This is a genomic window from Exiguobacterium sp. SH3S3 (assembly GCF_004337115.1).
In the GTDB taxonomy this organism is placed as follows: Bacteria; Bacillota; Bacilli; order Exiguobacteriales; family Exiguobacteriaceae; genus Exiguobacterium; species Exiguobacterium aurantiacum_A.
Window position 1 is genome coordinate 1 of the sequence record NZ_SJUU01000008.1, and the last position, 56,828, is coordinate 56,828.

At 51.3% G+C, this 56,828-nt stretch carries 60 protein-coding genes, 2 tRNA genes and 1 other annotated feature (1 of these 63 running past the window's edge); of the genes, 22 read left to right on the top strand and 40 right to left on the bottom strand.

The window, feature by feature from the left end:
• The 5 genes from EVJ28_RS14380 to EVJ28_RS08675 form a co-directional block, all read left to right on the top strand.
• Positions 1-81 (top strand): IS3 family transposase (locus EVJ28_RS14380; RefSeq protein ID WP_131488762.1); only part of this gene is annotated, 81 nt, incomplete at its 5' end.
• A 164-nt stretch (positions 82-245) separates the two neighbouring features.
• A complete protein-coding gene (locus EVJ28_RS08660; protein WP_070328917.1) occupies positions 246-488 on the top strand; it encodes a hypothetical protein in 243 nt (80 codons plus the stop codon).
• Positions 489-572: 84 nt separating this feature from the next.
• Positions 573-833 carry a hypothetical protein gene (locus tag EVJ28_RS08665; RefSeq protein WP_016508370.1) on the top strand — a complete coding sequence of 87 codons (261 nt, stop codon included), beginning with the start codon at positions 573-575 and terminating at the stop codon, positions 831-833.
• 87 nt (positions 834-920) lie between these two features.
• Complete coding sequence (locus EVJ28_RS08670; protein WP_131456859.1) at positions 921-1,622, top strand: lysophospholipid acyltransferase family protein; 702 nt, start codon at positions 921-923, stop codon at positions 1,620-1,622.
• On the top strand, positions 1,619-3,508 hold the full coding sequence (locus EVJ28_RS08675; protein WP_131456857.1) for an ABC-F family ATP-binding cassette domain-containing protein: 1,890 nt from the start codon (positions 1,619-1,621) through the stop codon (positions 3,506-3,508). The genes EVJ28_RS08670 and EVJ28_RS08675 overlap by 4 nt, the downstream gene beginning before the upstream one ends.
• 18 nt (positions 3,509-3,526) lie before the next feature.
• On the opposite strand, the gene EVJ28_RS08680 is transcribed toward EVJ28_RS08675, so the two are convergent.
• The 6 genes from EVJ28_RS08680 to EVJ28_RS08705 form a co-directional block, all read right to left on the bottom strand.
• Positions 3,527-4,072: a GNAT family N-acetyltransferase gene (locus tag EVJ28_RS08680; protein ID WP_131456855.1), complete on the bottom strand. Its 546-nt coding sequence runs from the start codon at positions 4,070-4,072 to the stop codon at positions 3,527-3,529.
• Positions 4,073-4,094: 22 nt separating this feature from the next.
• Positions 4,095-4,727: a response regulator gene (locus tag EVJ28_RS08685; protein ID WP_070328913.1), complete on the bottom strand. Its 633-nt coding sequence runs from the start codon at positions 4,725-4,727 to the stop codon at positions 4,095-4,097.
• Entirely contained in the window at positions 4,724-5,752 is a 1,029-nt protein-coding gene (locus EVJ28_RS08690; RefSeq protein ID WP_131456851.1) for a sensor histidine kinase, read from the bottom strand. Before EVJ28_RS08690 ends, EVJ28_RS08685 begins: the two co-directional genes overlap by 4 nt.
• Positions 5,749-6,441, bottom strand: coding sequence for a cell wall-active antibiotics response protein LiaF (gene liaF / locus EVJ28_RS08695; protein WP_131456849.1), 693 nt, complete (start codon positions 6,439-6,441; stop codon positions 5,749-5,751). The genes EVJ28_RS08690 and liaF overlap by 4 nt, the downstream gene beginning before the upstream one ends.
• Before the next feature lie 86 nt (positions 6,442-6,527).
• Positions 6,528-7,184, bottom strand: coding sequence for a PspA/IM30 family protein (locus EVJ28_RS08700; RefSeq protein ID WP_131456847.1), 657 nt, complete (start codon positions 7,182-7,184; stop codon positions 6,528-6,530).
• 23 nt (positions 7,185-7,207) lie between these two features.
• The gene (locus tag EVJ28_RS08705) at positions 7,208-7,591 is read right to left on the bottom strand and encodes a lmo0954 family membrane protein (protein ID WP_016508398.1); all 384 of its coding nucleotides are present in this window, start codon (positions 7,589-7,591) and stop codon (positions 7,208-7,210) included.
• A 295-nt stretch (positions 7,592-7,886) separates the two neighbouring features.
• Here EVJ28_RS08705 and EVJ28_RS08710 point away from each other — a divergent pair, with 295 nt between their 5' ends.
• Positions 7,887-9,113, top strand: coding sequence for an NAD(P)-dependent malic enzyme (locus tag EVJ28_RS08710; RefSeq protein ID WP_131488702.1), 1,227 nt, complete (start codon positions 7,887-7,889; stop codon positions 9,111-9,113).
• A gap of 41 nt (positions 9,114-9,154) precedes the next feature.
• On the opposite strand, the gene pflA is transcribed toward EVJ28_RS08710, so the two are convergent.
• Both pflA and pflB read right to left on the bottom strand, forming a co-directional pair.
• Positions 9,155-9,871 (bottom strand): pyruvate formate-lyase-activating protein, encoded by a 717-nt coding sequence (gene pflA / locus EVJ28_RS08715; protein WP_131456843.1) that lies wholly within the window; start codon positions 9,869-9,871, stop codon positions 9,155-9,157.
• 56 nt (positions 9,872-9,927) lie between these two features.
• On the bottom strand, positions 9,928-12,174 hold the full coding sequence (gene pflB / locus EVJ28_RS08720; protein WP_131456841.1) for a formate C-acetyltransferase: 2,247 nt from the start codon (positions 12,172-12,174) through the stop codon (positions 9,928-9,930).
• Positions 12,175-12,534: 360 nt separating this feature from the next.
• Between pflB and EVJ28_RS08725 the strand changes: the two genes are divergently transcribed.
• From EVJ28_RS08725 to EVJ28_RS08735, 3 genes are read left to right on the top strand one after another with little or no spacing between them, the layout of a single operon-like run.
• A complete protein-coding gene (locus tag EVJ28_RS08725) occupies positions 12,535-12,957 on the top strand; it encodes a hypothetical protein (protein ID WP_070328907.1) in 423 nt (140 codons plus the stop codon).
• 54 nt (positions 12,958-13,011) lie between these two features.
• Positions 13,012-14,178, top strand: a complete 1,167-nt coding sequence (locus tag EVJ28_RS08730) for a DEAD/DEAH box helicase (protein WP_070328906.1) — start codon at positions 13,012-13,014, stop codon at positions 14,176-14,178.
• Positions 14,175-14,816: a hypothetical protein gene (locus EVJ28_RS08735; RefSeq protein ID WP_131456839.1), complete on the top strand. Its 642-nt coding sequence runs from the start codon at positions 14,175-14,177 to the stop codon at positions 14,814-14,816. The genes EVJ28_RS08730 and EVJ28_RS08735 overlap by 4 nt, the downstream gene beginning before the upstream one ends.
• A 30-nt stretch (positions 14,817-14,846) precedes the next feature.
• On the opposite strand, the gene EVJ28_RS08740 is transcribed toward EVJ28_RS08735, so the two are convergent.
• The 21 genes from EVJ28_RS08740 to EVJ28_RS08845 form a co-directional block, all read right to left on the bottom strand.
• Positions 14,847-15,194 (bottom strand): hypothetical protein, encoded by a 348-nt coding sequence (locus EVJ28_RS08740; protein ID WP_131456837.1) that lies wholly within the window; start codon positions 15,192-15,194, stop codon positions 14,847-14,849.
• Between the two features lie 320 nt (positions 15,195-15,514).
• Positions 15,515-17,200, bottom strand: a complete 1,686-nt coding sequence (locus tag EVJ28_RS08750) for a b(o/a)3-type cytochrome-c oxidase subunit 1 (RefSeq protein WP_070328899.1) — start codon at positions 17,198-17,200, stop codon at positions 15,515-15,517.
• Entirely contained in the window at positions 17,201-17,671 is a 471-nt protein-coding gene (locus EVJ28_RS08755) for a cytochrome c oxidase subunit II (protein WP_131456835.1), read from the bottom strand.
• A 21-nt stretch (positions 17,672-17,692) separates the two neighbouring features.
• Positions 17,693-17,812 carry a cytochrome c oxidase subunit 2A gene (locus EVJ28_RS08760; RefSeq protein ID WP_233589685.1) on the bottom strand — a complete coding sequence of 40 codons (120 nt, stop codon included), beginning with the start codon at positions 17,810-17,812 and terminating at the stop codon, positions 17,693-17,695.
• 184 nt (positions 17,813-17,996) lie between these two features.
• Entirely contained in the window at positions 17,997-18,707 is a 711-nt protein-coding gene (locus EVJ28_RS08765) for a Crp/Fnr family transcriptional regulator (RefSeq protein WP_131456832.1), read from the bottom strand.
• A 181-nt stretch (positions 18,708-18,888) separates the two neighbouring features.
• Complete coding sequence (locus EVJ28_RS08770; protein WP_131470375.1) at positions 18,889-20,274, bottom strand: aldehyde dehydrogenase; 1,386 nt, start codon at positions 20,272-20,274, stop codon at positions 18,889-18,891.
• Between the two features lie 105 nt (positions 20,275-20,379).
• Positions 20,380-21,546, bottom strand: a complete 1,167-nt coding sequence (locus tag EVJ28_RS08775; protein WP_131456828.1) for an MFS transporter — start codon at positions 21,544-21,546, stop codon at positions 20,380-20,382.
• 142 nt (positions 21,547-21,688) lie between these two features.
• Positions 21,689-22,402, bottom strand: coding sequence for a purine-nucleoside phosphorylase (deoD, locus tag EVJ28_RS08780; RefSeq protein ID WP_016508372.1), 714 nt, complete (start codon positions 22,400-22,402; stop codon positions 21,689-21,691).
• A 15-nt stretch (positions 22,403-22,417) separates the two neighbouring features.
• Positions 22,418-23,125, bottom strand: coding sequence for a response regulator transcription factor (locus EVJ28_RS08785; RefSeq protein WP_070328894.1), 708 nt, complete (start codon positions 23,123-23,125; stop codon positions 22,418-22,420).
• Positions 23,122-24,873: a sensor histidine kinase gene (locus EVJ28_RS08790; RefSeq protein ID WP_236634102.1), complete on the bottom strand. Its 1,752-nt coding sequence runs from the start codon at positions 24,871-24,873 to the stop codon at positions 23,122-23,124. Before EVJ28_RS08790 ends, EVJ28_RS08785 begins: the two co-directional genes overlap by 4 nt.
• Before the next feature lie 103 nt (positions 24,874-24,976).
• Complete coding sequence (locus tag EVJ28_RS08795; RefSeq protein ID WP_131468004.1) at positions 24,977-26,185, bottom strand: M48 family metallopeptidase; 1,209 nt, start codon at positions 26,183-26,185, stop codon at positions 24,977-24,979.
• A 95-nt stretch (positions 26,186-26,280) separates the two neighbouring features.
• Entirely contained in the window at positions 26,281-27,369 is a 1,089-nt protein-coding gene (locus EVJ28_RS08800; RefSeq protein ID WP_236634103.1) for a PQQ-dependent sugar dehydrogenase, read from the bottom strand.
• Positions 27,370-27,404: 35 nt separating this feature from the next.
• Positions 27,405-28,865, bottom strand: coding sequence for an MDR family MFS transporter (locus EVJ28_RS08805; RefSeq protein ID WP_131456822.1), 1,461 nt, complete (start codon positions 28,863-28,865; stop codon positions 27,405-27,407).
• A 63-nt stretch (positions 28,866-28,928) separates the two neighbouring features.
• Positions 28,929-29,648: an ABC transporter ATP-binding protein gene (locus EVJ28_RS08810; RefSeq protein WP_070328889.1), complete on the bottom strand. Its 720-nt coding sequence runs from the start codon at positions 29,646-29,648 to the stop codon at positions 28,929-28,931.
• Positions 29,635-30,435: an ABC-2 transporter permease gene (locus EVJ28_RS08815; RefSeq protein ID WP_131456818.1), complete on the bottom strand. Its 801-nt coding sequence runs from the start codon at positions 30,433-30,435 to the stop codon at positions 29,635-29,637. The genes EVJ28_RS08810 and EVJ28_RS08815 overlap by 14 nt, the downstream gene beginning before the upstream one ends.
• A 3-nt stretch (positions 30,436-30,438) precedes the next feature.
• Positions 30,439-31,005 carry a nitrous oxide reductase accessory protein NosL gene (locus EVJ28_RS08820; protein WP_201738411.1) on the bottom strand — a complete coding sequence of 189 codons (567 nt, stop codon included), beginning with the start codon at positions 31,003-31,005 and terminating at the stop codon, positions 30,439-30,441.
• On the bottom strand, positions 30,992-32,182 hold the full coding sequence (locus EVJ28_RS08825; protein WP_131456816.1) for a right-handed parallel beta-helix repeat-containing protein: 1,191 nt from the start codon (positions 32,180-32,182) through the stop codon (positions 30,992-30,994). Before EVJ28_RS08825 ends, EVJ28_RS08820 begins: the two co-directional genes overlap by 14 nt.
• 147 nt (positions 32,183-32,329) lie before the next feature.
• Complete coding sequence (locus EVJ28_RS08830) at positions 32,330-33,625, bottom strand: ABC transporter substrate-binding protein (protein WP_131456814.1); 1,296 nt, start codon at positions 33,623-33,625, stop codon at positions 32,330-32,332.
• Between the two features lie 180 nt (positions 33,626-33,805).
• Entirely contained in the window at positions 33,806-34,789 is a 984-nt protein-coding gene (asnA, locus tag EVJ28_RS08835) for an aspartate--ammonia ligase (protein WP_070328884.1), read from the bottom strand.
• Between the two features lie 65 nt (positions 34,790-34,854).
• Positions 34,855-35,096 (bottom strand) — a binding site (T-box leader).
• Between the two features lie 105 nt (positions 35,097-35,201).
• Entirely contained in the window at positions 35,202-36,107 is a 906-nt protein-coding gene (locus tag EVJ28_RS08840) for a carbohydrate ABC transporter permease (RefSeq protein WP_236634104.1), read from the bottom strand.
• Complete coding sequence (locus EVJ28_RS08845; protein WP_070328883.1) at positions 36,104-37,009, bottom strand: carbohydrate ABC transporter permease; 906 nt, start codon at positions 37,007-37,009, stop codon at positions 36,104-36,106. The genes EVJ28_RS08840 and EVJ28_RS08845 overlap by 4 nt, the downstream gene beginning before the upstream one ends.
• A gap of 243 nt (positions 37,010-37,252) precedes the next feature.
• On the opposite strand from EVJ28_RS08845, the gene EVJ28_RS08850 reads away from it, so the two are divergent.
• The 3 genes from EVJ28_RS08850 (at position 37,253) to EVJ28_RS08860 (ending at position 42,606) form a co-directional block, all read left to right on the top strand.
• Entirely contained in the window at positions 37,253-38,938 is a 1,686-nt protein-coding gene (locus tag EVJ28_RS08850; protein WP_070328882.1) for a formate--tetrahydrofolate ligase, read from the top strand.
• A 25-nt stretch (positions 38,939-38,963) separates the two neighbouring features.
• On the top strand, positions 38,964-39,866 hold the full coding sequence (locus EVJ28_RS08855) for an alpha/beta fold hydrolase (protein WP_131488706.1): 903 nt from the start codon (positions 38,964-38,966) through the stop codon (positions 39,864-39,866).
• 193 nt (positions 39,867-40,059) lie between these two features.
• Entirely contained in the window at positions 40,060-42,606 is a 2,547-nt protein-coding gene (locus EVJ28_RS08860; RefSeq protein WP_131488708.1) for an SH3 domain-containing protein, read from the top strand.
• Positions 42,607-42,646: 40 nt separating this feature from the next.
• On the opposite strand, the gene EVJ28_RS08865 is transcribed toward EVJ28_RS08860, so the two are convergent.
• From EVJ28_RS08865 to EVJ28_RS08875, 3 genes are read right to left on the bottom strand one after another with little or no spacing between them, the layout of a single operon-like run.
• Entirely contained in the window at positions 42,647-43,060 is a 414-nt protein-coding gene (locus EVJ28_RS08865; protein WP_131488710.1) for a hypothetical protein, read from the bottom strand.
• A complete protein-coding gene (locus EVJ28_RS08870; protein ID WP_131488712.1) occupies positions 43,057-43,611 on the bottom strand; it encodes a hypothetical protein in 555 nt (184 codons plus the stop codon). The genes EVJ28_RS08865 and EVJ28_RS08870 overlap by 4 nt, the downstream gene beginning before the upstream one ends.
• A gap of 2 nt (positions 43,612-43,613) precedes the next feature.
• Complete coding sequence (locus EVJ28_RS08875) at positions 43,614-43,973, bottom strand: hypothetical protein (RefSeq protein WP_131456806.1); 360 nt, start codon at positions 43,971-43,973, stop codon at positions 43,614-43,616.
• A 128-nt stretch (positions 43,974-44,101) separates the two neighbouring features.
• Here EVJ28_RS08875 and EVJ28_RS08880 point away from each other — a divergent pair.
• The 4 genes from EVJ28_RS08880 to EVJ28_RS08895 all read left to right on the top strand — a co-directional run bounded on the left by EVJ28_RS08880 (position 44,102) and on the right by EVJ28_RS08895 (position 45,837).
• Positions 44,102-44,175, top strand: a tRNA-Gly gene (locus EVJ28_RS08880).
• A 25-nt stretch (positions 44,176-44,200) separates the two neighbouring features.
• A tRNA-Gly gene (locus tag EVJ28_RS08885) sits at positions 44,201-44,274 on the top strand.
• A 163-nt stretch (positions 44,275-44,437) separates the two neighbouring features.
• Positions 44,438-45,238 carry an MBL fold metallo-hydrolase gene (locus tag EVJ28_RS08890; RefSeq protein WP_131456804.1) on the top strand — a complete coding sequence of 267 codons (801 nt, stop codon included), beginning with the start codon at positions 44,438-44,440 and terminating at the stop codon, positions 45,236-45,238.
• A gap of 392 nt (positions 45,239-45,630) precedes the next feature.
• Complete coding sequence (locus EVJ28_RS08895; protein WP_016508383.1) at positions 45,631-45,837, top strand: DUF3006 domain-containing protein; 207 nt, start codon at positions 45,631-45,633, stop codon at positions 45,835-45,837.
• Between the two features lie 41 nt (positions 45,838-45,878).
• On the opposite strand, the gene EVJ28_RS08900 is transcribed toward EVJ28_RS08895, so the two are convergent.
• On the bottom strand, positions 45,879-46,433 hold the full coding sequence (locus EVJ28_RS08900; RefSeq protein WP_131441137.1) for a TlpA family protein disulfide reductase: 555 nt from the start codon (positions 46,431-46,433) through the stop codon (positions 45,879-45,881).
• A gap of 75 nt (positions 46,434-46,508) precedes the next feature.
• On the opposite strand from EVJ28_RS08900, the gene EVJ28_RS08905 reads away from it, so the two are divergent.
• Positions 46,509-47,360, top strand: a complete 852-nt coding sequence (locus EVJ28_RS08905) for an aldose 1-epimerase family protein (protein WP_236634105.1) — start codon at positions 46,509-46,511, stop codon at positions 47,358-47,360.
• A 36-nt stretch (positions 47,361-47,396) separates the two neighbouring features.
• Here the strand turns inward: EVJ28_RS08905 and EVJ28_RS08910 are convergent, their stop codons facing one another.
• From EVJ28_RS08910 to EVJ28_RS08920, 3 genes are all read right to left on the bottom strand, one after another.
• Complete coding sequence (locus EVJ28_RS08910) at positions 47,397-47,615, bottom strand: PspC domain-containing protein (RefSeq protein ID WP_016508377.1); 219 nt, start codon at positions 47,613-47,615, stop codon at positions 47,397-47,399.
• Between the two features lie 28 nt (positions 47,616-47,643).
• On the bottom strand, positions 47,644-48,348 hold the full coding sequence (locus EVJ28_RS08915) for an SDR family oxidoreductase (RefSeq protein WP_131467988.1): 705 nt from the start codon (positions 48,346-48,348) through the stop codon (positions 47,644-47,646).
• A gap of 79 nt (positions 48,349-48,427) precedes the next feature.
• A complete protein-coding gene (locus EVJ28_RS08920) occupies positions 48,428-49,642 on the bottom strand; it encodes an LCP family protein (RefSeq protein WP_131456797.1) in 1,215 nt (404 codons plus the stop codon).
• A 202-nt stretch (positions 49,643-49,844) separates the two neighbouring features.
• Between EVJ28_RS08920 and EVJ28_RS08925 the strand changes: the two genes are divergently transcribed.
• Complete coding sequence (locus EVJ28_RS08925; RefSeq protein WP_131456795.1) at positions 49,845-50,759, top strand: hypothetical protein; 915 nt, start codon at positions 49,845-49,847, stop codon at positions 50,757-50,759.
• 175 nt (positions 50,760-50,934) lie between these two features.
• Here the strand turns inward: EVJ28_RS08925 and EVJ28_RS08930 are convergent, their stop codons facing one another.
• A complete protein-coding gene (locus tag EVJ28_RS08930; protein WP_236634106.1) occupies positions 50,935-51,156 on the bottom strand; it encodes a hypothetical protein in 222 nt (73 codons plus the stop codon).
• A 328-nt stretch (positions 51,157-51,484) separates the two neighbouring features.
• On the opposite strand from EVJ28_RS08930, the gene EVJ28_RS08935 reads away from it, so the two are divergent.
• Complete coding sequence (locus EVJ28_RS08935) at positions 51,485-52,366, top strand: hypothetical protein (protein ID WP_131488714.1); 882 nt, start codon at positions 51,485-51,487, stop codon at positions 52,364-52,366.
• Between the two features lie 62 nt (positions 52,367-52,428).
• On the opposite strand, the gene EVJ28_RS08940 is transcribed toward EVJ28_RS08935, so the two are convergent.
• On the bottom strand, positions 52,429-52,800 hold the full coding sequence (locus tag EVJ28_RS08940; RefSeq protein WP_131488716.1) for a hypothetical protein: 372 nt from the start codon (positions 52,798-52,800) through the stop codon (positions 52,429-52,431).
• A 102-nt stretch (positions 52,801-52,902) separates the two neighbouring features.
• Here EVJ28_RS08940 and EVJ28_RS08945 point away from each other — a divergent pair, with 102 nt between their 5' ends.
• The gene (locus EVJ28_RS08945) at positions 52,903-53,316 is read left to right on the top strand and encodes a VOC family protein (protein WP_131456791.1); all 414 of its coding nucleotides are present in this window, start codon (positions 52,903-52,905) and stop codon (positions 53,314-53,316) included.
• 10 nt (positions 53,317-53,326) lie between these two features.
• On the opposite strand, the gene EVJ28_RS08950 is transcribed toward EVJ28_RS08945, so the two are convergent.
• On the bottom strand, positions 53,327-54,376 hold the full coding sequence (locus EVJ28_RS08950; protein ID WP_201738412.1) for an NAD(P)/FAD-dependent oxidoreductase: 1,050 nt from the start codon (positions 54,374-54,376) through the stop codon (positions 53,327-53,329).
• Between the two features lie 190 nt (positions 54,377-54,566).
• On the opposite strand from EVJ28_RS08950, the gene EVJ28_RS08955 reads away from it, so the two are divergent.
• Together EVJ28_RS08955 and EVJ28_RS08960 are read left to right on the top strand one after the other, a co-directional pair.
• Positions 54,567-55,412, top strand: coding sequence for an ABC transporter ATP-binding protein (locus EVJ28_RS08955; protein WP_131456787.1), 846 nt, complete (start codon positions 54,567-54,569; stop codon positions 55,410-55,412).
• Between the two features lie 107 nt (positions 55,413-55,519).
• Positions 55,520-56,074 (top strand): methyltransferase family protein, encoded by a 555-nt coding sequence (locus tag EVJ28_RS08960; RefSeq protein ID WP_016509434.1) that lies wholly within the window; start codon positions 55,520-55,522, stop codon positions 56,072-56,074.
• An 80-nt stretch (positions 56,075-56,154) separates the two neighbouring features.
• Here EVJ28_RS08960 and EVJ28_RS08965 read toward each other — a convergent pair whose 3' ends face one another.
• On the bottom strand, positions 56,155-56,828 hold the 3' portion of the coding sequence (locus EVJ28_RS08965; protein WP_131456785.1) for a DUF368 domain-containing protein. Its footprint extends 136 nt past the window's final position; the window shows 674 of its 810 coding nt (coding positions 137-810); its start codon lies off the right edge, out of view — the gene reads right to left on this strand; it ends in the stop codon at positions 56,155-56,157.

Here is a 56,828-nt window from a genome sequence, read left to right on the forward strand (position 1 = left end):
ATAGCGTTCTACAACCACGACCGTTTCCAGAAACGACTAAACGGCCTGAGCCCTGTCGAATACAGGTCTCAAGCCGCCTAGGTTGGTTTTCATTATTTACACTGTCTACTTGACGGGGAGCAGTTCACTCGTCAGAAGGCGTTTTTTTGTTTTGTTCGACAAAAAAAGGAATTTTTTACTCACTTGTCGAACGAGAAATACGTTCGGTTTTTTCAATTGAATCATCTGGGAAGGGAGAGTCACTCATGCTATTTTATTTTCTCACCACGATTCTTTCAGTCGTCGGTTTGTCCGTCTCGCTCCAAACCGGTTTTTTCAAAGATCCGATCGGCACATTCTTGTTCGCGGCGCTGCTCGCCATGGGTCTATCTTCATTTAAACAGCTTATCGCACAAATGAACGTGCTCCTGAAAGAACGGCGCAATCAAAAGCGCATCGATCGCATCGTCGCTCGCATGCACTCCAGTTCACGCAAACGCTCTACATAACGCTCGTGTTCCCACGCCACTTTTGGTATTCTATTCTAGATAGAAGAGCACAACGGACTTGGACCGTAGGAGGCACAAACACGAATGAATGAAATCCCTTTATCGAACGAATGGCTGTTACGCTATTCACCCGTCATGGAGCTGTGGCTGAAAGAAGACGGCATTTTGCTCGTCGATGACGACAATCGAATCCGCCTCACCTTAGAAATTGGCAGTGATCACGTGATGCAGTTTAAGAGCATCGAGCAAGACGGTGCCTACTTTGTCGTTGACCCGGTGAATAAACGAATTACGTTCGAACTCGAGGAAGAAGAAGAGGAAACCGATTCTCGCTTCTGGGAATAAAGATTCATGTCTAAGAGTCAGATTCTCTGTGTGAGAAGAAGACTCTTTCTTGCTGTTTGGCTCTATTTTGAAAAGGAGATTGATACTATGTTACGCACCGCCATTTGGTTTTTCTCGTTCTTCGCCGTCTTGCCCGTCTTGCTTCCGTTTTATCCGAAAGCAAAACGACTCGACGTACCGGCACGATACGATTACGTTCAAAAAATCGCCTACAACTGGGCCGGCTTCTTATTGAAAGTGGCCGGAGCCCGAGTCCGTGTGCACGGACAAGAACATATTCCGAACGAACCGGTCGTCTACGTCGCCAACCACCAAGGAAACTTCGACATCCCGATCATGATCACGGCGACGAACCATCCGAAAGCGTTCATCTCAAAAATCGAAGTCAAAAAAATTCCGATGATCGCGGGTTGGATGGAATTGATGGGTTGCATCTTTATCGATCGCAGCGACCGCCGCCAATCCGTCAAAGCGATCCGCGCCGGTGTCGAGACAATCCAATCCGGACAGTCAATCATCATCTTCCCGGAAGGCACTCGTTCAAAAGGTGGGCCGATGAAAGAGTTTAAAGCCGGCAGCCTGACGCTCGCCACGTCGAGCGGAGCAAAAATCGTTCCGGTGGCGATCAACGGCAGCCATCACCTGCTCGAAATGAAAAACCGGATTAGACCGGGTATCGTCGATGTGACGTTTTTACCGGCTATCGACCCGGCTGACGTCTCGAATAAAGATTTGACAGCGAAAGTAGAAGCGATGATTCGCCAAGTCGTTGAAGGAGGTTCCAAATGAGTTTATTAACAATCGAAGGCATCCGTAAAGAGTTCGCCGATAAAGTCTTGTTTGACGACGTCACGATGACGATTCATCCCGGTAACCGGATTGGTGTCATCGGCGTCAACGGTTCTGGGAAATCGACGTTCTTAAAAATCATTGCCGGCGTCGAAACAGCAGACAAAGGCACGATGCAACATCCGAACGACTATCGGATTCGTTATTTGACGCAAACCGTCGATTTCGCTCCCGGTCAGACAATTTTAGACGCCTTGTTCACGAGCAACACCCCATCCGTCTTGGCGTTAAAACAATACGAGCTCGCTCGCCAAGCACTCGAGGCGAACCCATCGAGCGAGCAATGGCTCGAACGTTTCATGAAAGCACAGCAAGCGGTCGATGCCGCTGACGCTTGGGAAACGGAAGCGAAGCTGAAGTCGATCTTGAATCGGCTCGGGTTACCCGACGTGTCGGCCGAGATCAGTTCCCTCTCCGGGGGCCAACAAAAACGGGTCGCGCTCGCTGCGGCCTTGCTCGACGAAGCCGACTTGCTCTTACTTGACGAGCCGACGAACGAACTTGACGCCGATACGATCGCTTGGCTCGAGACGGTTCTCGCGGACTACCGAGGCGCGATCTTGCTCATCACCCACGACCGTTATTTCTTGAACCGTGTGACGAACCATATTCTCGAGATTGCCGACGGCACGTCTTACTTTTATGACGGGAACTATGAACTGTTTCTCGAGAAACGGGCCGAACGCAAAGCCCGCTCCCAGTCGATGGAACAAAAGCGGCAAAACATCTTGCGACGCGAGCTCGCTTGGCTACGCCGCGGTGCCAAAGCTCGGACGACGAAACAGAAAGCCCGGATTCAACGTGTCGAGGGCTTAAAGCAGCAAGAGGCACTCGCCGAAGACGATGCGCTCGACGTATCGGTCGGTTCACGCCGGCTCGGTAAAAAAGTCATCGAAGTCGAACAGTTGTCGTTCCAGTATGCGGACACGCCGCTCATTCACGATTTCAGTTGGCTGTTCGGACGCCGGGAACGGTACGGCATCGTTGGACCGAACGGGAGCGGCAAGACGACGCTCATGAACTTACTCGCCGGTCGCATCGAACCGACGTCAGGCACGGTCGTCCACGGTGAGACGGTTCACATCGGTTACTACGGTCAACAAGTCGAATTTGACGATACGACGCGACGGGTCATCGACGAGATCGAACGGATCGCCCAAGTCATCTACACACCGGACGGCGAGACGATCACCGCCGGTCAAATGCTCGAGCGTTTCTTGTTCACACCGGACGCCCAATATAAACCGATCAGTAAACTGTCCGGTGGCGAGAAGCGGCGCCTTGTGTTGCTGCGGATTTTGATGGATGAGCCGAACGTCTTGTTCTTAGATGAGCCGACGAACGATCTCGATACGGAAACGTTGTCGGTTTTAGAGGACTACTTAGAGTCGTTCCCAGGAACCGTCATCGCCGTCAGTCACGACCGTTACTTCCTTGACCGTATCGCCGAGCAACTCATCGCCTTCGAAGAGGGGACAATCAACGTCTACCACGCCGAATATAGCGATTATCTGGCCGAGCTTCAAGACGAGGCACGTCAACTTAAAAAAGAACCGAAAGACAAGAAAGAGCGCGCCAAAGTCGACGTCGTCAAATTCACTTTTAAAGAACAAAAAGAGTGGGAGACGATCGAGGAAGAGATCGCTCTAACCGAACAGAAAATCGAAGCTGCAGAAGCGCGACTCGCCGATGCCGGTAGCGATCTCGGAAAAGTGAACGATCTTTACGCTGAAATCAGTACCCTCAAGCAAACACTCGAAGAAAAAATGGAGCGCTGGGAGTACTTGTCTGAAATCGATGAACAAATTCAAGCTCAGAAAAAATAAAAAAAGACGGATCACAATTTAACATTGTGGTCCGTCTTTTTTCGCTATGTAGCCGTATACGTACACGTCGTATGTTTGATTACCTTGGCGCATATAGTGGCGCAGTGTTCCTTCACGAATAAAACCATTGCGTTCTAACAGTTGCTGCGAAGGGATATTTTCAGGATAGACGATAGCCCCGACTCGCTCGATATCTGCGGAACACGCAGCAAACGTCAATACCGCCTGCAACGCCTCTGTCGCGTAGCCGTTCCGCCAATAATGCGGATGGATCTCATAACCGATCTCGGCACGTCGATGGCGCGGGGCGCGATTGTGGAAGCCGATCGTCCCCATCAACTCGGGATTACCTTTCCTCATAATGCCCCAACGCATGATCGACCCGTCGGCAATCCCTTCTAGCATCCCGAATAGCATTTGTTCCGTCTGTCCAAGCGATTGATGCGGCTCCATCCCATAATGGCGCAACACGTCGACGTTTGAAAAAATCGTGAATAGACGCTCCGCATCGGTCGGTTGTAACTGCCGTAACTGCAGTCGTTCCGTTTCAATCGTTGGAATCATCCCGTTTCCCCCGTCCGAGTGATTATTTGTCCACTAAATTATGTTGAAACGCATAGACGACCGCTTGCGTCCGGTCATAGACGTCAAGCTTCGTCAAAATATTCGAGACGTGCGTCTTCACCGTCTTCAACGAAATGTATAATTCATCGGCGATGACTTGGTTCGCCTTGCCTTCGGCCATCAGTTGCAAAATCTCGCGTTCCCGCGCCGTCAAACTTTCATGAAGGGTCGTCTCCGGATGCCGCAGACGTTCGAGCATCTTGCCGGTCACTTGTGCGGCCATGACCGGATTACCGGCTGCCGTCTGACGGATCGCGTCGGCGATTTCATTCGCGTTCGCCGTCTTCAAGACATAACTCATCGCACCGGCCTCGATGACCGGATACACTTTTTCATCGTCCAAAAAACTCGTCACGACTAAAATTTTCGCATCTTTCCAGCTCGCTTTGATACGCTTCGTCGACTCGACTCCGTCCACAGGCTCCATCACGAGGTCCATCAAGACGACGTCCGGTTTTTCAGCGATGGCGAGTTCCGCTCCGGTCGCCCCGTCCGACGCTTCCCCGACTACTTCAATGTCCGGCTGTGTCGACAGAAATGCCGAGACACCAGCCCGGACCATCTCATGATCATCAATCAATACGACTCGAATCATTCTAACCCCTCCACTTGTTGTTTCACACGCACTTCGATTTGTGTACCGACTCCAGGCACGCTGACGAGACGTAACGTCCCGCCGACTTCGGCCGTTCTCTCTCTTATCGATTGTAAGCCATATGAGGCGACTTGTGTATCCTCGACATTAAAACCGATCCCGTCGTCATTTATTTTCAAGATGACCGTCTGTTGGACGGTCCGCATTTCAATTTCGAGCCGCTTCGCCTTGGCATGCCTGAGCGTATTGCTGATCGCTTCTTGAACGATGCGGAACAACTCATTTTCCGCATGGCGTGACAATTTCACTTCCTCGAGACGCCAGATGAGCTCGGTCGATTGTTTGCGGGACAGTTCTTCTAACAGACGTTCAATCCCCGTCTTCAAGGTCATCCCTTCTAACTCGACGGGACGAAGCTGCAACAAGAGCGAACGCATCTCGGCCTGAGCGGTCTGTGCCATGACTTCGACTTGACCGATCTGTTTAGCGGCGAGTTCCGGTTTCGATTCGATCGTCTGCTTGACCGCTGTCGTCATCATCGAGATCGCGTAGAGTTGTTGGCTGACCGAGTCGTGCAGCTCACGGGCGACGCGACGACGTTCTTCGACGACCGCCTCGCTACGTGCCTCTTCGACACTGACCGGCCGATCGCCGACCCGTTTGGCGACTTCGATCATCTCCGTACGTTGTTTGCTGATACGGACAATCCGTTCAAGCGTGTCGCGGTACGGCGATAACGGCCGGAACACGATCTCTTTTTGATTCTCGAGCTTCCATAGGGCAATCGCCACTTCACGGAAATCCCGGCGTAAATAAAAATAAGAGCCAACTCCAAATATGCTGCCGATCAAGACGGCGATGACAATGATAGACACACCGAAAGGCAACCCTTCTTCACGTGTAAATAAATCTCGGAGTGAAGTCGAGTCACCTATTAGAAATGCAATCGTCACGAATAGCGCCGTCAGTAGACTACTGAATAATTGGTGCCAGACGACCGTCCTTGGGTAAGAATCCTTCTTCATACGGTCATCACCTCGACGCTTCCGCTCATGAGCACGATATGAATCCGGACTTTCCGGTTCGCTGCTTGATACTCATCGGACGCCGTATAAAAACGGCGGTTAAACACCGGTGAATAGTTCGATTCATCGACTTGGATCTTGCCAAAACCGATCGAGGCGTCGATCGAATAATCGTAACCGGCCGGGATGAGGATGCGGATATCCCCAGCGAGTCCGTTCAAGAGCAAGAACGTCTCCCCTTCCGGAATGATGGCGCGCGATAAATCCATCTCGACGTCGCGCAGCAAAAAGAATTCATTCGTGTCTTGCAAGACGTAATGGCCCGACTCTTTCGTCCCGAACGAAAACGCCTGTTCTTGACGAATATGCGACCGGAACCGACTCGACTCAAGCGGTCGATTTTTATACAAACGGTACCCGAACATGAGCAATAATCCTGATAAGACGAACCCGAACGCGGCCGAAGAAAAGATGAGTCCGACGAGCATCACGCCGCCAATCCCATAAAAGATATAACTGACCGGCTGATTTCCTTTCCGGCTGAAGCGACGCCCGATATAAAGCAATAAGAGCGGCACAATCATGCTGAAGAGGACGCTGTTCCCACCCGTCAAGATGTCGATAAATAGTCCGATGGCAAATAAAATAATCATGAAGCCGATGATTTGGCGTGTGTTCCAACGTTCCACTCTGATCCCCCCTCCCTATCGATATGTACAATGAAGCAAAGAAGCGATGGCCCGAAAATATTCTGGACCATCGCTGAACCAGTACGTCAGTCTTGTTTAAAGCGACGCTCAAGTTCTTTTAATTTTGCTTCGAAATCATCTTCGTCCATCGCGTCGATTTTTTCGTCGACCTCAGGTTCTTCTTTCGTTGCGTCTTTCTTCTCTTCTTCTGTGAACGGATGCGACTTCGATGTGTCCGCTCCGAAGATTTGATCGAGCGCACCTTTCAACAAATCAAGGTTCTCACGCATCGCGAACTCGTAACGCTTGTTTTGCATCTCGTCGAGTTTGAGACGCATCTCAAGGGCACGGCGCTCAAGGGCATCAAGTTCACGACCGCCTTCGTCTAACAAGCCTTCGAAGTAGCGATACTGTTCACCGTAATGTTTTGACTCGAGAGCAGCGCGTTCAGCCAGTTTCTCTTCGCCGGCTTGTTTCGCGAGCTCTGTCTGTTCGTAGCGCTTGTCAGCCATCAATTTGGCATCGTCACGCTTCGTCGCGAGTTCGCCGAGCAACGCCTTCTGACGCTCGACGAGACGTTCGACCGACAACGCCTCTTTTTCAGCGCCGCGGATGTGGCGGTTCAATTCGGCTTCCCCACTCGAGCGTGGCGCCTCTTTATCTTGATACTTTTTCATTTCTTTTGAAAATTCTTTCGTCAACTCGTTAGCTAAATCACGAAACTGATCAAATGGTGTCTTCATCATAAAATCCTCCTTCTAAAAACTTAGCGACGGTTTACAAACTTTTGCCAGACTTGATCGAACGATTGGAAGCTGCTACGACTAGCACGCGACCCGTCCGCATTTAAGATCTCAACGTCCCGCTTTTGGTTGGCATACATCATATACCCTTTAAACAACATCCATGCCACCACAATTCCGATTAACGCCCAAATATTCGACAAAATCGTGATGATCCCGATCACGGCGAGCAAGCCGTAACCGATTTTTGCGCCGACATGCGTCACGGCCATGAATCTGACTCCAGCCCAAAGTGCTAAGAGCGCCCCCAAACCAAACATGATCATATTTGGTAAAAAGCCGATTAGGACGAGAACTAGAGAGATTGCCGCCACGATGAACAACACTTGCTTCACTTGGCGATTCATCTGTCATCCCTCCTCATTAAGTACACTCTTATCATAATACGCCATTTAAAAGATGGCGACGAGCGGAAGGCTTGTTTTTCCTCGGTCTGTAGACTGAGATGATAGCGGTATCAGAAAATCTGGTACATCGAATGTATCGAACAATGAATTGTCAGGACCAATTCTACATATATGAACAATCGTTCAGAAATAATTGCGTCCATAGCAGGTAAAACGCTCGAAAGTAAGCGGTTTCTTCGATACAATGTAGTCGATTGTGACAGACAAAAAATCGTACGCACACAGGGAGAGAGTTATGAAAACATTGAACGAACGCGCACTCGAGATGCATGCTTTGCACCACGGTAAATTAGAAACGACGCCAAAAGTCGACGTCGACACGACAGAAGCGCTCAGCCTCGCCTACTCACCGGGCGTCGCCGAACCGTGCCGCCGCATCGCCGACAATAAAGAGCTGTCCTATGAATATACGTTGCGCGCCAACACGGTCGCCGTCGTCTCGGACGGAAGCGCCGTACTCGGGCTCGGCAACATCGGTCCGGAAGCGGCGTTGCCGGTCATGGAAGGCAAGGCCGTCCTGTTCAAAAGTTTCGCCGGGGTCGATGCGTTCCCGATTTGTTTAGACACACACAACGTCGATGAGATCGTGCGGACGGTCGAACTACTGGCCCCGACGTTCGGCGCCGTCAACTTAGAAGACATCAAGGCACCCGAATGTTTTGAGATCGAGGCCCGGTTGAAGCAGACGCTCCCAATCCCGGTCTTCCATGACGATCAACACGGGACGGCGATCGTCGTCTTGGCCGGCCTCGTCAATGCACTCCGTTTGGTCGACAAGACGATGCCTGAACTGCGTGTCGTCATGAATGGGGCCGGGGCCGCCGGAATCGCCATCGCCAAACTGCTCAAGCGCTTCGGCGTCGAGGACCTCGTCATCTGTGATACGAAAGGTGCGATTTATGAAGGACGCGCCGACGGCATGAACCCGTTCAAAGACCAAATCGCCAAGGCGACGAACCGGAAGCTCCACATCGGTACGCTCGCCGACGTGCTCGAGGGGGCCGACGTCTTCATCGGCGTCTCAGCCGCCGGCGCCGTCACCGAGGACATGGTCCGCACGATGGCCACGGATCCGATCATCTTTGCCCTCGCGAACCCGGTGCCGGAGATTATGCCGGACCTCGCGACTTCCGCAGGGGCCCGCATCGTCGCGACCGGTCGCTCGGACTTCGCCAACCAAGTGAACAACGTCCTCGCTTTCCCCGGTATTTTCCGTGGGGCGCTCGACGTCCGGGCGTCAGAGATCAACGAAGAGATGAAAGAAGCGGCCGTCCATGCGATCGCTGACTTATTAACAGAGGACGACCTCGCGAACGGCATCGTCATCCCGAGCCCGTTCGACGAGCGGGTCGCACCGGCCGTCGCAATCGCCGTCGCGAAGACGGCTGTCGAGACCGGTGTCGCCAACCGTCCGCTCGATGAGGACGCTATTCGCCGCCACGTGCGTGATAAACGGCTATAACACGAAAAACTGCGCAGACCATAACGGTCTGCGCAGTTTTTTTAGACTGTACCTTGCAAGATCCCTTCCGCCCACTCGACTTCTTCCGTCGTCGGTGGTTTGATGCCTTTTAATGGATAGTCGAGGCCGAGCGCCTCCCATTTATAGACGCCCATCTCGTGATACGGCAAGATTTCAACTTTCTCGACGTGGTCGAGTTTTTGAATGAACGCCGCCGTGCGCCGGAGCGCCCCTTCATCAAGCGTCCATTCCGGGACAAGAACGTGGCGAATCCACATTTTCGTTCCGCGCTCGGATAAATGTTCAGCAAGCGCGAGCGTGTTGGCGTTGCTCCGTCCTGTCAGTTTCTTGCACATGTCGTCATCGATGTGTTTAATATCGAGTAAGACGAGGTCGGTGTGGTCTAAGATGGCGTCAAGGTTAGGAGGACGGAGTGCACCCGACGTATCGAGCGTCGTGTGGAGCCCGTGTTTTTTCGCTTCACGCAACAGCGCTTCTAAAAACTCTGGCTGCGCGAGCGGATCGCCCCCTGAAATTGTGATGCCGCCTTTTGATGCTTCCATGAACGGACGATAGTTGAGCGCTTCTTGAATGACGTCCTCGGCCGAACGATGGTTATTCTTTTTAAAATCCCACGTATCAGCGTTGTGGCAATACAAGCAGCGAAGCGCACAACCTTGCAAAAAGACGATAAAACGAATTCCCGGGCCGTCAACGGTTCCAAACGATTCGACCGAGTGTACATATCCCATTGTCATCGAGATGACCTCCTAACGAATGAGCGGCCTTCAAGCGAAGGCCGCCAAGCCTTTACTTATAATGAACCGTGGAACGTCCGGTTGATGACGTCGATCTGTTGCTCGCGTGTCAACTTGATGAAGTTGACGGCGTAACCTGATACGCGGATCGTGAGCTGCGGGTACTCTTCTGGATGTTCCATAGCGTCGAGCAGCGTCTCACGATTGAAGACGTTGACGTTCAAGTGGTGACCTTTGTGCTCGCCACCCATATAGCCGTCAAGAAGTGCCGCCAAGTTAAGTTCACGTGCGACGTCTTCTTTACCGAGTGCTTTCGGTACGATCGAGAACGTGTACGAAATGCCGTCTTGCGCGTGTTCGAACGGAAGTTTGGCGACTGACGAGAGCGACGCTGCCGCTCCTTTCGTATCGCGGCCGTGCATCGGGTTCGCACCTGGTGCGAACGGCTCACCAGAACGACGGCCGTCCGGCGTATTACCTGTTTTCTTGCCGTAGACGACGTTCGACGTGATCGTCAAGACCGACTGCGTATGAAGCGCGTCGCGGTACGTTTTATGTTTCCGGACTTTTTCCATGAACGATCCGACGAGTTCGACGGCGATTGCGTCGACACGGTCATCGTTGTTTCCGAATTTCGGGAAGTCGCCTTCTGTTTCAAAGTCGACAGCGATGCCGAATTCATTCCGGACCGGTTTGACCGTCGCATATTTGATTGCTGACAAGCTGTCCGCCGTCACCGAAAGGCCAGCGATACCACAAGCCATCGTCCGTAAGATTTCAGGATCGTGGAGCGCCATTTCGATCCGTTCGTACGCATATTTATCGTGCATGAAGTGAATGACGTTGAGTGTGTTGACGTAAAGCTCCGCGAGCCAGTCGAGCGTCCGGTCGAAATCAGCGTACACTTTGTCGTACGTGAGGACGTCTTCTGTGTTCATGTCCCAAGCCGGAGCGATTTGATCGCCGCTCTTCTCATCGCGTCCACCGTTCATGCTGTAGAGGAGTGCTTTCGCCATATTGGCACGGGCACCGAAGAACTGCATCTGTTTGCCGATTTTCATCGGTGACACACAGCAGGCGATGCCGTAATCGTCACCAAACTCTGGAAGCATGAGGTCGTCGTTCTCGTATTGGATCGCCGACGTCTCAATTGACATCTTCGCGCAATATTGTTTGAATCCTTCCGGTAATTTCGTCGACCAAAGCACCGTCAAGTTCGGTTCTGGTGCCGGGCCGAGGTTTGTGAGCGAGTGAAGGAAACGGAACGAACTCTTCGTGACGTTCGAACGGCCATCCTCACTCATCCCACCGATTGATTCCGTGACCCAAGTTGGATCTCCAGAGAACAATTCGTTATAGTCAGGCGTCCGCAAGAATTTGACGATGCGGAGTTTCATGATGAAGTGATCGACGATTTCTTGGACGTCTGACTCTGTCAAACGGCCCGCCGCCATGTCACGCTCAGCGTACACGTCAAGGAATGTCGATACGCGTCCGAGAGACATCGCCGCACCGTTTTGTTCTTTGACAGCTGCAAGGTAAGCGAGATATACCCATTGATAGGCTTCTTGCGTCGTTTCAGCCGGGCGACCGAGGTCGAATCCGTAAGCAGCGCCGAGTTGTTTCAATTCTTGAAGGGCACGAAGCTGTTCAGACATCTCTTCCCGCGTCCGAATGTCTGCTTCTGAGAGGAAACCGCCATTGTTCGCCAAATCTTTTTTACGCTCGGCAATCAAGAAATCTAAACCGTATAAGGCAACGCGACGGTAGTCACCGATGATCCGGCCACGTCCGTATGCGTCTGGGAGACCTGTGATGATCCCTGACTTCCGTGCCGCCCGCATCTCTGGTGTGTAGGCATCGAAAACACCTTGGTTGTGTGTTTTACGAATGTCTGAATAGATTTTTGTGATTTCAGGATTTGGTTCGAAGCCGTATGACTCGAGCGCGGCGTCGACCATGCGGATGCCGCCGTTCGGATGAATCGAGCGTTTGAACGGTTCGTCCGTTTGGACACCGACGACTTTTTCAAGGTCTTTATTTAAGTACCCAGGTCCGTGTGAGATAATTGTCGACGGCGTGTTTTGATCGACATCCCAAACGCCCCCGCGTTCCCGTTCTTCTTTCGTCAATTCCATCACTTGTCCCCAAAGACGATTCGTCGCCTCTGTCGGTCCGACTAAGAAACGGTCATCCCCTGTATACTCGTGGCGGTTCAAGCGGATAAATTCACCGACATTCACTTCGTTCGTCCACTGTCCAGGAACAAATCCTGACCAGGCTGATTTAATTTCAGTTGCCATTATGGTCACTCCTCATAGTTGAGATAACTGCCTGATTCCTTATAATATGAGTGTACGTGAAAACGCCAACAATATGTTTTACATTCTTGTGAAAGTTGTAACAATCTCATGAACATTGGTGTTATGCCGTTTTTGTAAGCGCTATTTTATCTGTTATAGTAGTTTTTCAACTTACATAGAAACAGACGAATCCCTGTCCGTTCACGTTCTTGTGAATCCTGTATTATCTTTAAGGAGTTGTGAAAAATCATACAGTTTTTGTAGTGACTTAACTCACAGGTTCGGGATAGAACTTGAATTTTTGCCTTATATCGAGCACAATGGAAGCAGAACATTGTAGAAGAGGAAGGGGTTCTTCCCATGACGTATGAACCATTAACAGCCGAGCATAACTTAAAAGCCGGTGACCGCATCTCCCTTAAAGTCGAAGAGGCTGGAGACAAGCGCGACGGATTTATCACAGAATTTGAAGAAAAAGGCTTTTGGATTCGCTTTGATGACGATATCGAGAATGAGGATTTCATCGATTTCCGTGACCATTTAATGGTCGCACTCGTGTCGCGCCCAATCGACGTCGCGACGACGTATCCAGAACTAAACGCCTATGCAAAATTGCTTAAGGAATTGGAATACCGCGTGTATCAAGGCTTCACGGTCGAAGGTGTCGAAGCCTCACCTGAGCACATCGACGTGCACATCAAACTCGTCGAGGACGGGCAAGTGTACACACAGACGCTCCGTTCATCGATTGACCAAGACACTGAACATGTTCGCTATATTTGAACCAGGGAGCGCTTATGCTTCCTTTGTTTTTGCCCAACGATAAGGAGAACTGATATGAACTTTACAAAACCATTCATTAACGAAGCCTGGGAACGCCTTGGCTTTAACGAACCGATGCCGGTCCAAGCGGAAGCGTTCCCGCCCCTTTTAGAAGGAAAAGACGTCACGATCGAAGCACCGACAGGGACAGGTAAGACACTCGCTTATCTTTTACCCGCTATTGAAAAAATCGATGCCTCGAACGACCGGATCCAAGTCGTCATCGTCGCACCGACGCGCGAACTCGTCATGCAGATCCAAACGGTGGCGCAACGTTTCACCGAAAAAGGTGACGTCCGGATTGCCTCGTTCATCGGCGGCGTCGAACTGAAGCGCCAAATCGATCGCTTGAAGAAAAAACCGCATTTAATCGTCGGGACACCAGGACGTCTCGTTGAATTGATCGAGAAGAAAAAACTTAAACTGCACGAAACGCATACGATCGTGCTCGATGAAGCCGATCAAATCATCGACAGCGGATTGACGGAAGCAGCCGAGCGCATCATCAACCATACGGCGCACGAGCATCAAATCTCACTCGTTTCGGCGACGTTGACGGACACGCTCCAAGCATGGGCTGCCCCATTCTTGAAAGAACCGGTTCACGTGAAGGTCGAACGGACTGTCAGTGCTCAAGTGACGTACGGCTATATGTTGACGACACGTCGCTATAAGCCAGAACTGCTTCGCCGCCTGTCACACGTCGACGGCGTCAAAGTGCTCGCGTTTATCAACAACCGCTCGTTCTTACCGCCGCTCAAAGGTGAGCTCGATAAGATGAAAGTGAACTACCGTATGCTCGATAGCTTGAAAGGGAAACGTGCCCGCGTCGAGACGCTCCGCGAATTCCGTAAAGGCGAATATCCGCTCCTCATCACGACGGGTCTCGCAGCGCGCGGACTCGACATCGATGAAGTGACGCACGTCGTCCATTTCGATTTACCTGAATCGACCGATGACTTCATCCACCGCTCAGGACGGACCGCTCGCGGTAGCGCGGCCGGGACGGTCCTCTCGATCGTGACGCCGGAAGATTTGACGCACTTGAAATCGTTCGCCCGCCAGCTCGGTGTCGAATTGAAAGAGCTTGAGATTTACCGTGGCGAAGTCATCGAGAAACGGATCGAAGACAAACCGCCGGTCGTCAAACGTCCTGCAGACAAGCGAGGACCACGGCGATGAAAAAAGACCGGAAAGTAATTCCCTTCCCTTTGCTCGTCGAAGAGTCCGAATTGCTGGCCGAACTGAAAAAGTTATACGAGCAAGCGGCACTCGCACGCAGCACGCAGTGGACGAACTATATCCAAGAGATCGCTTCGGAAGGCACGTGGCACTTGAAAGACGCCGAACTGTTCCGCGATTTGTTCATCGATTGGGCCGTCTTCTTTGAGACGGACGAGGACGGGATGACACCGCATGGCCGCTATTTGGCGGACCATAAAGCCGATATGTCACCCGCCCTCTATCACGCCTTGCGCGGTCTCGCCGTCCCCCGGTGCTCTGTCTTTGAAGTGACCGAGGACGGTCTCCGCGATTGGGAGACGAAAGAATCGTATAAAGTGACGTTGCCGGAGGTTCGTGAACCGGGCGACGTCATGCTCGGCAAACTGCTCGATATCCGTGGCAGCTGGCGCTTCGGGTCGGCCTTCCTCGCACTTCCAGCGAAGATGGCTGGCAACGTAGCAGATCTGTACATCGACTTCATGGATGAGGTCGGTCCAGGTGCGTTCCTCGACCAGTTCCCAGAATTCTGTGCAGAACTGATCGATATGTTGCTTGATTTAGAAGAAGGGGTCATCATCCCGAAACCAACGAAATAACCGAGAGGCAGCCGCCTCTCGGTTTTTCTATTAGTAAACATAGTAATGGACGGGTCGATTCGCCGTCTGTCCGCTGTCTCCTTCTGCTTTTATGGAAGCGCGCGAAACCATTTCCCCTTCATCATATACTTCTAACATGGCTCCTTCTTTTTTAGGAAGCACATGATAGACTAACTGATCGATATAAGTGATTGACCCGACTGCACCTTGAATGACTTGGCGAGTCGTCTGCTCTAACGAGTTTAAATCAATAATCAATTCTGTTCCGTCAGATCGAATCGCACGATATTCATCTCCCGTATCTTCTTTTAACGTCTCAAGTGTCATTGCTTGAATCGGAATATAGCGATTGCCCATTGATACTTGTTCTTGATGCATAGTCGAATACCATGACCACTCCGATCAATGTCTTTGAACGGTCGATTTTTTGAGTGACAAACGTCTTCGATGACTTGCTTGCTACGATAACGCTTCTTAACTTCGGATTCCCTTCCCCGTATTGCCGTTTGATTTTGCTGACGAGCTCGTCCATCGTGACGTCGAGCTCTCGCCGCGACGGCATCATTTCCCGAAACAATCCAAAACAAAAGACGCATCCTCATTGATTAGGATGCGTCAGTTTGATGAGCGGACGATATAGTCGGCTTGTATTAACGGATTGATCGTTTTGATGCCCCTAGCAAAGGGCTGACTTCAGTTTACCAGAGCACCCAACCTTTCGCTCCCGGAGGCGCGCTTTCAATCAAGTGCCAAATCGGAACCGTGTAGGCGAATGCGATCAAGACGAACGTGACCGTGATCCAGAGCTTCCAGTTCTCGAAGAACCGTGGCGTCTCCATTGCCGCCTCTTCCGTTTCCGCGAGTGGGAACTCTTCCTCACCTTTTGGTGCGAGGAATGACAAGTTGAACATCGAATAGACGAAGATGAGCACCGAGACGAGAAGGATCGTCCCGCCGATTGCCATCGCCATATGGTACGGGATCCATTCACGCGTCAACGCGTCTGAGAAATACGTCGCCGGACCGGTCCGACGCGGGTTACCTTGAAGGCCTGAGATGTGCATCGCATACGACATGATCGACATCCCGAACGCCCACGTCCCCGTCTGAATCAAACCGAGACGGTTCATCGATTTCGTGAGTGTCCGTCCGCGTAGTACCGGCACGAGCCAATAGGCGGTTCCAAAGAACGTCAAGGCGACGGCCGTCCCGACCGTGATATGGAAGTGACCGGTGACCCAAAGCGTGTTGTGGACCATCGCGTTCAATTGGTGCGACGCGTTGATGATACCACCGGCACCAGCCGGAATGAAGAACAACATTCCGACGAACGGGGCGAGGAAACGCACATCGCCATACGGCATCTTTTTGACCCAACCGAATAAGCCGCGTGCGCCGAGCGCGCGTCCCCGCAGCTCGAACGTCGCGAACAGCGAGAACGCCGTCATGAACGACGGGATGACGACGAGGAACGTCAAGATGACTTGGACGAACTTCCAAAACGGATCGATCCCCGGCTCTGTCAACTGGTGGTGGAAACCGACCGGGAACGAGAACAAGAGGAACAACAAGAACGCCATCCGCGCGAGCGCGTCCGAGAAGATCTTCCCACCGATGACTTTCGGCACGACCGTATACCAGACGATATAGGCCGGCATGAGCCAGAAGTAAACGAGCGGGTGACCGAAGTACCAGAACAACGTCCGACTCAGTTCAATCCCGACCGTGTCTTTCCATCCGAGCGAGAGCGGGAGCAGTTGGAACAAAATCGTCCCGGCAACACCGAGTGTCGCGATGACCCAGAGCAACATCGTCATGATACTCATGTACGCTGGGAGTGGCGGGTGAACGCCAGGGTGTTCCCGTTTATAGTCCGCATACATGCGGAACATCGCGAACGCCGAGAACCATGTACCGACGACGAACAGGACGAGACCGACATAGAAGATCGGGTCGGCCATGAGCGGAGCGTAGAACGTGTAAAGTACAGTCGCTTTATTGGCGAGCACCATGATCGTCACGAGTACCGCCCCGGCGATGATCATCCAAAAACCGAGCCAAGCGACACGTGTCGGGAACGATTCAAACCGTCCGAACGACTTGGCGAGCAGCGCGTAAAGTAAGCCGATGATAAACATCGTCGTAAAGACGAGACCAAGCATGATACCGTGAGCCGTCAACAGTTGATAGTAACCGAATACTTCCGGAATGATTCCTGTACGGATGAGCGTCTGCATGAGTCCCGCGATCGCTCCAATCAAGACGGCGAGTACCGAGACGACAACGTGGGCATAGGCGAGGCGCGCTTCTTTCACACCGATGCTCGGCACCGGCACACCGCGCTCCATTTCCCACTGTTTCAGTTTTGAGGCTACGTCGTTCATTTAGTCCACCACCTTAATTTTTGTCGCCATCATGTGATGGCCCGTCCCGCAATATTCGTTACAGAGAATTAAAAATTCGCCTGTTTCTTCAAACGTATACGTGAGCGAGTTGATATGTCCCGGCACGACCATCATGTTGACCGGTGTCCCCGTCAACTGGAAACCGTGGACGACGTCCGGTGACGTGACGAGAAACGTCACTTTCGCACCTTTCGGGATTTCAACGTTCCCCGGTGTGAACGTGAACGCCTGCGCGACCATGACGAGTTCATACTCGTTATCACCAATTTTATTAAGTCCAGGTTTATCGAACGGCGCCGTCTGATGCACTTTTGCCGGGTCGATCAAATCGGCGTCCGATGCGGGCTGGTTTCCGGCCGCAAACGCCGAAATGCCGAGCACTGCCAAAAACACGCCTAATAGAACGATACCAAAGATCAGCCAATATTTTTCAAGCTTATGAATATGCATGTTTGTTCTCTCCTTTTGACGTTATCGTGTAACAAATAAATAAAAGACCGACGACCACATGGCGATGATGACACCCGCGACAATCATGACCGATGTGAACGTGCCTTTCAGATTCGGTTCTTGCCCACCGTTCTTATCCACGTGAAGGACCCCTTTCGCTATAATTTCCTCTTTCATTGTATGAAATTCACCCCGACTTAATATGTGACTTTTATCACTCCAAAAGTGACAATCACATCAAATTTGCGTAGTTTCCACACATAAAATTCACAATTAGCCAAATCAAGACGACAAAAAAACCGCCTCACTAAGAGACGGTTCCTCGTTATAATCGGCAAATCCCGACCGGACATCCTTCACAGTGGCACAGCTCTTTTAAGAAATCGATATCATGCAAGACGATTGAGTTTCCCGTCGTTGTCAGGACGCCTTCTTTTCGCCACTGGTTCATCATCCGGTTGACGGTCTCACGCGGTGCCCCGATCAGTTGACCGAGCTCCCCGTCGGAAGGATGTCGTGAGATGACGACCGCATCATCTTCTTCTACTCCGTGCATGGCCGCCATCCGAAGCAGCGTCGAAGCGAGCGCTCCCGGCTTTCCGTACAATAGCAAATCACGCAGTTTCATCTCTGAATGCTTACGCATCATCGACGTCCAGCGTAGCACGTCACCGGCAAATTTGGCGTCGTGCTGCATGATGGTCTCGATGTCTTTCTTTGAAATAATGCCAATGACACTTTCTTCCGTCGTCTCGATGCTGTAAGAACTCGGGAACGTGTCGACGATATCAAACTCACCAAAAAAATCGTCGGCGCCATATAAGAACATGACGATTGGATTACCTTTTTTCGTGATCTTTGTGAATTTGACAGATCCGCTCTTCAAATAAAAGAATTTATCACACTTCTCACCTTCCCAACAGACGATGCTGGCCTTCGGGTAGTCTTGAGGTGTCATCATTTCGAGCAATAACTGTTTCGTCTCCGCTGAAAAGATAAAGCTGTTCGGTTCGGTTGTCCCACATTTCGTAGACATGTTCGTCTGCTCCCTCCACAATTCATTCGTGCCTGGAATGTCTCGTACGTTTCATTTATGGCTTTATTATACAGTAGCGCGAGCACCCTAATCACAAAAGTATGTGACATTTCAAACAATCTTCTTTTTTAAGTGCTTCCATAAGAAAAGACTGTAGAAAGTCTACAGTCTCAGATCAGTCTCAGCGATAGACGAGACGAATCAGCTTCTCCGCACCTTTAAAGTTTGGATAACGGATCGGCACATCAAATTTTGTCGTGTTGCGTAAGATTGATTTGGCATGGCTGAACGCCTCAAAGCTATAGCGTCCGTGATAAGCTCCCATCCCACTCTCCCCGACACCGCCAAATGGCAAGTTCGGGTTCGTCAAATGCATGAGGACATCGTTGACACAACCGCCGCCGAATGTCAGATGTTTGAGCACCGTATGTTCGACAGCTTTCGTTTCCGTGAACAGATAGAGCGCGAGCGGATGCGGACGGTCGGACACGAACTCGATCGCCTCATCGAGTTGACGATACGTCAGCACCGGCAAAATCGGTCCGAAAATCTCGTCTTTCATGACAGCAGCCCCATCATGAATATCCGTCATGACGGTCGGGGCGATTTTCAAGCTGTCCCGCTCCGTCGCTCCCCCGAAGAAGACGTCCCCTTGACTCAAATAACTCGTCAACCGATCAAAATGAGACTCGCTGACGATTCGGGTGAACCGTTCTGTCCCGATTCCGTTCCCAAACATCAGGAACGCTTCCCGCTTGATCGCTTCAAGAAACGCATCACGTTTCGACTCGTGGACGAGCACGTAGTCCGGGGCGACACACGTCTGCCCGGCGTTCATCCATTTCCCCCACGCAATCCGTTTCGCCGCAATGTTAATATTGGCATCTTCATGGACGATGGCTGGTGACTTCCCACCTAGTTCAAGCGTGACCGGCGTCAATTGCTTGGCCGCAGCCTCCATGACGATTTTTCCGACTTGGGTCGAACCGGTAAAGAAGATATGATCCCATTTTTGCGCGAGCAAAGCTTGAGCGACGTCTTTATCCCCTTCGACGCTGACGACGTAGCGATCGGTGAACGCCCGTTCGAGCACTTTCGTCATTACTTGGGCCACGTTCGGCGTCAATTCGGACGGTTTCACGACAGCCGTGTTCCCGGCCGCGATTGCTCCGATGAGCGGTGCGATTGCCAATTGGAACGGATAATTCCAAGGCGCGATGATGAGAACGGTGCCGTACGGTTCATACATGACCTCACTTTTTGTCCCGAGGTGGATCGCCGCGCCGCGGACCCGTTTTGGTCGCATCCAACGCTTCAACTCTCGATTCGTCCGACTGATCTCGTCGTAAATAAAGCCGATCTCCGTCGTGAACGCATCGAGCTCTGATTTATTTAAATCTGTTTTTAACGCTTCAATAATTTCCGTTTCGTGATGTTTGATCGATTCTTTCAAAAACGTCAACATACTGAGACGGAATGCGAGCGATTTGGTCGCTTGCGTCTTAAAGAAACGACGTTGCTTACTGATGAGCTCTTCGATCGTCAACTGTTCGATTGGTGCGAGCATAAATCTGCCTCCCTTTGAGTGATAACGCTGTCTTCATCTTATCACTATCCAATCAGACCCGACCATTTTGAACGTTCAGCCGTTGCTGCTTGATACGTGCCCATCTCACCCGGTCTTGTTTGAAACGACACGTTTCCTTGTCTGCTCGATCACAATCAAAAGCAGACCCGCTAGCAGCAAAACAATCCCGGTCAGCGTGAATTTCTGCGTTAACGAGACGGACAGCCACCCTAAGAGAGCCGAACCTACGACCGTACCGAGCGAGAAGAACGCATAGAAGTAGCCATACGATTTGCCGCGATTGGCACTGTTCGTCGCTTTGATCAACATCGTGTTGATGGCCGGGAACAAAATTGCGAAGCCGACGCCATAACAGCCGAGCACGAGATAGAGCAGATTTGCGCTACCTGACAAACCGATCAGAATTTGACTAACCCCAAGGATGCCGATCCCGAGCGCAGCCAAGCGCGCCGGCTCGAACCGGTCGAAGATACGGTTCGTCGGCAAGACGAACACGAGGACGGCAGCAACGCCAAACGTGCTGAGCAACGTCCCGCTGAGCCGTGAGTCATAACCGAGCGCTTGTACGTAAAGCGGTAATAAATAAGCGAGCGCTCCTTGCGAGAACATCAATAAAAACGCCCCGATATATGCTTTGACGACGTCGCGTTCTAGCGTTTTCGAGCCAACCACTTCGCGCCGGTCCTCATGTTTAACAGCGAATCGCAACCGCTTTAACACGACGAGGGCAAGCAAAGCCACAAGCACGCCATACGCCGCCACGTACGTAAATACGACCGGGACCGATGTCCGACTGGCCATGATGCCGCTGAACGCTGGTCCTAGAATCGCCGCCAACCCGACGAAGCTCCCGGTGAGCGCCACTTTTTTCCCTTGTCGATTCGCCGCGGTCAAGTTCGCGGATAGCGTAAACGCAGCCGGTACAATCAAGCCGGCCACGAATCCGTGAACGACACGCACCACCAGTAACATCGAAGCATCATCGACAAGGCGATACATGAGCAGACTCGCACTTGATAACACTAGACCGACGAGTAAGATTCGGAACGGGCCGAACTTGTCCGTCCAAACGCCAGACAAAATGTTCCCGAACGTGTTCGACAGTGAGTAGATGGCAATGACGACACCGGCGATGAACGGCGTCGCACCGACCGAGGTCGCGAACGTGCTCATGACGGGAAGTTGGGCAAACAGATCGAAAAACGCAAAAAAGACGATACTATAAATCACAAAAGCGGATGGTTTATTCACGGAATTCTCTCCTTAGCTCAGCGCCTCCACGGACACTGAGTTTTCAGCTTCAGTCTAGCTTGCCGGTTCCGCTTTGTATAGATACGTTGGCACACTGACACAAAAAGTCCCTACAAACGTTGCGTCTGTAGGGACTTATGATTTAGTTCGTCACTTCGACTGCTGTGTCGAGGGCGACGCGAATCATCTCGTCGAACGTCGATTGACGTTCTTCTGATGTCGTCTCTTCACCCGTTAACAAGTGGTCAGAGATCGTGAGGATCGTCAAGGCGTTGACTTTATGTTTCGCCGCGAGCGTGTAAAGGCCGGCTGCTTCCATTTCGATTGCAAGGCAACCGAAGTCCGCCCACTTTTTGAAGTGGTGGAAGTCATCTTGGTAGAACTGGTCGGCCGTGAAGATTTGACCGACTTTGACCGGGATGCCCGCTTTCTCTGCGTTCATATACGCACGATGTAGGAGGTCGAACGTCGCTGTCGGTGCGTAGTCCATGCCGTCGAACCGGACACGGTTTTGTCCCATCTCACTCGATGCGCTCATCGCGATGACAACGTCACGCACTTTGACGTCTTCTTGAATCCCGCCGGCTGTACCGACACGAATCAAGTTTTTAGCACCGTACGACATGATCAATTCGTTGACGTAAATCGACATCGACGGCACACCCATACCTGTCCCTTGAACAGAGATGCGTTTGCCTTTATACGTACCTGTGAAACCGTACATGCCACGCACTTCGTTATACAGTTCGACATCCTCTAAGAACGTCTCGGCGATGTATTTCGCGCGCAACGGATCTCCTGGAAGTAATACCGTTTCTGCGATTTGTCCTTCTTTTGCCCCAATGTGTACACTCATGATAAAATTCCTCCTTTAAAGTTGTCGTTGGTAGTCTTCCCGATATTCGTTCGGGGTAACACCAACTTGTTTTTTAAAGACTTTTCGGAAGTATTTGTCGTCCGAAAAACCAACCGCTTGGGCGACTTCATAAATACGTTGTCTACTTGTTTCAAGGAGACGCTTGGCCTCGAGCATGCGGATCGACAGCAAGTACTCGGATAAGTTGACGCCATACTGCTGCTTAAAACGACGCGATATGTATTCGCGGCTCAAGTAAAAGCGCTCGCTCATCCCTTGCAAGCTGAGCTCTTCCGCATAATGACGCTCGATAAACGCACCAATTTGGAAGATTGGATCCTCCTCGGCTGGACAGACGTCCGCGAGGGCACGTTCGAGCGTATCGTTCAACACGTCCGGATCAATCGGTTTCAGCAAGTAATCGAAGCTGCCGAGCTGAATCGCGCGCCGCATATACGAATACTCATCGTACCCGGTCAACACGATCAGCTTTACCGACTCCACCTCTTGATGCACCCATTCCATCAACTCAATCCCGTTGCAGCGCGGCATTTGAATATCCGATAAAACCAAGGCTGGGCGCTCTTTCGTGATAATCCGTTTCGCTTCCTCGCCGTCGCTCGCTTCGAACACTTTCGTGACGCCGAGACGTTCCCACTCCCCAAGTAATTTGACCGCTTCCCGTACCGGCGACTCATCGTCGACGATCAATACTTTCGTCATGACGCACCCGCCTCCTTCACGGCCGGGAAACGCATGACGATGCGGAATCCGCCGGTCTCTGGTGTAGCCAACATAAACTCAGCCTCCCGATTATAGTTTAACATGAGTCGATCGCGAATGTTCTTTAAACCGGTGCCTTCCGCACCATGAATCGGTCCTATCGACCGTTCGATCCGTTGTTGCAGGGCGTTCAGCTCAAAGTCCGAGATCGCTCGCCCGCTGTTCTCACAACGGATGATGAGGTCGGCTCCCGTTTGACGGATGTTTAAGCAGAACCGATTGGCCGAAGTCGCCCCGTCCCGCTCAAACCCATGTTTGAAAAAGTTCTCAGCGAGCGGTTGGAGGATCATCTTCGGAACGATCAAGTCGAGCAACGCGTCCGGGACGTCGACCTCGACGTCGAACTGATCGGGGAAGCGGACCTGTTGGAGCCGAACGTACGAATTGAGATGCTCGACTTCGCGCTTGAGCGTCACCATCGACTCGTCCGGGTGCATCGTGTACCGCATCATCGAGGATAACTGTGTGATTAAGCGATAAACCGTTTTACCGTCCCCTTTTAGGGCGAGCGTCCCGATCGACTGCAGCGCATTGAATAAAAAGTGCGGGTTCGTTTGCGCCTGCAGGGCGCGCAGTTCGTTCGTCCGATTTTCGAGCGCCAACCGATATTCGCGCTGAATCAAGTCATCGATCCGTTCGATCATCCGTTTAAATTGGCGGCCGAGCACACCGAACTCGTCATTTCCCAGGGAATCGAACGAGACGGTCATGTCCCCTTGCTCGATTCTCCAAATGTTTGACGTGAGCGTTTTAATCGGCGTCGTCAAACGCATCGATGCGTACGTCGCCCCGATCAACGCTAGTACGAGCGAAACCATCCCGACGACGAAGATGATGAATGACGTCCGGGATGCCGGTTCAATCAACAACCGATCCGGAATCGATTTCCCGACATAAAACGTTTGATTCTCAAACTCGAACGATTTAATGATCCGATGATGTTTCCCGTCGACCGACATCGACTTCGCCGCCACCGTGTCCGGGATGTCCTCGTCCCCAAGCTTGGCAAACACTTGATTGTTCCCGCCAATAAACCAAAGGCTTTCCTCCGGATTGTTTTGCAGCGACGCGAGTTGTCCGACAAACACGTCTTCCGGTATATCGATCGAGAGGATCGCGAGCGGTTTATCCGTCTCGATCTTGTCGAGCCGGAAATGAAGCGTCACAACCTCTTCTGCCGAGATGATCGGTCCAAAGTCGTGGTACGGGACGAGCGGATGCGACGCCTCGAGCAAGACACGGCTCTCTTCATACTTCAGCAATTGTTGTTGAATCGCACTCGGTTGTTTTTTCGAACGTGGTGACACTTTCATTTTATAAGCGGCGAACGAGTCCATGTCTTCAAGCATGAGCAATTGAATCTGTGCGACATCCTCCCGTGATAAGTACATACCAAGGAGTGCCCGCCGAACTTCAAGCTCCGTCTGCTCGAGTGACAGCCCGGGACCGTATTCAAGAATGTCGAGGACGTCCCGATTGGCGTATAGGCTCGTCGGCAGGCGGCTCAAGTCAGAGATGTAGCGTTCGATCTGCAACGTCCCGCGCTCGAGCGACCAGTCCGTGAGCTCGAGACCGCGCTCTCGTTCCCGGTCTTTGACGTACCAAAATGATATGACTGTCGCTAAAATAACCGGAACGATGATCGTCAATGCGATCATCCCGGTCAATTTCGTACGGATGCTCCTCACCGACACCCCTCCTCTTGAAGATTATATCACGGGTCATGCAAGCGTTTGCAATACCATCGTTAAAAAACTCGTCCCTCAGTTTCCCGAGAGACGAGCCAGCTGTTCATTCATAAGAACGTAGCAGTTCTACAATCCCAAATTCGTGGCTCCAATCTTTCGCCACATCGATCGGTGTCATACCATCGTCATTTTCAATGGTGACATCTGCCCCGCTTTCGAGCAAGAGCACTAATGAATCGTAGTCCATTCCATCATTGTACAGCAAGTTATGGAGCGGAGTATCGCCGTAACTGTCTTGCATATTGACATCCGCCCCATTCGCCAGTTCCTCCCGAATCGCATCGGCACCTGAATTGTCATACGCCAACTGTTGGAGCGGCTCCTCCGTCATTTCACCGGCGAACCCTTCGCTGAACGGTGAAGCGGCGAGGCTCGTGAACCCATCACTCATGACGAGCCACGCGATGATGGCCCCGTTGACGAGCACGGTGACGACAATCGTTCCGATGATCGAGGCTTTGACATAACCCGCCGTCTTGAACATCGGCACGTTCGCCTCACCGGCATGCGTGGCGATAGCAGCGATCCGTTTCGGCAATGTCGGATGTGTCGAGATCAGTTCGCTATATTTGGCGATGAACCCGTTCTCACGGCTCGCTTCATATAAATAGTCAAACTCGTTCACTTCTTTGGCGAGCCTTCCGCCGACGGCGAGGATAGTGAGCGCCCGTTTTGAAGCCGCTTCGTCTTGAATGTAATGCGCGGCCATCCGATCGCACGTATATTCGCAAGCGCGTGAATACGCTGTCCCTAAAAATGGAACGATATTCCCGAGCAAGACGAGCCACTGTTTTTGGACATGATTGCGGCGGATGTGGGCGAGTTCATGCGCGATGACGAACTCGACTTCTTTCGTCTGACCGTTCCGCGACAGTTCCACGACGTCCGAATACAAGATGATCATATTCTTTTGGAAGAATCGGGTCGCGAACGCGTTCAAGACCCCGCCCGCCTGTAAAATATAGACATCTGGCAACAAACGGATGCCCATCCCTTGTCCGACGCGCTGATACATCTCATGCAGGTCGGCGAATTGTCGCTCCGTCACTTTGACCCCGTTCGTCCGAATATAGCCGATTTGAATCCAGTGCGCGAACATCGACAGCGAGACGATTAGCCCGATAATCCACAGGAAGATACCGAGTGAGGCAATCGTCAAGACGATGCCGACAATGATCGTCAGGATGCTTATCGCGACGAGCAGTCCGAAATACAATTGTTCGTGTTTATGTACCAATTTCGAATGATCCATGTCATTAACTCCTTCATTTTCCAATTAACGTCTTTATTATACGTAATCTCACAAGTAACACAACAAAAAAATAGAAACTGACGAGATGTCAGTTTCTAACGTAATTCCAACATGAACAGTTGATCGTCTTCCGCTCCCGGATTTCCCCGGCCGTCCGTATTGTTCGTGATGTAATACAGACGGTCGTCTTCTAACCAGACGTCCCGGATGCGCCCTTGATCCTCGATGAGCGGAACGACTTCGCGCGTCTCGCGGTCGATGGCGACCAAACGATTCCCACGCAACGTCGCCATATAGACGTACTGTTCGTCGGCAATGATGCCTGATGGCGCCCATGACGTTCCTCCGACCTCAAACCAAGGCGTCTCGAGACCGTCTTCCGTCTCATCGGCCTCGATGATCGGCCACCCGTAGTTGTTGCCTGGCTCGATGATGTTCACTTCGTCATGACCGGACGCCCCGTGTTCGCTCGCATAAAGCACGTCTTCGATGACGGTCAACCCTTGCGGATTCCGATGGCCGGACGAATAAATCCAATCGACCGGGTCCCCTTCGCCGGACAACGGCACGCGCAGGATTTTCCCGGCAATTGACGTCTCATCTTGAGCGAGGTCTGGGACGAGTGCGTCTCCGGTCGTGACCCAAATCACGTCACCGTCGAGTAATAAGCGTCCGCCGTTATGAAACTGCGCCCCGGGTATGTCTTCCAAGACGATGTCCGTCTCTTCAAATCGTTCTCCGTCCCACGTCAATTCGACGACCCGGTTCCGCACATCTCCAGGTGTCCCGTACGTATGATAGGCGTACAGCTGTCGCGACGTCGCAAAGTCATCCGCGAGAGCAAGACCGAGTAGTCCGCCTTCCCCGATTTCAAGCACATCTTCAGTCAGTTCGACCGGTTGACGCGAGACGTTACCGTCAGCATCAATGACAGCAATCGTTCCCCCGCGCTCTGAAACGAGCCAACCGTCCTCGGTTCGTGCAATCGACCATGGGACGTCGAGCTGTCGCGCAATCGATTCGTTCGCCCCAACCGATAACGCGTCATCTTCGTTCGGCGCCCCTTCCGTCGATTCAGCCGGTTGTTCGATCGGGGTTTCCTCTTCTTGGACCGCATCGTCCGCCGGATCAGACGCACAACCGGCAACAAAGACGAGTGACAACATGAGTAACCATCGTTTCAACGTGACCGCCTCCTTTCCCCCATCATACCGCGCTTTCAGGCGTCGCGTGAAGGTTCGGGTGGGCGGGCCGGTAACCGAAGCGCGATGAGCAAAGCGATGAACGCCGCGAGCGCCGCTCCGACGAAGACACTGTTCAGTCCCGAGGCGATCAACTGCTCACCTTGCAGACGGACGCTCTCGTCAAGCGTGGCACTCGCCGCCCGGTTGAAGAACGATTCGAGCGAGGCACCGCTCAACGTTTCGTCGTTCCGGAATCCGCTCAAGACGATAAAGTTGAACATCGCCCCGAACACCGCGACGCCGAGCGTCTGTCCGACCGTACTTAAAAACGAGTTCGCCGCTGTCGCTGTACCACGCTCTCGGTACGACACGACCGTCTGCAACACGACGATGAACATCGGTTGTGACAAACCGAATCCGACGCCGATGATGGCGACGGCGAGGTACACCCAGACGTCCGAACTCGATGGAGTCATCAGCGTCAAGATGACCGTCCCGACCAAGAGCAGGCCCATCCCGAAAACAGCCCGTCGTCGCGGTGATGCCGCTCCGAGCGTCCGTCCGCCGATAATCGACGTGAACGTCCATGCGACCGAGAGCGGCATGAGCATGAAGCCCGCCTCCGTCGCCGATTTACCAAGTACAGCCTGTGCCCAAATTGGGATGTAGGCTGACATCGAGACGAGCACCCAAGCAGCAAAGAAGACGGCCCCGTTGATGGACGCGATAATCGGCTGCTTCAAAAGCTCGAGCGGTAGGAGTGGTGTCTTGGCCCGGCGCTCAGACATGAAGAAGCTGACGAGCAAGATAAGACTGAGCACAGCGCTGACGACGACCGGTAGCGTCAAGATGTTCGTTTCACTGAACGTGATCAAGGCGTACAAGAATGCGGTCGTCCCCCCAGCGAACAGGAGTGCCCCTTTTATATCGATCCGTTCGGTCGTCTCGGCGACCGTCTCTTTATAAAATGTGACGATCATGATGAACGATAAGAGCGCAAACGGAACGTTCAACAAGAACACGTAGCGCCAAGACAACGTCTCGACCAAAAATCCTCCGATGACCGGTCCGAGTACACCGGACACGCCCCACACCGCACTTAAAATCCCTTGAATCTTACCACGCTCTTCGTACTTATACATGTCCCCGATAATCGTCATCGAGATCGGCAGGACCGCACCGGCGCCAAGACCTTGTAGCGCCCGAAACACGATCAACTGCTCCATCGATGTCGCTAAACCGCATAAGAGCGAGGCGAGTGTGAACAGCCCGATCCCAAACAAGAGGACACGCTTTCGCCCGAACAAGTCGGCGACTTTCCCGTAAATCGGTGTCGACACCGCCGTGAATAGTAAGAAGGCGGCAAATACCCAACTGACGAGCGCCGCGCCGTTCAACTCGCTCGCAATGACCGGCGTCGCGACCGAGACGACCGTCCCTTCGATCGCCGCCAAAAAAGTCGCAAGCAGTAGTGCGACCGTAACATTCTTTCTCATCTGTTCCATCTCCCCACAAAAATAGTGGCGCCGGAAGGCTCCGACCACCACTTCAACTGTCTATTATTTTGTGCGAGCGGCGTCTGTTTGACAAGCCTCAACTTCCGGTTCGAAAAAGAAGTTTTTAATTTCGGCGTAAGCGGCCTGTTCATCTTGAACGAGGACACGTCCGGCCAGCCGGCCGGCATCAAGCATCCAGACTTCGTCAGCAAGCCTCGCCGCCACATCGAGCTGGTGTGTCGAGAACACGATCGTCGTCCCGCGGTCGGCCTCTTCCCGCAACAGTCGGCCCAATACATGCATCCACGTCGGGTCGAGACCGTTCGTCGGCTCGTCTAGCAGTAAAATGTCAGGTTTCGTGACCAACGCTTGAGCGAGCAGGAGGCGTTGCCGCATCCCTTTCGACAACATCCCGACCTGTTGCCGGGTCTTGGCGTCAAGCCCGACACGGTTCAATAGAGACGCATCCGGTTTGACCCCTTGAAGCAACGCGTAATACGCAAACGTCTCACCGACGGTCCACGACGGATCGAATGCGAAATCATCAGGCATATAACCAAACGATTGATTATACGATTTTCGACGGTCACGCGTCTCCCCGTTCAACGAGATATGACCGACACTCGGTGCGAGCGTACCGTTCATCATGTTCAGTAGCGTCGATTTCCCAGCCCCGTTGCTTCCGCATAAGGCGACGACCCGACCGTCGGCAATCGCTCCGTCAAGCGGATGGAGCGACCATACATCGCCATAGCGTTTACCGACCTGTTCAAGCTGAATCATGTCGTCCCTCCTGTCGAAGTAACCAAGCTGTCCCAAACCACAACACAAACACGACACTTAAGATCGCGATGCTGACGGTCAAACTACCGAGTGGGTCGCCGAGCCAGCCGATAAACGTTTCATAGACGGCCCCGAACAGGTCAGGTGCCGACAAGACCGAGCTCACCCAGACGCGCAGCAGCTCAAACCCGTTCAAAAACAGAAGCCCGACCATCGCACTCGCTTGCGACCCGTAAGGTAGCCAAGCAATCGTTGCCACGAGTAGCGTCGGCCAAAGTAAAACGAGGACGACCCAGACGATGAACGAGAGGAGCACGGCTCGAAGCCTCGTCCGTCCGACGACGCCGATGAACGTGCCGATCGCGGCCCCGTACGCGGTGAGGCCGAACGCATACACCCATAGGACGAACCACGTCTCGAGCGGCATCGAAACAAGGAACGAGGCGAGCGCGAACGCAAGCGTGATGACGAGTCCTTGCGTCGCCAGGAATGCGCTGTAACGCATCCAGACCACGCGGCGCATCGACACCGTGAACGTCGAGACGAGTCGCATCCGCTTGGATTCACGCTCATTGCCCCACTGCAGTGCCGTCGTCAACATGACGAGGAGCGGTAACACGAGCCCGATCACCGTGACGAGTGTCGCGCTGACGTTCGTATACGCCGTCGCCACCGGGATCGCTTGGCCGAGACCACCCAGCAAGACGAGTGTCAGTACCCAAGCAAGCAAGAAGACGTAACTTTCTTTCTGACGCAGCGTACGGGACCATTCGATCCGCCATAACATCGCTTACTGCCCGTGACCGTCAGATGACTCATCCGAATCGTGCGCGTCACTCATGTCGCTCGCTTCGCCATCGTCATCCGAGTTCATTTTTTTATGGTGTTTCATCTCGCCGCGTTCCCACGTGTGTTCTTTCAAGTCGTCTAAATCCATCACCATGCCGCCATTCTCTTCGGCATACGTTTCCGCGTCCGCTGCTTTTGCGAACGAGACGATGTTATAAGCCATCGGCGTTTTCGCTTCTTTATTATAGACAAACGCACCTTCCTCTAAATCGACCCAGTCCATCGTGTTGTAGTCTTTCACATACATCGCCGCGATGTCCTCTTCCGTTTGCTCAGGGTACCAGTCACGCATCAAACAACCGATATCGTCGAACGCATAGCCTTTCCCGTTGTCCATGATCGCTTCGGCAGCGAATTGTTTATCCATCACTTTCATCTTGCACACTTCACACTCGGTCTCGCCCCATTCGATATCGAACGGTTCCGCCGCAGCGCTCGAACACGCCCCAAGTGCGAGCGTCAAACTTGATGCGGCGAATAGTCCTGCCATTTTCTTATACGTAGTCATATCGTTTCCTCCCAAATATCCATAGTAAAACCATCATTCCGGTTAAAGCGACCGCTCCGAACGACCCGTTCCACTCGATGCGAAACGCGGACACAATTGGTCCTGCGTCCGTGAGTGTGACCTCGTCCGGGCTACGGAGCACACGTTCAAGCACGGTTAGCCCCGGGGCACCGTACAGCAACTCGAACGCTTCATATGAATCGGCCAATAAAAACAAGTACGGGTCGGCCCGAAACGGGATCTCACTGAACCCGTCGCGTGTCAAATCGAGCGTCTGTCCGCCCCAATCGTTTCCTTGAATCACATTGTCTGCCGACTCAAACGAGACGACCGGATACCGATTGCCGGTCAAGTCATTCCCTGCCATCGTCATCCCGTTCGCTGACTTCAAGCGCAGTCCTACATCATTACCGTTCACACCGTTGTCATGAATCGTCGTCCACTCGGATTTTTCCGCATAAATCCCGATCCGATTGCCGAAGATCGCGTTGGCGCGCAACGTCGTCTCGACTGCTTCAAACAACATGATCCCGGTCGCCGTCGCGCCGACTTGGTCATGGATTTGTCCGTTCTCGATGACGACGCGCTCTGTCCCCATGATCATCGCACCTGCTCCGTTGCGCCGGAGGTTCGGCAAATTGATCGACACGTCTGTCGGAAACATGAGATGGACACCGTATCTAGCATCAGCAACGCTCGGGCGAATCAGCTGGTGACCCGACCCGTTCTCGATGTAGATCCCGTCACGGACTCGGTCGATGACCGCCCCTTTGATCAAAGCCGCTTCGCTGTTCAATAGCGAGATGCCCTCGTGTTGATTAGACCCCGAGATGACGGGACGGACGAGCCTTACCCCGTAGCTGTCTTCCACTACGATACCGGTCCCGGACGCTTCGACGGTCACATCGATCAACTGATGGCCAAGCCCTGAGACTTGTATGGCAGCCACGTCCGTCTGCCGGCACTGTTCGACCAAAACATTCTCGAGCACCGCCCCGGTCCCTTCTAACCGAAACGCCGGTTCATTGCAGCTGACGAAGCGTTTCCCAGCACCGTCAAACGTCTCATTCGAACGGACCACGATCGGTTCTTCAAGCGTCACTAAATCGGACTCCGCGTGGACAGACGGGGCTGCGAACAACAAGCCGATGAGCAATCCAAGTTTTAGTTGTCTCATAACCCCTCCTCTTGATCAATCGCTTACAAAACATATTGTACGAAAACCTAGGGGGGTATGTGTGTGCTTTTTATGGGATTCCTGTGACAGTTTCTTCATAAAAAAAACACAAGCGGCGAAGGGGTCAGTTCGCTGCTTGTGTTTTCTTTATTTAGCTTTATCCATCCATACTTTTGTGAAGTCTTGGAGCATCTCGTCACCGGTCTTCTGACCGCCGACGTACGCTTGCATCAAGGCACCATACTCGTTGACCGTGCCGTCCGGATACTTGAACCAGTTCCATGAGATCGTCTTGCCTTCGTTCGAATAGGCAAGGATATCGTCAGCGAGTGGTCCGAGGTCGTTCGCTTCGATCGATTTGAACGCCGGGATGAACTTGAACTTGTTGACCATGTAGTCTTTTCCTGTGTCTGACGTCGCCATCCACTCGAGGAAGTCTTTCGCTTCTTCTTTATATTGTGAGTTTTTGTTGACGACCCAGTTATTCGGGACGCCGACCGGCAAGCGGTCCATCTTCTCTTTATCATCATTGATCGGAATCGGTACGAAGCCCATCTCGATGTCCGGATTCACGTCGAGAATCATCTGTTGGGCCCAGTTTCCTTGCTGGAGCATCGCTGTCTCGCCTTGGGCGAACTGTGTGACTTGCGTGTTGTAGTCCGTCGTGAGCGGGTTCTTGTTGCCATATTTGATGGTCAGGTCGAATAGTTTCAAGAACTGTTGGAACTGCTCATTGTCTTCGAACTTCTCTTTGTTGTCGTTGAGCGCTTGGATGAACGCCTCGGGATTATCTTGTTGCGCCATCGGGATGTTGAGCAAGTGGATGCCGAGAATCCAAAACTCCGCGTAGCCGACCGAGAACGGCGTGATACCCGCCTTGTCCAACTTTTCAGCCGCTTCCGTCAATTCAGACAGCGTCTTCGGCAGTTCACTGATGCCCGCTTTCTCAAACAGCTCCTTATTGTAGATGAAACCGTAGCCTTCAAGGTTCATCGGCATACCGTACAGTTTCCCGTCCATCGTCATCGGTTCTTTGGCCACTTCCGTCAAATCACCGACCCACTTTTCATCCGACAAATCTTCCAACTTATCTTTCCACGTCTGTGCTTCCGTGAAGCCACCGTTGTTAAAGATATCCGGTTCATTGCCAGATGCGAATTGCGATTTGAGCGCGGCACCGTAGTCGGCTCCGCCGCCGACCGTTTGAACGGTCACTTTGACGCCCGTCTCTTCTTCATATTCTTTCGCCATCGCCTCGAGGTCTTTAGCGATTTCGGCTTTAAATTGGAAGACGTTCAACGTCACATCTTTTGAGTCACCGCTATCCGCGTTCCCGTCAGCCGACCCTTCCCCTTCTGTGAGCGATCCGCCCCCGCAGGCAGCGAGCGTCAATACCATGCCAGCCGTCATCACAGCTGTCGATAATCTCCATTTGCGTTTCATCTTGCTTCCTCCCTCGGTGTGTAAGTCGACTAAAATAATCGATCCAATCAGTACACCCTTACTTTAAATGAAAACGCTTCCATTATGTAGGTGTCAAAATTGACGTGTAGGGTGGAAAATGTTGTACAGAAAACCAGGACTTTCTCGTAAGAAAGTCCTGGCTCATTTGCTTCTATATAATTACAACAGGCTAATTCCAGCTTCTTCGCACGCCGCGACCATCTCGCTCGGCCAGACCGACGATTGGACTTCACCGATATGACGGGCCCGGAGCAGATACATGGCGACACGTGACTGGCCAATTCCGCCTCCGACCGTAAGTGGGAGACGTCCTTCGAGCACGGCTTGATGGAACGGATACTTCCGCTTCTCTTCCGCGCCAGCTGTCACCAACTGTTCAGCGAGCGCTGTCTCATCGACACGGATCCCCATCGACGACAGTTCGAACGCCGTCTCGAGTTCTGGATGCCAGACGAGAATATCGCCGTTGAGCGACCAGTCGTCATAGTCAGCCGCTCGGCCATCATGTTTCTCTCCTGAGGCGAGCGCGCCTCCGATTTGTGAGAGGAAGACCGCGCCATGCTCTTTACAAATCGCATGTTCCCGTTCTTTTGGCGTCAGCGTCGGATACAGGTCTTCTAGCTCTTGGCTCGTCAAGAAGTGAATCGACTCAGGGAGAATCGCTTCGATCGCGTATGCCGACTCGACCGACCGTTCCGTTTCAAGCAAGGCCGCATAAATCGATTCGACGGTCGCTTTCAAATAGTCGGTCGTCCGGTGTTCCCGGGCGATGACGCGTTCCCAGTCCCATTGATCGACATGAAGCGAGTGTGTCGCGTCGAGTTCTTCGTCGCGGCGGATCGCACGCATCTGTGTATACAACCCTTCGCCAACTTTGAACCCGTACCGGCCGAGCGCTTCGCGTTTCCATTTCGCAAGCGACTGGACGATCTCAAGCTCATGTCCCGGATATTGTGTGTCGAACTGAATGATACGCTCGACGCCGTTCAAGTGATCGTTGACTCCGCTCGCCGATGTGACGAACAACGGTGCCTGTACTTGCGTGAGACCTAGCGCCGTACTGAACTTGTCCTCGAACATTGCCTTTACCGCCGTGATTGCCTGTTGTTTTTCCTTCATCATGCTTGTTGCTGTCGTTGTCATTTTGTCTTCCTCCAATTGTGGGATTTGGGACGGAGCAATAGAAAAAAGCCCTCCAATCCCATGGACTATGGGACGGAAGGCTTCAAGCTCCGCGGTGCCACCCAAATTAGTAGACGAATCTACTCACTTTTTCGAGACGAACATCTCGTAGTTCCGATAACGGGGAACGGTCCGGCTACGTCTACTTGCAAAGCGTTCGGGTAGCGACTCCAGGAGGTTCTTCGACAGAGATTTCAGTCCGGGCTCTCACCTTCCCCGGCTCGCTTTGCTTACGTCTTCTGTGTACTCGTCCTTTCAATGTCGTTCACAATTGAATTGAACTCATTATTATAAATATTCAGACGAATGTCAACAGCTTTTCTAAAAAAAATTCTCCCCCGTGTAGCGGACGAGGGAGATCCCTTGGGAAGGGTTATTTGATCGAGCCGCTCGTAATCCCTTTGATGATATGCTGTTGCATACCAAAGAAGAAGATGAGGAGCGGAACGATCCCAAGAACTAAACCAGCGAGTGCCAAATCCCATTGTTTCGTATATTGTCCGAAGAAATAGAACGTCGCGAGCGGGATCGTCCGCAGTTCAATGTCTCGGAGGACAAGCGAAGGTAACAGAAAATCGTTCCAAATCCATAGGCTGTTCAAGATGACGATCGTCACCGTGATCGGTTTCAAGAGCGGGAACACGATCCGCCAGAACAGCCCCCATGTCGAGCAACCGTCGATGATGGCCGCCTCCTCGATCTCTTCCGGGATCGATTTCATGAAGCCATGATATAAGAACACCGAAATACCTGACCCGAACCCGAGATACATGACCATCAGTCCCCAATGACTGTTCAATAGACCGAGCACGCTCGATACTTTCACGAGCGGAATCATGATCGATTGGAACGGGATGACCATCGCCGCGACGAACAAGAAGAAGATGACGGTCGAGATCCAATGTTTCGTCCGGACGAGCTTCCATGCCGCCATCGACGTGAAGATGACGATGACGATGTTCGCGCCGGCCGTGATCAAAAGCGAGTTCAAAAAGACGCGGCCATAGTTCATCGCTTCCCAGGCTTCCGTATAGTTCGATCCGAGCCAGACGCTCGGCAGTGCGGACGTGTTCGTATAAATCTCAGCGATCGACTTGAACGAGTTGACGATGACGTAATAAAACGGGACGAGATATAAAAGTCCTAGTAAAATAGCGACCAATTCGATGAGGCCAAGGCCGGTCGTATATCCGCTCGTCCGCAGCGGCTTCTGCGGCAACTGCCGTCTCGGCGTCTGATCTGCTTTTGGTTCGAACTGTTCAATTTTTTCCGTCGTCATGCCTGCACCTCCCGTTTTTTCGTCAAATACACTTGGGTGACGGTGATCGCCGCGACGACGAGGAAGAAGATGACCGCTTTCGCCGAGCCGAGACCGTAATTGTTGTTCACGAACGACTCTGTATAAATGTTCAAGGCGAGCATCTCGGTCGATTTGAACGGTCCTCCGTTCGTGAGCGACAAGTTCGTATCGAATACTTTGAACGACCAGGAGATCGTCAAGAACAGACAGATCGTAATCGATGGCATGATCATCGGGAGCGTGATATGACGCAACATTTTCAACCGGTTCGCCCCGTCGATCCGGGCCGCTTCGAGCAAATCCGTCGGTACGTTTTGCAGCGCCGCGATATAGATGACCATCACGTAGCCCCCGCCTTGCCAGATCGCGACGATGACGATTCCCCAAAACGCTGTCTGGGCGTCGCCGAGCCACGGCAGCTCGAACAGGCTCCAACCGGTCAATGATCCGATTGACTCGAATCCTTTCACGTAAATGAATTGCCAGATGAAACCAAGGATGAGTCCGCCGATCAAGTTCGGCATAAAGAAGACCGTTCGCAATATATTTCGCGTCTTAATATTCATCGTCAACAACAGCGCCAATGAAAAGCCGACGATGTTCGTCATGATGACGGCCACGATCGTGTATTTCGTCGTGATCCAAAACGACGAACGGAACTGGGCGTCCTCGAACAAGAGTCGATGATAGTTATCCCATCCGACAAAGTTCAACTGGCCGGTCACCCCGTTCCAGTCCGTGAAACTGTAATAGATCCCGTTAAAGAACGGGATGAGTACAATGGCCACGAACGCCAAAAAGGCCGGACCGACAAATGCGATAAAGCTTGCCGGCTTCTTCCAATTCCGTCTCTGTTTGCTTCGCTTCGGTGTTTCAATCATCTTCATCGCCTCCACTATCAATTTACCTGCAATGAAATGAAATGAAAACGGATACATTTGACGGAATGGGTGGAATATATTGAACTCAATTAGTGAATTTGCAGAACTGATGCGTTATGATAAAGTCAATGACAATACGAACGAGCCAGTTTATATTAGAGAAACGATCCGAATTATGGCTCGAATCACGAATGAATCAAACATAATACTAGTAAAACGTTCGAAAGTGGAGGGAATTTATACATGACGACAATCAAACCGTTATCTGACTTAGCAATCGCCCAACAAGCGGACATGCTCCCAATCAAGCAAATTGCTGAAAAGCTCGGCCTACAAGAAGATGATCTCGACCTATACGGGAAATACAAAGCAAAACTGTCGTTCGATTTGCTCGAACAAGTGAAGACCCGAGCAGACGGCAAGCTCGTCCTCGTCACAGCCATCAATCCGACGCCCGCCGGAGAAGGAAAATCGACGGTCACCGTCGGACTCGGTCAAGCGTTGAACCGACTCGATAAACAAGCGATCGTCTGTCTCCGCGAGCCGTCACTCGGCCCGACGATGGGGCTAAAAGGCGGAGCGGCCGGGGGCGGATTCAGCCAAGTCTTGCCGATGGAAGACATCAACCTCCACTTCACGGGTGACATGCACGCTATCACGTCAGCCCATAACACGATCAGCGCCATGCTCGACAATCACCTTCATCAAGGCAACGATCTAAAAATCGACGTTCGGAAAATTGTCTGGAAGCGCGTCCTTGACTTGAACGACCGCGCCCTTCGCCACGTGACGGTCGGACTTGGCGGAGCCGCACACGGTGTCCCGCGCGAAGACGGTTTTGACATCACCGTCGCCTCAGAAATTATGGCGATCCTTTGCCTCGCCGATTCGCTCGCTGATCTAGAGGCGCGTATCAAGCGGATCGTCGTCGCCTACGACTTCGATAATGAACCCGTCACGGCTGAACAGATTGGCGCGGCCGGTGCGGCCACACTCTTACTGAAAGAGGCGTTCAAGCCAAACTTGGTCCAAACACTTGAACAGACCCCGGCTCTCGTCCATGGCGGCCCGTTCGCGAACATCGCGCACGGCTGTAACTCGCTCATCGCGACAAAGACTGCCTTGAAGCTCGGCGAATACGTCGTCACCGAGGCAGGTTTCGGAGCTGATCTTGGCGCCGAGAAGTTCTGTCATATCAAATCACGTATCGGTAACTTAAGTCCTGATGCGGTCGTCCTCGTGGCGACAGTCCGCGCGTTGAAGATGCATGGTGGTGTCGCCAAAGACCAACTCCACATCGAAAACGTCGAAGCCGTCACAAAAGGCATGGAGTTGCTCGCCAAACATGTCGACACGATGACAAAGCTCGGTTTACCAACCATCGTTGCCTTGAACCGCTTTAATTCAGATTCGATCGCAGAGCTCGACACTGTGCTCGACTGGTGCGAAACGCATCAAATCCGCGTCGCCCTCAGCGAAGTTTGGGCGAGCGGCGGACAAGGCGGACAAGCACTTGCCGAGGCCGTCATCGAGACAGTCGAGTCGAACGAAGCCATGCTCACACCACTTTACGAGCTGACTGATTCGATCGAACAGAAGATTACGACGATTGCCCGAGAAGTTTACGGAGCGGCCGGCGTCACGTTCACCGCTACGGCGAAAAAGCAAATGGCTCAAATTAAAGCGAACGGATGGGACGATTTGCCGATCTGTATGGCCAAAACACCGTTCTCACTATCCGACGATCCGACAAAACTCGGATACGTTCAAGGATTCACGGTAACCGTACGAGAGTTGAAACCGTCGGTCGGTGCCGGCTTCCTCGTCGCTTTGACGGGTAACGTCTTGACGATGCCAGGACTGCCAAAACATCCAGCCGCTCTCAACATGGGCATCGACGAGACAGGTAAGGCCATCGGATTGTTTTAATCCACACGACAACGGAGGGATGACTTTGGACGTCATTGAGCACACGTACGCAGACGGGTACCGCACGCACGTATTGCATGTCCCGGCAACGAACCCGATTGGAAATTGTTTCTTGTTTCACGGCATGCTTGAACATCACGGCAGGTATGTCGAATTCGCCGACTTTATGGCAACAACTGGATTTAACGTTTTTGTTTGCGATCTTCGCGGAGCTGGAAAATCGGCGCGTGCTCAATCCACATACGCTCACTTACTTCCAAAAGAAGGATTTGACCAAATGGTCGAAGACGCTACCGCATTGATCGGTCACTACCAAAATGATTTGCCGACGTTTGTAATCGGGCATAGTTTCGGTTCTTTGCTCGTCCGTCGTCTCGGTCAGATCATGGGTCATAACCTAGCCGGCATCGTCGCCATTTCACCGCCTCCCGGCTCTGGTTTCGTCGGCCAGATCGGGCTTTACGCCATCGGGTCGGCAATTCGTATGAAAGGGAGTGATTACCACTCTCGCTTGTTCGAACGCCTCTTGTTCGGGCGCTACAATTTAAAATTCTTCCCCGCCAAGACGGAGAACGATTGGATTTCTAGCGTCCCGGAAGAAGTGGCCTCTTACCGCAGCGACCCGGACTGCGGCGGTATCCCGACACTCGGTTACTTATATGAAGTAGCTAGCGCTTCGCTAGAGGTCACATCCCTCGCCCGTATCCATGAACATCCGAAGACGCTCCCGATCCTCTTCGTCGCCGGAACCGACGACCCGGTCGTACACGACGGGGAAGGGTTGAAAGGGATTGTTCGAAACTATCAGGCAGCGGAAGTCGAACTGACGGTGTTGTCTTACGACAACGCGCGTCACGAAGTGCTCCGCGAACGGCAACGCGATGAAGTGTGGACCGATATAAGCGGTTGGCTCTTGCGCAATCTCTAAGCTAAGACATGGAAAAACCTCCTATTAAATGGAGGTTTTTTTATTTTTACATTTTAAACCAACGACTTTCTAATTCATTTACCTTTTTTGAAATTTTTCATCTTCTTTCCATTTTTTAAGTGCGCTATACTTAGACCGCGCACTACGAAGAACACTTATAGATTGAAGTATATGGAATGAAAGGGGTAACACATTGAAACCAACTATTACACGACTGAGCGCGGCCGTCCTCATCTCTAGCACAGTATTGAGCATGATTGGACCGACCGAGTCATATGCAGCAACATACGAAGGCACGGTGAATACCTCTATTTTGAACGTCCGGTCGTCTACGTCAACTTCGTCAGCGATCGTCGGCAAGTTGACAAAAGGAACTGCTGTACAAGTTTATTCGACAAGCAACAACTGGGCCCAAATCGAGTTTCAAGGTCAAAAGCGCTACGTTTCTTCCTCGTACTTAACGTTGAAGGAACTTGATGAAACTAGTGTATCCACTATTCCCACGTATACAACAACCGAAAATGTCAATTTAAGATCTTCCTATTCAAGAACGGCTCCTATTATGACAACTATCCCTAAAAATAGTAACGTAGAATACCTTTCTACTCATGGAGCTAACGGAAGTTGGTATCGTATCAAATTTGGTACACGGGTTGGTTATGTAGCCGCCGCATATGTATCGAATACAAACTTAAATAAAGCTTCAGTTTCTGCACCAAATAATTCGTTTGCCCCATATCAACTCACTTTAAAAAATATACAAATGCGCTCTAACTTTGTGAGCAGTGCTCCAGTCGTTCTTTCTGTACCCAAAAACGAAGCTGTAAAAGTGATCTCAGCTCATGGATCTAATGGAACATGGTATAAAATTGAATATAAAGGTAAATCAGGATATGTCGCTAAGTGGGATGTCACTCACAATGATGTATACGTAATAAAAAATGCACGACTCTTTACCTCCCCACTTTCCACTTCGAAAGTTATCCAAGAGCTGCCTACGGACACCAAAGTAAGTTATGTAAGATCTCATGGTCGAAACGGCACTTGGTACGAGGTGAAGTATGGGAATACTACTGGTTATATCGCTAAATGGGACGTATCAGTGGACAGCAATGATGTTCAACATGAAACTTCACTTTATTCTGTCAATAGCACCAATATGCATGCATCAACGATTTCCTCTTCTCCCGTGCTTGCTACGATTCCGCAAGGGGCAAAAGTAACATATCATTCGAAACACGGTGCAAACGGGACATGGTTCAAAATATCATACAACGGTGCCACAGGGTATTCTCCGGCGTGGGATTTTTCACAAAATCCTCCCGCTATTTCACAGGAGCAATATGGGACTGAACGATTTGTAGAAATCCGAGTGAATCAAAGTCCATATACCTTAAATGTGAGGGAAAAACCAGATAGTTCAAGTAACTTATTAGGCACTTTGCCCACTAATAATGTAGTAAAAACTAAACCTGTTCTGAACACTGACTGGGGTATCATCACTGACGGAGACCATAAAGGCCGATATATTCATTTGGGATACACTATTCCAAGTAATGGTATATCTAAAGTTGTAAAATTCACTGAATACCCTTATTCAGCGAATGAATTATCAACTATTCAAGTCGCTGCATTTGGCCAAACCGACCTCTACCGAGACAAGCCAGCCTATATTCCTAGAGCATATCTTAGCGTTAACGGAGCGGAAGGCATTATTACAAAAAAAGAAATGACAACTCTTCGTTTGAGTAATTTGGAGAAAGATCCTAAAGCGACACCTTCTCCGTTATTACGAATTCCTACCGGTTCAACTGTAGAAGGTGTAGGACGTGTCCAAGTCGGGAAAATCACTTGGTTAAAAGTGCGGTTCGGCACGACAACTGGTTATGTTCAGCCAAGAGACTTATTAGGAACCACTGATGTCCTAACGACCACTAACAATGATGCACCTTCTTATGGAAAACTTCATACAGGAGAAAAAGTAAAGGTAACTGGTCAAATCGGAAATTTCTATACAATCGAATATTCGCGGCCATCCGGTTATAACATTCAAGTATATGATCAAGTCTGGCGCCGCGCTTCAGCGGCGGACATTGAACCATACGTCAATCCGAGCAACGTAGCCCAAGACTCGCAGGCGTTCTATCAATTCCTCGACTTATCGAAGAGCGCCGGAACGACAGCGACAACGCTCAACAAGGTGTTAACAAATAGCGGAACACTCACCGCTCAAGGCCAGGCGTTTATCAATGCAGCCAATCAGTATGGCGTCAACGAAATCTACTTACTCGCGCATGCTGTCCATGAAACAGACCACGGGAAGTCACGTTTAGCTCAAGGGGTCCCGGTCGATAAAGACGGGAACGCGTTGATCAACTCGAATGGGACACGCATTTATCCAGACCGTGAAGAAGTTGCGAAAGTATACAATATGTACGGCATCCAAGCAGTCGACAGTAGCCCCCTGACCACTGGAGCGAAGTTTGCTTTTAATCAAGGATGGACGACTCCATACAAAGCAATCGTAGGTGGAGCAAAATGGATTGGCGCAAGCTATATCAATCATCCGACCTACAAACAAAACACACTCTATAAGATGCGCTTTAATCCGGCTACACCAGGTGTACATCAATATGCGACAGACATCGGTTGGGCCACTAAGCAGACATCGCGGATTTATCAGACGTATCAATCGCTTGATTCATACACGCTCCACTTCGACGTACCAAAGTTCCAATAACGAACAAGAGACACGAGCCAACTTGGCTTCGTGTCTCTTTTCATGTCCATTCGATGGAATCGACGATCGCTTCGATCTCTAACTTTTCATCCGTCTTCTTGTCGGCGACGTACGTCAAAAACAACAGGCGCTTCCCGTCCGTGAGCGACCAGACGTCCAAATACATATCGTCTTCAATCCCGCTCGCGTAAGCCGTCGTCATGCCGCCCGATTGATCCGTCACGCTCGGTGCGATTTTAATGTCGATCGGGAACTCCCCTAAAAAGGTGTTCAGTTCTTGCAGCGCCGCATCTTCTGGGGCCTGGGCCTCCTCTGCTTCATAGATAGACATTTGAAGCGTGCCTTGCGCATCTTCTTCCACCGAATAGAAGCTGACGTGATCTTCTTCTTCATTGTATTCATAGTGCTCTGGGTAGGATAAACGAAGCCACCCGTCGATTTCGTATTCTTTCATGCTAATTGCTCCTTCGTTTTCTTGAATGTCAGGCCGGTGACCATTTTGGCTTGCAGCGCATATTTGAGCCGCTCCGTCACGTAAAGGCGTTGGCTGTTTCGATCTTGGGCGATCATATGTCCGCACAAATCCATCCGAACGGTTTGTCGGGACAGAAAGTAGAGACGATCCTCACTTAACGGTCGATATTCACCGGAATCCTCGAGGTGCTCGATCTCAAATCGGCGTAAGACGTTGAGCGCGCAATAGTGGTCGGTCTTGCCGGTACTCGTATGCAGTTCAACCCGGACGAGCTGGATGTCGTACGGACATAGATTCATAAAGATGGGTCCGATTCGTTCGTGGATAAGCAAGACGCCCATATCCGTTTCAATCAAATTGGGTAACGCCCCTGCGTCTTGGGAGATGCTCAAGACGACATAGGGTCGTTCAGTCGGTGCGAGCAGTTCCCCTTTAAAAAAGCGGAACCGTTGGATGCCGGTCAATACGCGGGCCCGCCAAGCGTTGCCACGGGCTTCGGCTTCAATCCGATACAGTCGTTCTCGACTCACGACTACTCCCCCTTCAATTGTTTGAGCGCTTCGACGAATCGTTCCCACTCTTGATCGTCGCAGACGACCTTACTTTCAATTCCCCATTCTTCCTCGATTTTCAAACGTACCTCGTTCGTTTCAACGTGGCGCGTGAGATGCAGCGCTCCGATTTGAACGAACATCGGCTCGATGACCAACGTCTCGGTCGGTGAACTGACCCATTTTAGGCGATCTGTCCGTAAAACCACATGCCACATCAACTCATGCCGCACCGAGAACGTCCATTGACGGAGCGTTACAGTTTGTTCGACTTGTTTCGCCTGGCTCATCATGCGAAACCCTTCACTCATCATCTTCAAATAAGATTTTCGTTCGCTCATGCCCGACCCACTCCCCTCTTCTATTATCTTAGCAAGACCACCTATCCGCCACAACTAATGTTTTTTCGAAAAAGGGTTTGCAAAGGTTAAATCGTGTGCTATTATATTACCGTAACGTTAAGCGTTTCGCGGGTGTAGTTTAATGGTAAAACCTCAGCCTTCCAAGCTGATGACGAGAGTTCGATTCTCTTCACCCGCTCCAATTTTTAAATCGTATACTTGAATGTGCGGGTGTAGTTTAATGGTAAAACCTCAGCCTTCCAAGCTGATGACGAGAGTTCGATTCTCTTCACCCGCTCCAATTTCCGACATATTCGCGAGGCTTAACTCGCACACATAACCACATGGTGCACACCATGTAACGAGCAGGAAGTCATTCGACTTTCTGCTTTTTTGTTTTTTGACGTCACGCTTAAATGCGACCGATTCGGGAAAAGAATTGAAGATATGAAGGAGGGATCACCATGATTCAAGTCCGCCTGCAACCATTTACCGTTTATGAGAGTGCTTTAATGCGAACCACGTCGACTTTGATCGACACTGAAGACAGCCTCATCTTAATCGACCCGAACTGGTTGCCAGAAGAAGTTGCGACCATCCATCGCGACATCGAATTGAAGCGACAAGGTAAGAAATTGTACGTCATTTATACGCACCAGCACTATGACCATATCATCGGCGCTTACGCTTTCCCTGATGCGACCGTGATTGCTTCAAAAGCGTTCGTCGAAACAGACGCCAGCGCCCAACTTGAAGAGATTAAAACGTTCTACGAACAGTATTACATCGACCGCCCGATTCAAAAGCCGGTCGTCGACATCATCATCTCCGAAGACAGTACGGTCGAGCTCGGCGCTACCCCGATCACGTTCTACTTGACGCCAGGACATGAAGCGACCCATATGTCACTCATTGTCGAACCGTTGCGTCTGCTCGTGTGCGGTGATTACGGATCGAACATCGAACCACCGTTCATCGAGCACGACGCGGAAGCGTATCTCGAATCGCTTCAAAAACTTCAATCCGCCGTCTACGAACACGAGATCCGTTGGCTCATACCCGGCCACGGCGACCTATGTGATGACCGCAGTAAAATGATTGAGCGACTCAGCGCTGCCGAAGAATATATCCTCGCTTTGCCTGAAGAACGCGTCTGGTCCCCGCTTTGGCCTGAGCACGCCTTTTTTAACCGGGTTCACGAACGCAATCGAAAACACGTCGAACAAAAAGAGCATGAGCGCGAGGCACGCCAACGCGACTATTGACGCAAAAAAATCGCAACGTCTCCCCAAGACGTTGCGATCCCCCTATGTAAACCTATTTCTTTGTGATGCGTTCTGAACGGACCGTGAACATACGGTCAATCCCATAAATCGTCACTCCGGTAAGAGCGAGCAATCCGATCATAGCTGATGAAAACATTGACCATACCCCCATTGTTCACAAATTCGTCATAATCACCCCGTGCCTTCATTATAGAAGAAAACATTTCGAAAAGAAAGCGTTTTCTTCAAACTTTCTTCACAATTGACGATCATTGTTTACTTCTCCTTCGTTTGTGTAGCAACATTCAAATATGTGTAGGTTTTATGGAATGTGGGAATACACTCTATAAGAATAAAAGAGATAGAAAGCTGTTCGCTGAGGAGGAAGAGGCATGATCAAATACGGCACGCTGGTGCGAGTCGAAGGGAAGTACGCCGTGTTGCGTTGGAACAACGGCTCAAGTTTTATCCCACGACGATTCTTGCCATCAGAAGCACGGGTTGGCGATACGATCATTCGAGATAACCACCATTATTATCTTGAAGAAGACATGACACCGAATTTCGACGCGCTCATCAAACAACATTATAAAAAGTAAACAAAGACAGACCGGTTCTCTTCCAGTCTGTCTTTGTACGTTCATTTTGTCTGTTCGCGTAACCAGTTAAAGTCGACCGGACCGACTTGTTTGGCTGTGATCACACCGTCCGGACCGACGACATACGTTGTCGGCAAAGCGACGACGCGGTACGTCTTCTCCACCGTGCCCGCTTCGTCCAATAATACCGGGAAGCTGACCGGGACTTCTTTCAAAAACGCCTCGACGTCTTGTCTGCCGCGTCGCTCATTTTTCGTGACATTCACCCCGAGCACCGGAATCCCGGTTTCTTCGCCGAACTCGATCAATTCAGGCAGTTCTTCGCGGCAAGGCGGGCACCACGATGCCCAGAAGTTTAAGACGACTTGCTGTCCTGCGTACGCATCAAGTGCCAACGTTTCCCCTTCGATTGTCTCCAGTTCGAAGGCGGGCGCGCGTTGACCGATCTCGAGACCACCGAGAACCGTGTCGTCCGTCGCGACACGTTCAGTCTGTTCGCTCGCTTGACTCGCCTTGTATTCGTCATACCCTTTATAGCCCAGACCGGCGATCAGTCCCGCCATAATCAATCCAATAGCCAGTTTATGAAATCGCATCATTTACCCCTTGTTCTCTGTCCTATTCATTTCTAAACTTAACTTATCACATTCACTCAAAGGAGCGGAACTATCGTGCAACTTCACAATGAAAAAGTCAGTATCACTTTGAAAGCGCAAGGCGCGGAAATGACGAGTTGGAAAGTCGACGGGACCGAGCTACTCTGGCAAGGCGACCCTACGTATTGGGGACGACAAGCCCCGATTTTATTCCCGTTCGTCGGACGGTTGTTGGATGACCGTTACTTATATGATGGCTTGACGTATACGATGAGCCAACACGGATTCGCTCGCGATGAGACGTTCGAAGTCGCGGAATCGTCTGATACACACGTCCGCTTCGTTCTCCGTGACTCGGTCGAGACACGGAAACACTATCCGTTCCCGTTCGAACTTCACGTGGACTATCGACTGATCGGCGAGGAATTGAACGTGACATATCGCGTCCGAAACGGCGGCGACGAGGTGTTACCGTTCAGCATCGGTGGACACCCTGCCTTCAATATCCCGTTCGCGGGCGGAGTGTTCGAAGAGTATACAATCGATTTCGGTGAGACGCGCTCACTTGATCGCTTATTGTTAGAGGGTCCTTATTTGACCGGGGCTTACCAACCGCTCGGCGAACGTCGCTACATTCCACTCTCGCATCTCTTGTTCGACCAAGACGCTTTGATTTTCGAAAATGTCGAGTATGCCGCACTGCGCCACCAACCGAGCGGTCGCGCCATCGTCATGGAGTGCCCGACATTCACCCATTTCGGGATTTGGTCACCACCTCGGTCGGACGCCCCGTTCGTCTGCCTCGAACCTTGGTTCGGTCATGCCGATTATAAAGGACATCGTAAAGACATCCGCCAAAAAGATGATATGCAGTTGCTCGCACCGAACGAAACGTTCGAAGCGACTTACACGCTCTATACGGAATAAAAAAACGTGCTGACCTCATTGGTCAGCACGTTTTCGTTAGAAGCGGCTTTCTTGTTCCGCCTCATACTCTGAAGGCGGTTTTTTCATGACGATTGCGAGCACGATATAAATTAACAAGCCTGGTCCGCCGAATAAGGCGAGTACGACGAAGATGATCCGCATCAACGTCACGTCTACTCCGAGGTACTTCCCGAGCCCCGAGCAAACTCCTGCTATCATTTGGTCAGACGGATCTTTGTACAGTTTTCGTTCCATCAAGACACCTTCTCCTTCATTTTTTCGGTCATCGTTGTGGTCGACGAAGTGTCGTTCTTCCAGCTGTCGCGGCTTCGCCTCGACTATCAAAATCGAGTGCATCGTTGATCGGTGTACTACCCGATCTAATTTCAATCCGGCGTCCGTACAAGCCCCGATTATCGAGCGAGGCAGCAATGACTGTCGCGACGTCCGTCTCGGAAATCGTGGCGCCTGAGGCGTCACTTAAGTCTTCTGAAGCTTCGATCGACCCTTTTCCAGGTCCATCGGTGATCGCCACTGGGCAAATGATCGTGTAGTTCAAGCCGCTATGTTCGATATACTCATCGGCCGCATTATTCGCAGACAAGAAGTTGTAATGTTCTTTCGGGCCCGCGTCTGGTCGATCGGCACCGTATGCGCTTAGTAAGACCACGTGACGGACGCGCTCTTTTTTAGCGGCGTCAATCGCTTTCATCGCGACGTTCCGGTCAAGCAGTTCAATTTCTTTGCTCGTTCCTTCAGCACCTGCTGTCGCAGCGACGATGACGGCGTCTTGGCCGGCGGTCGCCTCGTGAATCTTTTTATCAAGCTCTTTTTCAACATCGACGGTGAGCACGCGCGCACCCATTTTTTCGTACTCTGCTTGCAGTTCAGGATAACGAATTAAAGCGGTCACGTGATGGGATTTCGCTAAACTTTTCAAGACACGTCTACCGATCTTTCCTGTTGCTCCAATGACTAAAACTTTCATTCAAATTTCCCTCCTCAAAAGAGTAGTTCATTTGATTAAAATTCCTCTTTCTGTACGGAATCAAACCCGTTTCGCAAAATTATCTCACAGTGCCCCACATCGTTAAGTCGAGCGCGTCACGAATCGATTGGACGCTCTCTTCATTCGGTTGGTAATAGTAGATGTTGTCAATGTACGCATCTTGTCCGTTGACTTGAAGTTTGTTCACTTCGGGTTGAAGCATCATCGTGAGGCCAACCGACGCCATTTGCAGCGGATTCATTTCGAGCCCCATCTCATCTTTCATAAAACTGTACGTGGCCGGGATCTTCGACCATCCGGCCGGGCTTACCAACTTGTCGGCCACTGCCGACATGACCTCGGTTTGGCGACTTGAACGGGCACCGTCTGTATCCGATTTACGATGTCGCGCGTAGGCGAGCGCCATATCCCCGTCCATCGAATACGATACACCTTCCGTGTATTCATACGTTTGATTAAACCCCTTTTCGCTGAACGAATGGGTGGCCGTGATGTTCACTCCGCCGACGACGTCGATCAATTCCATAAACGTCTCGAACGTGATGACGACTTGACCGTCGACCGAAGCCTCGGTCAATCCTTCGACTGCACCGACCGTACACTCCGCGCCTCCATAAGCGAAGGCATGGGTAATCTTATCGCCTTCCCGCTCAGGTTCACAAGGGATCGCCGTATACGTATCTCGTGGAATCGATACGTTTTGAACGGTCCGCGAACGCGGGACGAACTCCATCAGCTGGAGCGAATCGGTTCGTGAACCGGACACTGATTCGCCGACACGGGCGTCACTGCCCATGACTAAGAACGTAACTGGGTTTGATGCCATATAACCGACCCCGATCACGAGGAGCAACAGGACGAGCAAGAGCTTTCCTTTCCAACTTCGGCGCTTGCGCTTGTCTTTTGGCGGCTTTTGTTTCGGCGGTATGCTGCTTTGCTGCTTCGGAACACGCTCTTTTGTGTCATGAGAGCGAGGTTCTCGCTTGTCCTCACGCTTATGGCGCTTCGCTTTTTTCCCGAACGGCATCTTCAGTTTAGGTGCCTGAACCTTCCGTTTTCGATTATTGTTCGTCTCGGTCCGTTTTTCATCGGAACGATCTAAAAATGGATGGTCTTGTCCTTCCGCTTGCTTCGACTCTGGTGAAGGGCGAATCACTTCGTCTTCCGCCTCGACCGGATTCACTTGTTCATCGTGAGACAGTTCTTCTAGCCGCTCGCGTTCTAATTCACGTCTGCGTCGTTCGACACGTGAGAGTTGTTGATCGTCATTCATATGATGTACCTCTATAGTTTAGATTTTCCTACATTATCATCGACAAACTCTATTCTGACAACGGTTAGCGCAAAAATCCGTCTTAAGCATGAGACACGAGGATTGTTTTAAATGAAAAGCGGGAAAGGAATAATAATCGGTGTCTGCCTATAAACGAGACATGGCAGACCGTTCGATGTCCTTTTGAAGGGAGGGAGAGCTAATGCGCATCGGGAAGCTCCGCATGTTACTTGAACAGTACGGAGAGACGACTCTTCGCGATTTAGTCGTCGAAATGTACCGAAACACCCCTAAAGCCGTTATCGAAGAAAAAGATATGGATTACATGATTAGTCAGTTCACTCGTTACAAAGAACAAAAATCGTCAGACGAGCGACATTCGCTCTCGCAGACAGTAATCCTCGCTGAACGCTTCGTAGAATTGGCTTACGATCACCTCTATTTGCTGCCAAATCAAATCATGAGCGAACGCGATCAAAAGAATTGGTATATACACGCCAAGAAAATCATTCGTGACTTATCGTATTACGCCGAAGATGATGCAGAGGCACGGACGATGTATGAGGAAATGTTTTTACTCTTGTCCTCTTCGGCAGGAGAAGAGCCGCTATTTTCAACAAGTGACCCGTTTCGACTGCTGAAACTCTCGCAAACCACGATGCTCACTCAATTGATTCATTACTATCAACTCGACGCCCCCACCTCCGACGTGTGGATCGATCGTTCTTTGTACACGGCGCTCCACGTCCCGAAAGATGTTGACTCGACACGGGTCGACTTACTCTCTACACTTCTCGAGCAACCCTACACTTCGTTTGAGTGGAATCTATTCCATCAACGCCTCATCACACTTTGTGAACGGACACTTGCCAAAGCCCCGTCCGATGACAGTGCACTTGAGGACTATCAGGCACTTAAAATGCTTGAACTCGAACTCCTCGTTGAGCGCGGACAATTGTCAGAAGCTGAACGGAAGTTGTTTTCTGAGTATATCCCGTTCTTCTCACACCGTTCAGAGCCGTTCAAAGTGTATGTCAATATGCTCGAGAGCCGCGGCCATTCTGATGAGACGAAACGACTTCGCCGGCTTGCCAAAGAGAAACGTATCAACTTATAAAAAAAGGGAGTCAACCGACGGCGTCGGTTGACTCCAAAACATGATATGAACGAGGGGTGTTCATCTGAAAAGAGGAGTGGAAGTTGGTGCAGAACTTCCTTCCTACATAAATAGTATAAAAGATATTTGAAACCGCTTCCGGGATAGTTATTGCAGTTTTGTGAACGTTTTCACGTTATTCAATCGCGTTAATAATACCCAAACCGATCACTGATAACAAAACGATTAAAACGAAAATAAACACCATCTCATTTGGTGACCGGAAGCCTTCGTATAACTCGACCTGTTCTTCAACGATGACATTGTCATGGACTACAACCGGTTCAGTCTCGGCAAGAGCCGTGGCCGGGACGCCGACCAATAGCAGCGCCAACCATAAGCTTATTACGTATCGCATATCATACTCCTGTCGTTTTTTCTCACTACAGTATAGCACGTCTCTCGCTTCAACCCATTCGTTTCTCCTCTTCCCACCGGAAAAGTTTAACAAATCTCACAGCTCTTTCGTTGCTCTAAACTTCCTCGTTCCGACACGGATCATCCTTCGATAAAACGCTCATTCTAAAGCCATTTCCCTCACCATTTTTCTTTGAAAATCTGACTTTCCATATGTCAAAACAGTAATCAAGCATGATGAATGTTCATAAAATGAACACGACATTTTTCAATTGGTAACCCTTACAATTTAAGGGTAGTGATTATTTTAGCAGAAAGAAGGATTCCTCATGAAACGGACGCTTATATTCGCGGAGTGTCGCCAAATCCAACCTAAAAAACGTTCACTGCTTCACCAATTGTACAACCCAGGCGAGTCGCCTCACATCCTCGCCATCCGACCACACCAATATGTCCATACGGCCTGGCAAGGAGATGTTCCCGTCGCAGCAATCGCCTCCGACTATAGCGATTATGCGACGAATCAGATGATCCGACTCACGCACGAGGCGTATCGGGACCGCTATGTCTTCCGAGGTTTGCTCGACCGACTTATTCGTGAGATACGTCGAAACAGCATACATGACACAACGTTGCTGTTACACGTCAAACAAGACCACGACCAAGATAAGCATCGAATGTTTGAAGTGCTCGGTTTTCATCCGTATCATGAGACCGTCACTTACACATTGCCGCTCATCCCTTTCCAAAAATATACATACGAGAACTGGTCGCTTCACGTCGATTATTTCGCGACACACTCTAGCTGGCTCGCCTACCGAAATCAATATGCGCATATGCTGACTGATGTGTTGCCGCTGACTGCATCACGACTGCTCGAGCATGAACGCCGTCAGGAAGTCTTCCACTCCCTTAAATTAAAAGGGAAAATCGTCGGCATCATCCGATCTCGAATTGGATCTGGACGACTGGACGTATATGAACTCCACGTGTCAGGTAGCGATGAATTGATTCAAGAGGCCGTGTCTTTTATTCAGCAAGAATTTTATTTCCGGTTCAGGTCGCTTGAACAAATTCGGGTCACGTTGACTTCGCTCCAACCAGAGCTACGATACGCTTTGATCCGACAAGGCGGATCGCCAACCCAAGCAGGAACCTACACGATGATTAAAGAAGTGGCGCCTTCCGCGCCATCGTTTCCACTCAATTAAAAAAAGACGCTAAACGTCACGTCCTTTTCACGGAAAGGATTCGTTCGTTTGGCGTCTTTTCTTCATTCAGCAGCGTTTGCCGATTCGATTGCTAAGGGTGGCATCTCTTCGAACAGCACGGTTCGAAGCCCGATATCACGTCGGTCCAACGATTCAATCCGATCGAATTTAATTTCACGGTCCGCGACACTGAACCAATACGTGATGTGAGGTTCATCCGTGAAGCGAAGCGCATAATTCGAACCGTTCAAATGAAAATCCACTTCGGTCGAAAGGATTTCTGCCGGGCCGATTTTTTTGTGGGTCGTCAGTCGTTCGAGAACGACTTGCTCTTCATTGATCTGATAATCGACAAACGTCGCAAGTGAGAGTCCAAACACAAATGATACCAGCGCGAACGCGCTGATCAATCCAAGAGTGATCTTTCCGTTCATGTCGCCGTCCCTCCCTCTCTTATTATATCGGATTTTGCTAAAACGTTGTGAAGTGACATTTTGTTCAAGTTTCGGCAAACTAGAGCAAGAGGAGGGATTAGTATGCAAATTGACCACACCGGGATCGCTGTTCGCGACTTAGACGAAGCAATCTCGTTTTACACGAACGTGTTACAAGGAAAACTTGTCGACCGTTATACGAATACGGCAGCCGGTGTCGAAACCGAGCTCGCCGTGATTCACGTCGGTGAAGACGTGATCGAGTTGCTCTTGCCGACAAGTTCGACGAGCCCGATCGCCCGATTCATGAAAGCACGCGGCAAAGGCGTTCACCACATCGCCTATCGGGTCGATGATTTAGAAGCATCGATTGCCGCTTTGAAACGCGACGGCATCACGTTTTTAGAAGATACGCTCCGGACGACGGCAAAAGGCCGACGCCTCATCTATATGGACCCACGCCACTCGGGCGGGGTCATCGTCGAACTATGCGATTATCCGACAATGAAGCAGTGAGGGACACCCCTCACTGCTTCATTACTGTCCGCTCGATGATGTCACGATTCTTCGCTTTCAACCGTTCGTTGTGCGACGACACCATCGCCGACTTCGTCGCGTCCGGATCGATGAACGTCTTGGCCCGGTTGACCGCGTTAGCCGCATCTTGGAACGCTCCCGCAATCAGATGCACCTTGCCTTCATGCGTCAAAATATCTCCCGCCGCATAAAGTCCAGGTACTGACGATTCACTGCTCGCGTTCCCGTTCACATAGAACCCATCCACCATCTCGACTTTTAACTCGCTGTCGTTGAGGAGAGCCGAGTCCTGTTCGTAGCCGTGGTTGATGACCACTTCATCGACCTCGACCAATTCACTTGCCCCGGTCCCGCAATCGATGAGCTTGACGGCATGGATCGTCGTGCCATCATTGGAAATCAAATCCTCGATCGTTGTATGAAGGCGGCAGTCGACTCGGCCGCAGAGGAGCTTGTCGACTTGCGATTCATGCCCTTTGAGCGCTTCTTTTCGATACGTCAAAATCACGCGCTCCGCAATCGGCTCAAGTTCGTTCGCCCAATCGATGGCGCTGTTGCCGCCACCGGAAATCAATACCGTCTTCCCTTTAAAACGCATCAACGACTTAACCGTATAATGAAGGTTCGAGACTTCGAACCGCTCCGCCCCGCTGATCTCAATTTTTTGAGGTTGTAAAATACCGCTCCCCGTCGCGACGATGACCGTCTTTGACACGTGCCGGCCATTCGTCGTATCGAGCACGAAATGACCAGTGTGATTTTTCGCCATCGATTCTACTTTCTCGCCGAGCACGACGGTCGGATCGAACGTGAGACCTTGCTCAATCAATTGTTCGATGAGGCGGGCACCCGTCGTCGGGGTGACGCCACCGATGTCCCAAATCATCTTCTCCGGATACACATGGATCTTACCACCGAGATGCGGTTGAAATTCGATCAACTTCGTCTTCATCCCGCGCAACCCGCTATAAAAAGCGGCATACAATCCCGCCGGACCGCCACCAATGATCGTTACGTCGTACACGTCCTGTTCGCTCATCTGTTCCATCCTCCTTAAACATCCACCGCCACTGATTATCATTCTCATTCAATATACATCGAAATTTCAGTTCAGACAATCTATTTTGATATCAAAACATTCGTTGACAGCTTTTCATTTAGACTGCTATAGTTGACGTTACATTGAGAATCATTATCAAAACCACTGTTACGAGGAGAGGGGAATCCATATGTCACGGATCCATACGGCAGACATCGAGGTCGGTTACGGCGGCAAAACAATTGTGAAGCAATTGAGTTTGTCGATCCCGGACCGTCAAATCACGACCATCATCGGCCCTAACGGTTGTGGGAAATCGACACTCTTGAAAGCCATGACTCGGATTCTGTCCCCGTCTAACGGTTCGGTCCATTTAGACGGAGCGGACATCGCCAAATGCAACACGAAAGAAATCGCTCAAAAGATGGCGATTTTGTCGCAAACGCCTGAAGGCGCTGGCGGCTTGACCGTAGGAGAACTCGTCTCGTACGGTCGCTTCCCTTATCAATCGGGGTTTGGTCGTTTATCGAAACATGACCATGAAGTGATTGATTGGGCGCTTGACGTGACCGGCACGCTCGAGTTCAAAGACCGGAACGTCGACGCCCTTTCAGGCGGACAACGCCAGCGTGTTTGGATCGCGATGGCACTGGCCCAAGAGACAGACTTGATTTTTTTAGATGAGCCGACGACGTATCTCGATCTGGCGCATCAGCTCGAAGTGCTCGAACTCCTCGAAACGTTGAACCGCGAGCAGGGCCGGACGATTGTCATGGTCCTCCACGACTTGAATCAGGCCGCCCGGTTTGCCGACCATATCGTCGCCATGAAAGACGGAGCAGTGCTCGCGACGGGCTCCGCCGAGGAAGTCATTTGTCCACTCGTCCTTAGGCAAGTCTTTCATATCGATGCCATCATCGGACGAGACCCACGGACCGAAAAACCGATGTGCCTCACCTACCAACTTATAAAAGACGAGATTCAACGTGAAGCGCTCGACCCTTCGAGTGCTGATCTCGTTGCCAGTGCTCGTTAGTATGACAGTAAACGGAACGCCTCGCACATTGCGAGGCGTTTTTCAGCAGGAAGAGTCGGGTAATGAGTGGAAGACTATTAAAGATATGAAAAAAAGGGGGGAACGTTATGGATTGGCTCGATGGTTTGTTCATTCTCGTCTCGACCGCATGGCTGTATGAGATGAGGCGATACCGTAATCGTGATGAACCGACCGATGGGAACAGTGAGCACATGAGCTTTTACATCGTCTCACTCATTATGGTCACCGTGTTCGCCGTCTCGATCGGTTTGTCTATTTTTACTGAAACACGCCAACCGCTCCTAGTCCGCTGGCTCGGGCTCGGGTGTTACATAGCCGGTGTTTCACTTCGTTACTGGGGAATCGCGCATTTGCGCCATCAATTCACCCGTCACGTCGTCGTCCGTCCCGCGGATGAGATCGTCAGCTCTGGACCGTACCGCTTTTTGCGCCATCCGCTCTATACCGGTCTATTATTTATCACGTTCGGTTTTTCGCTCTATTTCAGTCATTGGGGCGTCGCGCTCGTCGGTACGTTCGCCATGGGAATCGCCTTGCTTTGGCGCATCCATATCGAAGAACAGATGTTGACGTCACACTTCGGTAGCGCCTATCAAACATGGGCGAAATCGCGAAAACGATTGATTCCGTTCATTTATTAAACAAGCGTCAAAAAGCACGAATCGATAACCTCGATCCAACAAAAATGCGATCCTGTCAGCAAATGACAGGATCGCATTTTTTATACAGAAAATCGGCCGAGCAGTCGGACGATCATAAAACCGGCAATGAACGAAACAACGCTCAAGACCCACATCGTCGCCGTCTCCGGAAGACCCGGGAAGACGACGGCGAGGGACCCGATGACGAGTCCTAAGATGACCGAGAACGTCATGCCCGGGAAATTTCCGAGCAAATAACGGATCACTTTACTGCTGACGATAAACCCGACGGCTACACCGAGTCCGACGATCCCGATAATGAGCACGTTCAAGTTCGACAAGGCGCTGATGACCGTCGGGTACACGCCGATCAAGAGCAAGACGAACGAACCGCTGATCCCCGGGAGCAACATCGCCATACTGCCGAGCCAACCCGAGAAGAACAACAACAGCGCCGTGCCGGTCGTAAGTTCGGTAATAATGGCCGTGTCGGCCGGTTTGATGATTGCCATGCTCGCAACAACGATCGCTCCGATCACCATCGCCACGATGTGCACGGGACGCATCGTCGCACGCGATTTAAATTCAAACATCAACAGCGGGATAATCCCAAGAATCAAGCCGATGAAAAAGAACTGTGTCGGTGCATAGTATTCTAATAATAAAAATTCAATCAGACGGCTCAGTCCTAAAATCGCGGTTCCCATTCCGATTGCTAACGGAATTAGAAACCCAATATGCTTTTTCCACTGCC

Excerpts from the sequence above, each read along its gene's own strand:
- EVJ28_RS08660 (WP_070328917.1), top strand. The coding sequence starts at position 246 with ATGCTATTTTATTTTCTCACCACGATTCTTTCAGTCGTCGGTTTGTCC.
- EVJ28_RS08665 (WP_016508370.1), top strand. The coding sequence starts at position 573 with ATGAATGAAATCCCTTTATCGAACGAATGGCTGTTACGCTATTCACCC.
- EVJ28_RS08670 (WP_131456859.1), top strand. The coding sequence starts at position 921 with ATGTTACGCACCGCCATTTGGTTTTTCTCGTTCTTCGCCGTCTTGCCC.
- EVJ28_RS08675 (WP_131456857.1), top strand. The coding sequence starts at position 1,619 with ATGAGTTTATTAACAATCGAAGGCATCCGTAAAGAGTTCGCCGATAAA.
- EVJ28_RS08680 (WP_131456855.1), bottom strand. The coding sequence starts at position 4,072 with ATGATTCCAACGATTGAAACGGAACGACTGCAGTTACGGCAGTTACAA.
- EVJ28_RS08685 (WP_070328913.1), bottom strand. The coding sequence starts at position 4,727 with ATGATTCGAGTCGTATTGATTGATGATCATGAGATGGTCCGGGCTGGT.
- EVJ28_RS08690 (WP_131456851.1), bottom strand. The coding sequence starts at position 5,752 with ATGAAGAAGGATTCTTACCCAAGGACGGTCGTCTGGCACCAATTATTC.
- EVJ28_RS08700 (WP_131456847.1), bottom strand. The coding sequence starts at position 7,184 with ATGAAGACACCATTTGATCAGTTTCGTGATTTAGCTAACGAGTTGACG.
- EVJ28_RS08705 (WP_016508398.1), bottom strand. The coding sequence starts at position 7,591 with ATGAATCGCCAAGTGAAGCAAGTGTTGTTCATCGTGGCGGCAATCTCT.
- EVJ28_RS08710 (WP_131488702.1), top strand. The coding sequence starts at position 7,887 with ATGAAAACATTGAACGAACGCGCACTCGAGATGCATGCTTTGCACCAC.
- pflA (WP_131456843.1), bottom strand. The coding sequence starts at position 9,871 with ATGACAATGGGATATGTACACTCGGTCGAATCGTTTGGAACCGTTGAC.
- pflB (WP_131456841.1), bottom strand. The coding sequence starts at position 12,174 with ATGGCAACTGAAATTAAATCAGCCTGGTCAGGATTTGTTCCTGGACAG.
- EVJ28_RS08725 (WP_070328907.1), top strand. The coding sequence starts at position 12,535 with ATGACGTATGAACCATTAACAGCCGAGCATAACTTAAAAGCCGGTGAC.
- EVJ28_RS08730 (WP_070328906.1), top strand. The coding sequence starts at position 13,012 with ATGAACTTTACAAAACCATTCATTAACGAAGCCTGGGAACGCCTTGGC.
- EVJ28_RS08735 (WP_131456839.1), top strand. The coding sequence starts at position 14,175 with ATGAAAAAAGACCGGAAAGTAATTCCCTTCCCTTTGCTCGTCGAAGAG.
- EVJ28_RS08740 (WP_131456837.1), bottom strand. The coding sequence starts at position 15,194 with ATGCATCAAGAACAAGTATCAATGGGCAATCGCTATATTCCGATTCAA.
- EVJ28_RS08750 (WP_070328899.1), bottom strand. The coding sequence starts at position 17,200 with ATGAACGACGTAGCCTCAAAACTGAAACAGTGGGAAATGGAGCGCGGT.
- EVJ28_RS08755 (WP_131456835.1), bottom strand. The coding sequence starts at position 17,671 with ATGCATATTCATAAGCTTGAAAAATATTGGCTGATCTTTGGTATCGTT.
- EVJ28_RS08765 (WP_131456832.1), bottom strand. The coding sequence starts at position 18,707 with ATGTCTACGAAATGTGGGACAACCGAACCGAACAGCTTTATCTTTTCA.
- EVJ28_RS08770 (WP_131470375.1), bottom strand. The coding sequence starts at position 20,274 with ATGCTCGCACCAATCGAACAGTTGACGATCGAAGAGCTCATCAGTAAG.
- deoD (WP_016508372.1), bottom strand. The coding sequence starts at position 22,402 with ATGAGTGTACACATTGGGGCAAAAGAAGGACAAATCGCAGAAACGGTA.
- EVJ28_RS08785 (WP_070328894.1), bottom strand. The coding sequence starts at position 23,125 with ATGACGAAAGTATTGATCGTCGACGATGAGTCGCCGGTACGGGAAGCG.
- EVJ28_RS08795 (WP_131468004.1), bottom strand. The coding sequence starts at position 26,185 with ATGGATCATTCGAAATTGGTACATAAACACGAACAATTGTATTTCGGA.
- EVJ28_RS08805 (WP_131456822.1), bottom strand. The coding sequence starts at position 28,865 with ATGAGAAAGAATGTTACGGTCGCACTACTGCTTGCGACTTTTTTGGCG.
- EVJ28_RS08810 (WP_070328889.1), bottom strand. The coding sequence starts at position 29,648 with ATGATTCAGCTTGAACAGGTCGGTAAACGCTATGGCGATGTATGGTCG.
- EVJ28_RS08815 (WP_131456818.1), bottom strand. The coding sequence starts at position 30,435 with ATGTTATGGCGGATCGAATGGTCCCGTACGCTGCGTCAGAAAGAAAGT.
- EVJ28_RS08820 (WP_201738411.1), bottom strand. The coding sequence starts at position 31,005 with ATGACTACGTATAAGAAAATGGCAGGACTATTCGCCGCATCAAGTTTG.
- EVJ28_RS08825 (WP_131456816.1), bottom strand. The coding sequence starts at position 32,182 with ATGAGACAACTAAAACTTGGATTGCTCATCGGCTTGTTGTTCGCAGCC.
- EVJ28_RS08830 (WP_131456814.1), bottom strand. The coding sequence starts at position 33,625 with ATGAAACGCAAATGGAGATTATCGACAGCTGTGATGACGGCTGGCATG.
- asnA (WP_070328884.1), bottom strand. The coding sequence starts at position 34,789 with ATGACAACGACAGCAACAAGCATGATGAAGGAAAAACAACAGGCAATC.
- EVJ28_RS08840 (WP_236634104.1), bottom strand. The coding sequence starts at position 36,107 with ATGACGACGGAAAAAATTGAACAGTTCGAACCAAAAGCAGATCAGACG.
- EVJ28_RS08845 (WP_070328883.1), bottom strand. The coding sequence starts at position 37,009 with ATGATTGAAACACCGAAGCGAAGCAAACAGAGACGGAATTGGAAGAAG.
- EVJ28_RS08850 (WP_070328882.1), top strand. The coding sequence starts at position 37,253 with ATGACGACAATCAAACCGTTATCTGACTTAGCAATCGCCCAACAAGCG.
- EVJ28_RS08865 (WP_131488710.1), bottom strand. The coding sequence starts at position 43,060 with ATGAAAGAATACGAAATCGACGGGTGGCTTCGTTTATCCTACCCAGAG.
- EVJ28_RS08875 (WP_131456806.1), bottom strand. The coding sequence starts at position 43,973 with ATGAGCGAACGAAAATCTTATTTGAAGATGATGAGTGAAGGGTTTCGC.
- EVJ28_RS08890 (WP_131456804.1), top strand. The coding sequence starts at position 44,438 with ATGATTCAAGTCCGCCTGCAACCATTTACCGTTTATGAGAGTGCTTTA.
- EVJ28_RS08895 (WP_016508383.1), top strand. The coding sequence starts at position 45,631 with ATGATCAAATACGGCACGCTGGTGCGAGTCGAAGGGAAGTACGCCGTG.
- EVJ28_RS08900 (WP_131441137.1), bottom strand. The coding sequence starts at position 46,433 with ATGCGATTTCATAAACTGGCTATTGGATTGATTATGGCGGGACTGATC.
- EVJ28_RS08910 (WP_016508377.1), bottom strand. The coding sequence starts at position 47,615 with ATGGAACGAAAACTGTACAAAGATCCGTCTGACCAAATGATAGCAGGA.
- EVJ28_RS08915 (WP_131467988.1), bottom strand. The coding sequence starts at position 48,348 with ATGAAAGTTTTAGTCATTGGAGCAACAGGAAAGATCGGTAGACGTGTC.
- EVJ28_RS08920 (WP_131456797.1), bottom strand. The coding sequence starts at position 49,642 with ATGAATGACGATCAACAACTCTCACGTGTCGAACGACGCAGACGTGAA.
- EVJ28_RS08925 (WP_131456795.1), top strand. The coding sequence starts at position 49,845 with ATGCGCATCGGGAAGCTCCGCATGTTACTTGAACAGTACGGAGAGACG.
- EVJ28_RS08930 (WP_236634106.1), bottom strand. The coding sequence starts at position 51,156 with ATGCGATACGTAATAAGCTTATGGTTGGCGCTGCTATTGGTCGGCGTC.
- EVJ28_RS08935 (WP_131488714.1), top strand. The coding sequence starts at position 51,485 with ATGAAACGGACGCTTATATTCGCGGAGTGTCGCCAAATCCAACCTAAA.
- EVJ28_RS08940 (WP_131488716.1), bottom strand. The coding sequence starts at position 52,800 with ATGAACGGAAAGATCACTCTTGGATTGATCAGCGCGTTCGCGCTGGTA.
- EVJ28_RS08945 (WP_131456791.1), top strand. The coding sequence starts at position 52,903 with ATGCAAATTGACCACACCGGGATCGCTGTTCGCGACTTAGACGAAGCA.
- EVJ28_RS08950 (WP_201738412.1), bottom strand. The coding sequence starts at position 54,376 with ATGAGCGAACAGGACGTGTACGACGTAACGATCATTGGTGGCGGTCCG.
- EVJ28_RS08955 (WP_131456787.1), top strand. The coding sequence starts at position 54,567 with ATGTCACGGATCCATACGGCAGACATCGAGGTCGGTTACGGCGGCAAA.
- EVJ28_RS08960 (WP_016509434.1), top strand. The coding sequence starts at position 55,520 with ATGGATTGGCTCGATGGTTTGTTCATTCTCGTCTCGACCGCATGGCTG.